This window comes from Hydrocarboniphaga effusa AP103 (genome assembly GCF_000271305.1).
Lineage (GTDB): Bacteria > Pseudomonadota > Gammaproteobacteria > Nevskiales > Nevskiaceae > Hydrocarboniphaga > Hydrocarboniphaga effusa.
The window spans coordinates 1,083,531-1,141,201 of the sequence record NZ_AKGD01000002.1; the positions used below are offsets into that span (position 1 = coordinate 1,083,531).

At 66.2% G+C, this 57,671-nt stretch carries 48 protein-coding genes (2 of these 48 cut by a window edge); 30 read left to right on the forward strand and 18 right to left on the reverse strand.

The annotated features are described in order from the left end of the window. The 12 genes from WQQ_RS16140 to zwf form a co-directional block, all read left to right on the forward strand. A protein-coding gene (locus WQQ_RS16140; RefSeq protein ID WP_007186298.1) for a cytochrome-c peroxidase crosses the window boundary here: on the forward strand, positions 1-535 show its 3' portion. The gene continues 503 nt to the left of window position 1, outside the view; the window shows 535 of its 1,038 coding nt (coding positions 504-1,038); its start codon lies beyond the left edge, outside the window; it ends in the stop codon at positions 533-535. A gap of 115 nt (positions 536-650) precedes the next feature. After that, positions 651-1,079: a hypothetical protein gene (locus WQQ_RS16145; RefSeq protein WP_157534719.1), complete on the forward strand. Its 429-nt coding sequence runs from the start codon at positions 651-653 to the stop codon at positions 1,077-1,079. A 7-nt stretch (positions 1,080-1,086) separates the two neighbouring features. Beyond that, complete coding sequence (locus WQQ_RS16150) at positions 1,087-4,221, forward strand: efflux RND transporter permease subunit (RefSeq protein ID WP_007186300.1); 3,135 nt, start codon at positions 1,087-1,089, stop codon at positions 4,219-4,221. A 254-nt stretch (positions 4,222-4,475) separates the two neighbouring features. Then, positions 4,476-7,259 (forward strand): hypothetical protein, encoded by a 2,784-nt coding sequence (locus WQQ_RS16155; protein WP_007186301.1) that lies wholly within the window; start codon positions 4,476-4,478, stop codon positions 7,257-7,259. Positions 7,260-7,442: 183 nt separating this feature from the next. Continuing rightward, on the forward strand, positions 7,443-8,303 hold the full coding sequence (locus WQQ_RS16160) for a peptidylprolyl isomerase (protein WP_050997709.1): 861 nt from the start codon (positions 7,443-7,445) through the stop codon (positions 8,301-8,303). Beyond that, positions 8,300-8,992 (forward strand): ankyrin repeat domain-containing protein, encoded by a 693-nt coding sequence (locus tag WQQ_RS23190; RefSeq protein WP_007186303.1) that lies wholly within the window; start codon positions 8,300-8,302, stop codon positions 8,990-8,992. Before WQQ_RS16160 ends, WQQ_RS23190 begins: the two co-directional genes overlap by 4 nt. A 22-nt stretch (positions 8,993-9,014) precedes the next feature. Continuing rightward, complete coding sequence (locus WQQ_RS16170; protein ID WP_007186304.1) at positions 9,015-10,061, forward strand: efflux RND transporter periplasmic adaptor subunit; 1,047 nt, start codon at positions 9,015-9,017, stop codon at positions 10,059-10,061. Further along, positions 10,058-11,161, forward strand: coding sequence for an efflux RND transporter periplasmic adaptor subunit (locus WQQ_RS16175; RefSeq protein WP_007186305.1), 1,104 nt, complete (start codon positions 10,058-10,060; stop codon positions 11,159-11,161). The genes WQQ_RS16170 and WQQ_RS16175 overlap by 4 nt, the downstream gene beginning before the upstream one ends. Continuing rightward, positions 11,158-13,578 carry a TonB-dependent receptor gene (locus WQQ_RS16180; RefSeq protein ID WP_237715070.1) on the forward strand — a complete coding sequence of 807 codons (2,421 nt, stop codon included), beginning with the start codon at positions 11,158-11,160 and terminating at the stop codon, positions 13,576-13,578. The genes WQQ_RS16175 and WQQ_RS16180 overlap by 4 nt, the downstream gene beginning before the upstream one ends. A 54-nt stretch (positions 13,579-13,632) precedes the next feature. Beyond that, the gene (locus tag WQQ_RS16185) at positions 13,633-14,331 is read left to right on the forward strand and encodes an MBL fold metallo-hydrolase (RefSeq protein ID WP_007186307.1); all 699 of its coding nucleotides are present in this window, start codon (positions 13,633-13,635) and stop codon (positions 14,329-14,331) included. Positions 14,332-14,453: 122 nt separating this feature from the next. After that, positions 14,454-15,548, forward strand: a complete 1,095-nt coding sequence (locus tag WQQ_RS16190; RefSeq protein ID WP_007186308.1) for a type I restriction endonuclease — start codon at positions 14,454-14,456, stop codon at positions 15,546-15,548. Between the two features lie 555 nt (positions 15,549-16,103). Then, the gene (zwf, locus tag WQQ_RS16195; RefSeq protein ID WP_007186309.1) at positions 16,104-17,567 is read left to right on the forward strand and encodes a glucose-6-phosphate dehydrogenase; all 1,464 of its coding nucleotides are present in this window, start codon (positions 16,104-16,106) and stop codon (positions 17,565-17,567) included. Between the two features lie 6 nt (positions 17,568-17,573). Here zwf and WQQ_RS16200 read toward each other — a convergent pair whose 3' ends face one another. The 5 genes from WQQ_RS16200 to clpB form a co-directional block, all read right to left on the reverse strand. After that, positions 17,574-17,771 carry a histidine kinase gene (locus WQQ_RS16200; RefSeq protein ID WP_007186310.1) on the reverse strand — a complete coding sequence of 66 codons (198 nt, stop codon included), beginning with the start codon at positions 17,769-17,771 and terminating at the stop codon, positions 17,574-17,576. A 131-nt stretch (positions 17,772-17,902) separates the two neighbouring features. After that, positions 17,903-19,102, reverse strand: coding sequence for a mechanosensitive ion channel domain-containing protein (locus WQQ_RS16205; protein WP_007186311.1), 1,200 nt, complete (start codon positions 19,100-19,102; stop codon positions 17,903-17,905). 105 nt (positions 19,103-19,207) lie between these two features. Next, on the reverse strand, positions 19,208-19,891 hold the full coding sequence (locus WQQ_RS16210; RefSeq protein WP_007186312.1) for a GH12 family glycosyl hydrolase domain-containing protein: 684 nt from the start codon (positions 19,889-19,891) through the stop codon (positions 19,208-19,210). Positions 19,892-19,894: 3 nt separating this feature from the next. After that, positions 19,895-22,213, reverse strand: coding sequence for a TonB-dependent receptor (locus WQQ_RS16215; protein ID WP_007186313.1), 2,319 nt, complete (start codon positions 22,211-22,213; stop codon positions 19,895-19,897). A 263-nt stretch (positions 22,214-22,476) separates the two neighbouring features. Further along, positions 22,477-25,068, reverse strand: coding sequence for an ATP-dependent chaperone ClpB (gene clpB / locus WQQ_RS16220; RefSeq protein ID WP_007186314.1), 2,592 nt, complete (start codon positions 25,066-25,068; stop codon positions 22,477-22,479). 199 nt (positions 25,069-25,267) lie between these two features. On the opposite strand from clpB, the gene WQQ_RS16225 reads away from it, so the two are divergent. Genes WQQ_RS16225 through WQQ_RS16235 form a run of 3 tightly spaced genes read left to right on the forward strand, consistent with a single transcriptional unit; the run spans position 25,268 to position 27,311 of the window. Continuing rightward, a complete protein-coding gene (locus WQQ_RS16225) occupies positions 25,268-26,011 on the forward strand; it encodes a hypothetical protein (protein ID WP_007186315.1) in 744 nt (247 codons plus the stop codon). Between the two features lie 51 nt (positions 26,012-26,062). Then, positions 26,063-26,593: a sigma-70 family RNA polymerase sigma factor gene (locus WQQ_RS16230; RefSeq protein ID WP_007186316.1), complete on the forward strand. Its 531-nt coding sequence runs from the start codon at positions 26,063-26,065 to the stop codon at positions 26,591-26,593. Continuing rightward, a complete protein-coding gene (locus WQQ_RS16235; RefSeq protein WP_007186317.1) occupies positions 26,586-27,311 on the forward strand; it encodes an anti-sigma factor family protein in 726 nt (241 codons plus the stop codon). The genes WQQ_RS16230 and WQQ_RS16235 overlap by 8 nt, the downstream gene beginning before the upstream one ends. Positions 27,312-27,464: 153 nt before the next feature. Here the strand turns inward: WQQ_RS16235 and WQQ_RS16240 are convergent, their stop codons facing one another. Continuing rightward, positions 27,465-30,962: a PAS domain-containing hybrid sensor histidine kinase/response regulator gene (locus WQQ_RS16240; protein ID WP_007186318.1), complete on the reverse strand. Its 3,498-nt coding sequence runs from the start codon at positions 30,960-30,962 to the stop codon at positions 27,465-27,467. 151 nt (positions 30,963-31,113) lie between these two features. Here WQQ_RS16240 and WQQ_RS16245 point away from each other — a divergent pair, with 151 nt between their 5' ends. From WQQ_RS16245 to WQQ_RS16255, 3 genes are all read left to right on the forward strand, one after another. Next, positions 31,114-31,473 (forward strand): DUF485 domain-containing protein, encoded by a 360-nt coding sequence (locus WQQ_RS16245; RefSeq protein WP_007186319.1) that lies wholly within the window; start codon positions 31,114-31,116, stop codon positions 31,471-31,473. Further along, a complete protein-coding gene (locus tag WQQ_RS16250; protein WP_040454262.1) occupies positions 31,470-33,128 on the forward strand; it encodes a cation acetate symporter in 1,659 nt (552 codons plus the stop codon). Before WQQ_RS16245 ends, WQQ_RS16250 begins: the two co-directional genes overlap by 4 nt. A gap of 180 nt (positions 33,129-33,308) precedes the next feature. Then, positions 33,309-33,683 (forward strand): hypothetical protein, encoded by a 375-nt coding sequence (locus tag WQQ_RS16255; protein ID WP_007186321.1) that lies wholly within the window; start codon positions 33,309-33,311, stop codon positions 33,681-33,683. A gap of 77 nt (positions 33,684-33,760) precedes the next feature. Here WQQ_RS16255 and WQQ_RS16260 read toward each other — a convergent pair whose 3' ends face one another. Then, positions 33,761-34,402: a LysE family translocator gene (locus WQQ_RS16260; RefSeq protein WP_007186322.1), complete on the reverse strand. Its 642-nt coding sequence runs from the start codon at positions 34,400-34,402 to the stop codon at positions 33,761-33,763. Continuing rightward, complete coding sequence (locus WQQ_RS16265; RefSeq protein ID WP_007186323.1) at positions 34,399-34,959, reverse strand: GNAT family N-acetyltransferase; 561 nt, start codon at positions 34,957-34,959, stop codon at positions 34,399-34,401. Before WQQ_RS16265 ends, WQQ_RS16260 begins: the two co-directional genes overlap by 4 nt. Before the next feature lie 85 nt (positions 34,960-35,044). Between WQQ_RS16265 and WQQ_RS16270 the strand changes: the two genes are divergently transcribed. From WQQ_RS16270 to WQQ_RS16280, 3 genes are read left to right on the forward strand one after another with little or no spacing between them, the layout of a single operon-like run. After that, the gene (locus tag WQQ_RS16270; RefSeq protein WP_007186324.1) at positions 35,045-35,689 is read left to right on the forward strand and encodes an RNA polymerase sigma factor; all 645 of its coding nucleotides are present in this window, start codon (positions 35,045-35,047) and stop codon (positions 35,687-35,689) included. Further along, complete coding sequence (locus tag WQQ_RS16275) at positions 35,686-36,297, forward strand: hypothetical protein (RefSeq protein WP_007186325.1); 612 nt, start codon at positions 35,686-35,688, stop codon at positions 36,295-36,297. The genes WQQ_RS16270 and WQQ_RS16275 overlap by 4 nt, the downstream gene beginning before the upstream one ends. A gap of 29 nt (positions 36,298-36,326) precedes the next feature. Then, complete coding sequence (locus WQQ_RS16280; protein WP_007186326.1) at positions 36,327-37,232, forward strand: DUF4097 family beta strand repeat-containing protein; 906 nt, start codon at positions 36,327-36,329, stop codon at positions 37,230-37,232. Positions 37,233-37,253: 21 nt separating this feature from the next. Here WQQ_RS16280 and WQQ_RS16285 read toward each other — a convergent pair whose 3' ends face one another. Beyond that, positions 37,254-38,300, reverse strand: a complete 1,047-nt coding sequence (locus tag WQQ_RS16285; protein WP_083844599.1) for a glycosyltransferase family 2 protein — start codon at positions 38,298-38,300, stop codon at positions 37,254-37,256. Between the two features lie 202 nt (positions 38,301-38,502). Here WQQ_RS16285 and WQQ_RS16290 point away from each other — a divergent pair, with 202 nt between their 5' ends. The 3 genes from WQQ_RS16290 to WQQ_RS16300 all read left to right on the forward strand — a co-directional run bounded on the left by WQQ_RS16290 (position 38,503) and on the right by WQQ_RS16300 (position 42,407). Further along, entirely contained in the window at positions 38,503-39,867 is a 1,365-nt protein-coding gene (locus WQQ_RS16290) for a hemolysin family protein (RefSeq protein ID WP_007186328.1), read from the forward strand. Between the two features lie 109 nt (positions 39,868-39,976). Beyond that, positions 39,977-41,674 (forward strand): proline--tRNA ligase, encoded by a 1,698-nt coding sequence (locus WQQ_RS16295; protein WP_007186329.1) that lies wholly within the window; start codon positions 39,977-39,979, stop codon positions 41,672-41,674. Positions 41,675-41,870: 196 nt separating this feature from the next. Next, positions 41,871-42,407 carry a lytic transglycosylase domain-containing protein gene (locus tag WQQ_RS16300; protein WP_007186330.1) on the forward strand — a complete coding sequence of 179 codons (537 nt, stop codon included), beginning with the start codon at positions 41,871-41,873 and terminating at the stop codon, positions 42,405-42,407. 23 nt (positions 42,408-42,430) lie between these two features. Here WQQ_RS16300 and WQQ_RS24745 read toward each other — a convergent pair whose 3' ends face one another. Next, on the reverse strand, positions 42,431-43,114 hold the full coding sequence (locus WQQ_RS24745) for a LysM peptidoglycan-binding domain-containing protein (protein WP_007186331.1): 684 nt from the start codon (positions 43,112-43,114) through the stop codon (positions 42,431-42,433). A gap of 225 nt (positions 43,115-43,339) precedes the next feature. Between WQQ_RS24745 and wrbA the strand changes: the two genes are divergently transcribed. Then, a complete protein-coding gene (gene wrbA / locus WQQ_RS16310) occupies positions 43,340-43,933 on the forward strand; it encodes an NAD(P)H:quinone oxidoreductase (protein ID WP_040454265.1) in 594 nt (197 codons plus the stop codon). Continuing rightward, positions 43,930-44,283, forward strand: coding sequence for a DUF2069 domain-containing protein (locus tag WQQ_RS16315; RefSeq protein WP_007186333.1), 354 nt, complete (start codon positions 43,930-43,932; stop codon positions 44,281-44,283). The genes wrbA and WQQ_RS16315 overlap by 4 nt, the downstream gene beginning before the upstream one ends. Position 44,284: 1 nt before the next feature. Here WQQ_RS16315 and hda read toward each other — a convergent pair whose 3' ends face one another. Together hda and WQQ_RS16325 are read right to left on the reverse strand one after the other, a co-directional pair. After that, a complete protein-coding gene (gene hda, locus WQQ_RS16320; protein ID WP_007186334.1) occupies positions 44,285-44,974 on the reverse strand; it encodes a DnaA regulatory inactivator Hda in 690 nt (229 codons plus the stop codon). After that, positions 44,971-46,119 (reverse strand): AI-2E family transporter, encoded by a 1,149-nt coding sequence (locus WQQ_RS16325; protein WP_007186335.1) that lies wholly within the window; start codon positions 46,117-46,119, stop codon positions 44,971-44,973. The genes hda and WQQ_RS16325 overlap by 4 nt, the downstream gene beginning before the upstream one ends. Before the next feature lie 160 nt (positions 46,120-46,279). On the opposite strand from WQQ_RS16325, the gene purM reads away from it, so the two are divergent. Beyond that, on the forward strand, positions 46,280-47,311 hold the full coding sequence (gene purM / locus WQQ_RS16330) for a phosphoribosylformylglycinamidine cyclo-ligase (protein WP_007186336.1): 1,032 nt from the start codon (positions 46,280-46,282) through the stop codon (positions 47,309-47,311). Beyond that, the gene (gene purN, locus WQQ_RS16335) at positions 47,308-47,982 is read left to right on the forward strand and encodes a phosphoribosylglycinamide formyltransferase (protein WP_040454268.1); all 675 of its coding nucleotides are present in this window, start codon (positions 47,308-47,310) and stop codon (positions 47,980-47,982) included. Before purM ends, purN begins: the two co-directional genes overlap by 4 nt. Positions 47,983-48,091: 109 nt before the next feature. Here purN and WQQ_RS23200 read toward each other — a convergent pair whose 3' ends face one another. Then, positions 48,092-49,645, reverse strand: coding sequence for an Ig-like domain-containing protein (locus tag WQQ_RS23200; RefSeq protein ID WP_083844600.1), 1,554 nt, complete (start codon positions 49,643-49,645; stop codon positions 48,092-48,094). Positions 49,646-49,922: 277 nt separating this feature from the next. Between WQQ_RS23200 and WQQ_RS25125 the strand changes: the two genes are divergently transcribed. Next, entirely contained in the window at positions 49,923-51,425 is a 1,503-nt protein-coding gene (locus tag WQQ_RS25125; RefSeq protein ID WP_007186340.1) for an OmpA family protein, read from the forward strand. Positions 51,426-51,546: 121 nt separating this feature from the next. Here the strand turns inward: WQQ_RS25125 and WQQ_RS16350 are convergent, their stop codons facing one another. From WQQ_RS16350 to WQQ_RS16360, 4 genes are all read right to left on the reverse strand, one after another. Beyond that, on the reverse strand, positions 51,547-52,902 hold the full coding sequence (locus WQQ_RS16350; RefSeq protein ID WP_007186341.1) for an MBL fold metallo-hydrolase: 1,356 nt from the start codon (positions 52,900-52,902) through the stop codon (positions 51,547-51,549). Between the two features lie 91 nt (positions 52,903-52,993). Beyond that, complete coding sequence (locus WQQ_RS24415; RefSeq protein ID WP_007186342.1) at positions 52,994-53,155, reverse strand: hypothetical protein; 162 nt, start codon at positions 53,153-53,155, stop codon at positions 52,994-52,996. A gap of 95 nt (positions 53,156-53,250) precedes the next feature. Next, positions 53,251-54,147: a recombination-associated protein RdgC gene (locus WQQ_RS16355; protein ID WP_007186343.1), complete on the reverse strand. Its 897-nt coding sequence runs from the start codon at positions 54,145-54,147 to the stop codon at positions 53,251-53,253. Positions 54,148-54,211: 64 nt separating this feature from the next. Beyond that, positions 54,212-55,501: an MFS transporter gene (locus tag WQQ_RS16360; RefSeq protein WP_007186344.1), complete on the reverse strand. Its 1,290-nt coding sequence runs from the start codon at positions 55,499-55,501 to the stop codon at positions 54,212-54,214. 108 nt (positions 55,502-55,609) lie between these two features. On the opposite strand from WQQ_RS16360, the gene WQQ_RS16365 reads away from it, so the two are divergent. Further along, positions 55,610-57,412: an ABC transporter transmembrane domain-containing protein gene (locus WQQ_RS16365; protein WP_007186345.1), complete on the forward strand. Its 1,803-nt coding sequence runs from the start codon at positions 55,610-55,612 to the stop codon at positions 57,410-57,412. 19 nt (positions 57,413-57,431) lie between these two features. Here the strand turns inward: WQQ_RS16365 and WQQ_RS16370 are convergent, their stop codons facing one another. Further along, a protein-coding gene (locus tag WQQ_RS16370; RefSeq protein WP_007186346.1) for a phosphoadenylyl-sulfate reductase crosses the window boundary here: on the reverse strand, positions 57,432-57,671 show its final stretch. 483 nt of this gene lie beyond the right edge of the window; 240 of the gene's 723 nt are visible here — the last part of the coding sequence; the start codon falls outside the window, past its right edge; the stop codon is at positions 57,432-57,434.

Genomic DNA, 57,671 nt, shown 5'->3' on the forward strand with positions numbered 1-57,671 from the left:
GTTCGAAGCCGCTTTCGGCACGCCGGCGATCGACTCGCAGCATTTTCTGCGCTCGCTCGCGCAGTTTCTGTCGACGCTGATTTCGGATCAATCGCGCTACGACCGCGTGATCGCCGGCAGGCAGAGCTTCAGCGCAGAGCAAGCACGCGGCCTGGATGTGTATCGCGCGCGCTGTGCGGGTTGCCACGCCGAGCCCTTGTTCACCGATGGCGCGTTTCATCGCAACGGCATCGCGAGCGACGACCTGGGCCGTTCCGCGATCAGCGGCGATGCGCAGGATCGTGGTCGCATGCGCACGCCGAGCTTGCGCAATCTCGCCAACAGCGGGCCGTACATGCATGACGGTCGTTTCGACACGCTCGAGCAGGTGCTCGCGCATTACGCGCACGGTATCCGCGATGCGGCATCCCAGGACGCGCTGCTCGAACCCGCTTCCCGACTCAAGGACGAGGAGATCGGCGATCTGCTCGCCTTCCTCGACACGCTCAATGACGAGAAATTTCTCGATGATCCGCGTTTCGCCGAACCGCGCTGAACCTGCCTTGCCGGCACGCTGGCGTTCGACCGCGTGCCTCGCCTTGCTTGCATGCGCGGTATCGGCGACGCCTGTCTTCGCCCACGAAGGCCACGATCACGGTGACGGGCCCGTCGTGCAGCAGCAACAACTGGCGCCGAGGCTCACGCACGCATCCGCCAGGCTCGAAGTGGTTGCGCTGCTGCACGGGCACGATCTGCTGATTTATGCGGACGACTACGCGAGCAATGCGCCGGTTCCCGGTTTGCGCGTCGATGTGCGCACGTCCGGGCGTCTCATTCAGGCGCTCGAAACCGAGCCCGGACTCTACCGTGCGAGCTTGCAGATCGAGCCGCAGGAAGCCGAAGTTCAGCTCGAAGTGAGCTTGAGCGGCGAAGGCATTGCCGAACATTTCGGCGGCAGGCTCGCAGTCGATGAACGCGCTGGCGAAGCTGCGAAAACGACATCGGGCAACACGCTCATCGCGGCGACGGTAGCGGGCATGGCGGCATTGTCCTTGCTGATCATCGGCGCGCTGGTGCTGCGCAGACGACGCGCCGCGTGAGACGCGCATGATCGCCGCCCTCGTCGAATGGAGCCTGCGCCAGCGCGGGCTTGTGCTCGGGCTCGCCGTGGTTCTGCTCGTGCTCGGCGTGACGCGGCTCGCACAGGTTCCGGTGGACGTGCTGCCCGAACTCGCGCGGCCCACCGTCAGCGTGCAGGCCGAGGCGCCCGAACTCGCGGCCGAAGACGTCGAAGCGCAAGTCGCGGTGCCGATCGAAACCGCGCTCGCCGGCCTGCCGGGCCTGCAACGCCTGCGTTCCACTTCGACACCGGGCCTCGCGCTCGTGCAGGCCGAGTTCGAATGGGGCGCCGATCTGTATCGCCAGCGCCAGCTCGTGACCGAGCGGCTCGAAGCTTCGCGCAATCGCTGGCCCGCCGACGTGCAGCCGAGGCTGGGACCGGTCAGTTCGCTGATGGGTGAGATCATGCTGATCGCGGTGCGCTCGCCGAAGCAGGCGACCGACGCGTCCGCGCTGCGTGACTGGGCCGATTGGGTCGGTCGCCCGGCGCTGCTCGCGGTGCCCGGCGTGGCGCAGGTGCTCGCGATCGGCGGCGAATTGCGGCAGTACGAAATTCGTCCCGATGCCGAACGCATGCGCCTGCACGGCGTGCGCCTGAACGACATCACCGAAGCGGCGCGCGGCTCCGGCCGCGACGGCGGCGCGGGCATCGTTGAATCGTCGTCGGGCGATGAAGTGGTGTTGCGCACCACCGGCGGGCGCTTCGATTTCAAGACCCTGCGCGACCTCGCGGTGGGCTGGCGCGACGGCGCGCCGATTCGTCTGGGCCAGGTCGCCGAAGTGGGCGAGGGCTACAAGCTCAAGCGCGGCGATGCGGGCGTCGACGGCGAGCCCGCAGTGATCCTGTCGGTGCAGAAGCAGCCCGATGTCGACACGCTGACGCTCACGCGGCGCATCGAGCAGCGCTTGCGAGAGCTGCAGGCTTCGCTGCCCGGCGATGCGATCGCGACGCCGGTGTTCGAGCAGGCCGATTTCATCGCCGCGTCGGTCGGCAACGTGCGCGATGCGCTGTTGCATGCGGCGATCATCGCGACGCTCGTGCTGCTGCTGTTTCTCGCCAGCGGGCGGGCGACGCTGGCCGCCGCGGTCGCGATTCCGCTGTCGCTGGTGTCGGCCGTGCTCGCGCTGCAGGCACTCGGGCTGACGATCGACACGATGAGCCTCGGTGGCCTGGCGATCGCGGTCGGCGAACTCATTGACGACGCCGTCGTCGGTGTCGAGAACGTGATGCGACGCCTGCGCGAGAACCGCGAGGCTTCGTCACCGAAGCCAGCCTTGCGCATCATCGCGCAGGCGACCAGCGAAGTGCGCACCGGCATTCTGTACGCCACCGTCATCATCGTGCTGACGATCGCGCCGGTGCTCGCGCTCGGCGGACTCGCCGGGCGCCTGTTCGAACCGCTCGCGCTCTCGTACATCGTCGCCATTCTCGCGAGCCTGCTGATGGCGCTCACGGTGACGCCGGCGCTGTGCCTGCTCGGTCTCGGCGAGCGGCTCGTCACCGGCGAGCCGCGCTGGCTGCTGCGGCTGCGCTGCGTCTACGAGCGTGCGCTGGTTCGCGTGCTCGATGCCTCGCGCAGCCTGCCGGCGCTCGTCGCGCTGCTGCTCGCGATCGTCTCGGTGGTCGCGCTGATGGTGCTGCCGCGCAGCTTCCTGCCGGCCTTCAGCGAGCGCACGCTGACCGTGAATCTGGTGCTCGAACCCGGCATCGGCCTGCCCGACTCGCAGCGCGTCGCGCTGACCGCCGAACGGCTGATGCTCGAAATTCCGGGCGTGGCATCGGTGGCGCATCGCACCGGTCGCGCCGAAGCCGACGAGCATGCCGAAGGCGTGCACTACTCCGAGTTCGACGTGCATCTGCGCGACGCGAGCATCGCGCGCGATCGAACCGCTGATGCGATCCGCGAGCGGCTCGCGGCCCTGCCGGGAAGCGTGTCGATCGGCCAGCCGATCACCCACCGGCTCGATCATGTGCTCTCGGGCGTGCGCGCCCCGCTCGCGATCAAGCTGGTCGGCGACGATCTGCCGACGCTGCGCTCGCTCGCGAGCGAGTTCGCCACGCGACTGGCCGACGACGAGAGGCTGACCGATGTGCAGATCGAAAAGCAGAACGAGATCAGCCAGTGGCAGGCGCAGGTCGACAGCTCCCGCGCTGGCGCTTACGGGCTTTCGGCAGCGCAGGTGCAGCGCACGCTCGCCAGGCTCGTGAGCGGCGAAACGCTGGCGCAGATCGTCGATGGCGAGCGCCGTTTCGATCTCGTGCTGCGCCTCGGCGAAGCCGAGCGCGAACCCTCGCGGCTCGGTGAACAACTCATCGACGCGCCGGCCGGGCCGGTGCCGCTGTCGTGGATCGCGGACATCGAGCGCAAGCCGGGACCGAACCAGATCATGCGCGAAAACCTGCGCAGACGACTCGTGGTCTCGGCGTCTGCGGCAGGCGATCTCGATGCGGCCGAGCAGGCCTTGCGCGAGGCGGTCGAGCGCATCGCCCTGCCGCCGGGCAACGAGGCGCGCATCGAGGGCGAGTTCGCCGAGCGCCGGCAAAGCCTGCAGCGCCTGTTCGTGCTCGGCGGGCTGTCGTTGCTGCTGATGGCGATGGTCATCCACCTGCGCTACCGCGATGTGCGGCTCACGCTGATCGTCATGAGCGTGGTGCCGTTGTCGGCGGTCGGGGGCCTGCTGGCCTTGCTGATCACCGCGACACCGCTGACGGTGGCGAGCGCCGTGGGCTTCGTGACCTTGAGCGGCATCGCGGCTCGCAATGCGCTGCTCAAGATCAGCCACTGCCTGAACCTTTCGATCGAATCGGGAAGGGCTCCGGATCGCGCGCTGCTGCTGCGGGCGGCATCCGAAAGGCTGGTGCCGGTGCTCATGACCGCATCGATCGCGGCGGCCGCACTGGCGCCGTTGCTGGTCTCGGCCGATGCGCCCGGCAAGGAGATTTTGCATCCGGTGGCGGTCGTGGTGTTCGGCGGATTGCTGTCGGCGACGCTGCTCGACAGCTTTCTGACGCCGTGGCTGCTCGAGCGTTATGCCCTGGCCGCGATCGAGCGATTACGCCTGCAAAACCAGCATAAAAGCGTGGTGCCGCTGGCCGACACCGGCGTTGATTCGCGCTTTTAGAAAGTACGCGGTGGTACGGGCCAGCCCTTAGAACCAAACGCGTTTTTGCCGCGCTCAAAAAGTCTAATTGAAGGTGAACCAACTGTCGGGTGCTGAGGTTATCGTGGCGCCACCGCAGGGAGCGGCAGGCGAACGAAGCCAGGCAACCTCACGAGAGGAGTGAGTGCTGACGATTGCATCCCATTCGAATTGCCAATCAGACACTCAAGGAGTCTTCACAAATGAGCGTTACCAAACGCCGCACCCGAAGGGGGGTGCCAAAGGCTTGGACCACGGTAGCGAGCGCCGCATTCGGCGCCGCGCTGCTGTCGGCCAATGCCGCATCGATCGCCGCACCGGTGCAAGCTTCAGCGCTGCTCGGTGGCCTCAGCAATGCGGTCAACAACACGCTGGGCACCGTTGCCTCGAACCTCAACGGCAGCAAGCAGAGCACCAGCACGCGCGACGCCGTCGCCAAGGCTACGGGCGGAGCCGCGCAGCCGGCCATCAACAAGTACACCGGCGCCGTGATTCCGAACGGATCGGTGCTGCTGCTGTGGACCGGTGACGGTTGCGCCTCTCCGGTCTGCAACCCCTCCACCGCGCAAGACTTCCTCGCCGTCGTCGACGCCGAACCCAACTCGACGACCTACGGCAACGTGATCTGGACCGCGGAGCTTCCGAGCCTGCTGCTCGGCAGCATCGGCGGTGGCATCCCCAACGCGCTGCGCACGGATTCGCACAACGATCCGCATCACATGCTCGCGTACACCTCGTACATCTCCGATGGCAGCGACGGCCTTGCGGCCGGCCGCAAATACACCTTCGCCGGCGGCGTGATCACCAAGAACGTGTTCCGCTACGACATCACCAGCGTCCGCAGCATCAAGAAAGCGGAGCTCGCGGTGTGCGGGTCGCAGGTGAAGCGCTCCTCGCTGACCGACGACTTCATCGTCATGCCGTCGCAGGGCGGCGGTCACAAGATCCTTTACACCTACATGGGCAACTACGCCTATGCCCCGGGTGGAACGGTCACCGAAATCGAGCCGAGCCGTACCGCGCCGACCGCGCTGGGTGCCTGCTTGCCGGCGGTGCCGGACGTGGTCGCCCTCACCACCGAGACGATCAAGCAGTTCGGCATTCTCGGCGCGCTGCCGCAGAGCCCGGACGACGGTCCGCTGCTCGGCCACGCGGGCATCACCGAGTATCCCGGCACGGTCAAGGCCGATCAGCCGCGCAACCCGACCAACTACACGAGCTACCCGGATCAGCGCGCTTCGCGCCAGTCCAATCAGGGCCTGTTCTTCCTCGGCAACTACGACGCCGGTCTGGAATCCGTGCCGCACGGCATGGCGCTGACCTACGACGGCAAGTACCTGGCGACCTCCGACTACGCGGTTCCGGCTTCGATCGGCGCTGCGGCCGTCAACGGTGCACTGGGCGCTCTGTGCGGACAGGATCAGCAGCTCGGCGGCATCGGTCCGCTCGGCATCTGCGGTTCGAGCTTCGGTGCGTCGGTGCGCGTCTGGGAGACCAGTGGCACGTACACCAAGGGCAAGACCAAGGATTCGCTCAAGCCGGCCAACGTCTACAAGAACAATCCGTACCTGCGCTCGGTCAGCGCGGTGCCGGATGGTCCGCGTATCGAGCCGATCCTGATCCATGAGGAAAACGAAGGCCTGATGGCGTTCGGTCTTCCGCACCAGTCGCATCACTGCGTCGGTCAGAAGGGTTGGATCAACAACGGTGACGCCAGCTACGACGCCGCCGTGTCTCCGGCCGGTGTCGCGGCCAACGCGGCTTCGAACGTGAATGCCCAGGGCTGCTCCGAAGGCTCGAGCAACCACGTTCCGCACAAGGGCGCCTTCACGGCGAGCATGTGCGGTGGCGTGCTGTTCTACAGCCCGGACATCACGCTGCGCGGTGACGAGTACAACGTCTACGGTGGCAAGGGTCCGTACTGGCGCCCGATCTACGACGTGGGTCCGTGCACCGGCGTTTCGTACTTCTCGATCTCGGATGACGACCGCTTCCTGATCCTGCCGATCTCGGGCATAGAAAGCCCGGCTTCGATCGATCCGGCCGGCAGCGTCGATTTCGATCGCGACTATCCGCGTGAACACAGCCGTCGCGTGCTGACGGTCGACGTTCGTCCGCTGCTCGCCAAGGGCAAGGCCGATACGCAGGCCACCAAGATCCAGTGCGATTTCCCGGCAGCCGATGCTTCGCGTACCGCCAACACCACGCTGGGTCTGCGTGCTGCGCGTCTCGATAAGTCGGGCGGCGTCAGCGGCCGCTTCAACGTGCTCAAGCACAACAACGAAGCGGATGATTGCCCGCGTATTCGCGGCGTGATCGGTCAGTTCGAAACCGGCCCCAACGGCGAAGGCGCGATCACCTCGCTGTCGTCCAACGTCACCCAGCCGGGCACCGGATACGCGCGTCTGGCCGAACTGGTTCCGGAGCTGCGCAACCTCAATCTCGGCGGCATCTTCCTCGATGCGACCAAGACCGGCGGCGAGCCTTCCGGCACCGGCGGCGCTCCGGGCAGCGGCAACCTCAACTCGCTGCAGAACATGTACACGCACGGTGGTCCGCACTTCACCAACATCGACCGCGTCGGCTACCAGAAGCTGCCGAACGGCGAGGGCGGTTACAAGGATCTGCGTCCGAGCGCGCTGGGCCTGCCGCGCAACCAGGTGGAAGGCGGAGCGGAAGTCAGCGGCGTCGATCGCTACCTGTTCATCCAGTACTTCGTCGAGCTGCAGCACGTGCCGCTGCCGGGCACGGGTTCGGACGGCGATCGCACGGTCTGCATCGGCAAGGTCGATCGCACCACCGGCGCGACGGTGCTCGACACCTCGTTCACCGACGAGCTGCTCGGCACGCCCTGCCTCGACTTCGACAGCGCGGCGCGCGATGCCTGGTACTGGCCTGGCGAGCGTGGTGCCAAGGGCGGCGCCAAGCCGCACGCGGGCATCTTCGAGCGTGACGGCGCCAACCTGTTCGGCCCGGGCTACTTCCCGGCCAAGCCGGTGAACCCGGACGGCGATCTGTAAAGCCGGTTTCTCGTTGAAGTTTGTCGCAATGGCGTCATGCGCCAGCCTTGCCCGCCCGCGAGTCTTCGCGGGCGGGCAAGCGCTTTAGACGAATTTACTCAGGAGTCACCCGTGGTCCGAGTTCCCGATTTTCGAACTGTGAATTTTCGAACTGTGATTAAAGTCGTTCCGATGGCGGCTGCAATGAGCGCCACGATCATCGCCGGCGCCGCGCTGGCGGACGACCAAGCCGTATCCCCGAATGCAGGGCTCGCCGCCGACATCGTCGTCAACGGCCAGCCGATCAGCGTCAATCACGTCAAATTGATGGCCGGCGGCCTCGACGTGAATTCGCAGGGCGAGCGCGTCGCCTCTCCCGAGGATGCGCAGCGCGCCGCGCGCGCCGAGCTCATCACCGAAGAAGTGCTCGCACAGGCCGCGAAGAAGAAGGGCATCGACAAGCGCGCCGACGTCGTCGACCAGCTCGCGTATCAGCAGCGCGCGATTCTCTCGCGTGCCTATCTCGAAGATTATTTCGAGCAGAACCCCGTCAACGACGCGACGCTCAAGGCCGCTTATGAATGGAAGCGCGCCAACAACAAGATCGTCGAGTACAAGGTGCGCCAGATCCTGGTCACGTCCGACGCCGTCGGGCGCGAAGTGATCGCCGCGCTCAACAAGGGCGAAGACTTCGCCAGCGTCGCCAAGAAATACACGCAGGATCCGGGCGGCCAGAACAATGGTGGTGATCTGGGCTGGTTCCGCCCGGACATCTTCGTCGACCATCACTTCACCGACGAAATCGAATCGCTCAAGAAAGGCCAGTACAGCAAGGCTCCGGTGCGCAGCCGCTTCGGCTGGCACATCGTCAAGATCGAGGACGGCCCGCGCGTGATCGCCAAGCCGCAGCCTTACGAGGCGCTCGACGACAGCGTGCGCGAAGCCCTGCGCCAGCGTGGCGCACAGCAGCAGATCGAAAGCCTGACCACCAAGCTCACCGCCGAGGCCAAGGTCACCGGCCCGGGCGCTGCGGGCTCCGTCAACCAGAAGAGCGCCAAACGATGAACCGCCCGTTTTCCCTCGCCTTACCGCTGATCTCGAGCGCGCTGGCGCTCGCACTCGCCGCCTGCGCGCATGCGCCGGCCGAGCCGTCCAAGTCCGAGGCGAAGAACGTCGCGGCCGCCGAGCCCGAGCTGTCGCCGCACGATCGGCAGATCTTCTTCATCAACGATGTGCGCCGTGGCAACTGCGATGCGATCGCGCCTGCGCTCGCCAGGGGCGCCGACATCAATGGCTACGATTCGCTCGACCAGACCGCGCTGATCGCCGCCGTGAGCCAGGGCCACCTCGACTGCGTCACCCAGTTGCTCGACAAGGGCGCGGACGTGAATCTCGCCGACCACGCCGGCTGGAGCCCGCTGATCCATGCTTCGTACTTCGGCGCGAATCTCGACTTGATGGTGCTGCTGCTCGACCGCGGCGCCAACGTCAACGCGCAGAACGGCCGCGGACTCACCGGGCTGTACCTGGCGACCGCTGCCGGCCACGAGCTCAGCGTGCGCCTGCTGCTCGCCAAGGGCGCGGACACCCAGCTCGCATCGCAGTCGGGCTACACGCCCTTGCGCGTCGCGCAGCTGCGCGGCCTCGATCGCATCGCCGCGCTGCTCGAAGGCAAGCAGGTTCCGCTGCAGCCGACGAACGCCGCGGCTCCGGCTGCGAGCACGGCCAAGCCCGCTGCGACGACGGCTCGCTAAAGAGAACGGGCTGGCTCATCGCATGCGCGCGGCGACGCTGCTGATCGGATGCTGTGCGCTTTGGCCGGTGCCGGGGTCGGCTGGGGCACCCGCTGCGCTCGATATCGACAAGGCGCAGCAGCGTCGCCTGCAGCTGCGCACGGTCGAGGCGGTCGATAACGAAAGCCGCGCCATCGCCGCGCGCGTGATCGCCAACCCGCGCTCGCTCTGGCGGGTGTCGGCCGACCAGCGCGGTCTCGTCGAGCCGCCCGAGCGCGGCTTTCCGAATGCCGGCGATCGCGTCGAAAAAGGCCAGTTGCTGGCCTGGCTCAGGCCGGCCGTCAGCGACGGCCAATGGCGCGATCTGCAGGGCCAGCACGCTGCTGCGCAGCGCCAGTTCGAAATCGCCGACCTGAAGATCCACCGCTTCGACATGGACGTGGCGCAGCAGATCGACATCCAGCTGCCGACGCCGTCGATTCAGCTGATCGCCGACTACCACGGCAGCGAGGCACGCCGCGCCGTGCTCGACAAGGCGCTCGCGCATCGCATCGCGCTCAAGGCTCCGGTGTCGGGGCGCCTGCTCGATACGCTCGCGCAATCGGGCGGCGTCGCGCTGGCCGGAACCGCGCTGTTCGAAGGGCTCGTCGAAACCGATGCGGCGGCATCGAGCCTGCTCGTCGAAGTGCTTTGCGATGCTGATGCGCTCGATACGCGCGCAGCCAGGCAGGCCTTGCGTGCGGATGGCTCGGCGCTCGCGCTCGAATGGGTCGGCGAGGCTTTCGATTCCACGCTGCGCCGGCAACGCGTCTGGTATTCGGCTCCGACTTCCGACCTGCAGGTCGGCGAGCCTTTGCGCATCGAACTCGCAGCGCGCCAGGCGCAGCCCCGGCTGCCGCGCAGCAGTGTGTTTTCGTCCGATGGAAACCGCTGGGTCTGGGTGCACGAATCGGCCGAGCGCTTCGTTGCGCGTGCGGTTTCGCTGGCCGAGGCCGACATGGGCTCGGTGGCGGTGAGCGCAGGCTTGAGGCCCGGCGATCGCGTGGTGGCCGACGCCGGCGCGCTGCTCAAGCGGAGCGCCTCGCGGTGAAATTCATCGTTCTGATTTTGCTCGGCGCCTTGTTGCCGGGCGCCGCCGCGGCTGCGGAAGCGGCGCCATCGGCAGTATCGCTGAGCTTGTCCAAACCCTTGCAGCGCTCGCTCGCGATCACCACGCTGACGATCGCCGCGGATGCCAAACCCACGCTGCAGCAGGCCTGGGGCGAAATCGTTTCTCAGCCCTCAGGGCCGGGCTTCGTTCAGGCCGCGCAGGCCGGAAGGCTCGTCGCCCCCGCGACCGGCTGGCCCTTGCCCGGCGACGCATTGCGCGCCGGCCAGACGCTGGCCCTGCTCGAGCCCGTGCTCGACCTGGCCGAGCGTTCGCGCCGCGAGGCCCAGCTCGCCGAGCTCACGCAGCGGCAGTTCATCGCCAAGATCAACGTCGATCGACTGGCCTTGCAATCGCAGGCGCGCATGGCGGCCGACGACAAGGCCAATCTCTATTTCGAAGAAGCCAGGGCCGAGGCGAGGTCGCTTGAAGAACAGATCGGCTTCCTGAGGCAAAGCCTGCAATCGCGCATCGAGATTCGCGCAGCCGAAGCGGGCGTCGTACAGCGCAGCCTGGTGTCCGCAGGGTCGGTCGTCGAAGGCGGGCAGCGCCTGTTCGAGCTGCGCGTGCAGGCGGCTCCGCGTTTGGCCTGGCGCCGCTACCAGGCGCCGAACGGCGAGCTGCAAGCCCAGGCGCTCATGCTGCAAGGCGATGCGATCGCCCTCAAGCCGGCCGGCTACGGCGTGGCCGCCGATGGCCTGGGCTGGACGCTGTGGATGGACTTCGCGAGCGCGCCGAAGACTCCGCTGGCAATCGGCGAGCTCGTGCGCCTGCGCTACAGCGAGCCGGCCGGATCGACACGCGCATCCGTCGTGCTGCCGCGTCGCTGCGTGCAGGGCAGCGGAAACAATACCTTCGTCTGGCTGCATGTCGGTGCCGAGCGCTTCGAGCGCCGCGCGGTGCAGCTGCGTTCGCAGGATGCTGGCTCCTTGAACGAGGACAGCGTCGCAATCGACTCAGGACTGGCTCCGCAAGATCGCGTCGTCGATCGCGGCGCTTCGCTGTTGACACAATATCGAATCCCTACAAGCACGCCATCATGAACTCGTTTCGTCGCCTTCCCAGCGCTTCCGTCGTCCCGATGTTGCTCGCGCTCGCCACTCCGGTTGCCGCGCAAACCGAAAATGCAGAACCCGCGCAGGCGACTTCATCCGAAGTGGGCACCGTGCCGGTCGAAGTGGGCGAGCAGGCGGCTCCGTTGCAGCAGCCCGACAGCGACACGCCGACCACGCCGGTGTTTCTCGAGGAAGTGATCGTCACCGCGCGCAAGCGCGAAGAGCCCTTGCAGGACGTGCCCGTATCGATCTCGGCGTTCTCGGGCGCCCAGCTCGATGCGCGCGGTGTGGTCGATGTGCGCGATCTCGCGCAAGCCGTGCCGGGCCTGCAGTTCAGTGATCTGGGCGGCTACAACCTGATCTATCTGCGCGGCATCGGCACCGACATCTTCATTCCGTCGGCGGAGCCCAGCGTGGCGACGTATCTCGACGGCGTCTACTTTCCGTCGGGCCATAGCATCGCGCAGTCGTTCGGCGCGATCGAGCGCATCGAAGTGCTCAAGGGCCCGCAGGGCACGCTGTTCGGGCGCAACTCCACGGGCGGTGCGATCGCGATCTTCTCCGAGCAGCCCGGGCCCGAGACCACCGGATCGGTCCAGACCAGCTACGGCAATTTCGGCGACACGCGCACGCGCGGTCACCTCAATCTCGCGCTCGGCGAAGGCTTCGCAACGAGCGTGTCGGCGTTCTACAACCGGCGTGACAGCTACTACGACTGGGACAACGCCAACGGCGACGAACTGCCGTCGGAGATCAACAAGGGCGCGCGCGTGCGCGTCGGCATGGAGTTCACCGACAACCTCAAGCTCACGCTGACCGGGCTTGCGGCGCAATCGCGAGGCACCAGCACGACGGTGGCGGCGAACGTCGACCCGACCGGTTTTCTCGGCGCGACGCTGCCGGCCGAGACGCGCGATTACGTCATCACCGCGAATTCGCAGCCCAAGCTCACGACCGATACCTACGCGTACTACGGGCAGTTCGATTGGCACCATCCGGGCGTCGACATCAAGCTGCTCGGCAGCTTCTACAAGGTGCGCGCCTACGATTACGTCTACGACTTCGACGGCACCCGCCAGCCGATCGCGACCTACGGCGCAGACAGCGAATTCCAGCGCTTCACCACCAGCGAACTGCAGTTCACGTCCAACGACGAAAGCTGGGGTTCGGACTGGTTCAAATGGGTGGGCGGCCTGTATTACCTGAAGAGCCGCGGGGGTTACGATCCGGGCTATCTGCGCCTGCTCGACTTCGTGCAGCTGCCGATCGACAACCTCGTCGGCGCGCTGCCGGAGCCGGTGCGCGGGCCGCTCGATGCCTTGCTCGGGGGGCTGCCGGATTCGCTGACCTTCTACTTCACGGGCCTGCTCGACACCGAATCGTATTCGGCCTACGCGCAAAGCACGGTGAGCCTGACCGATTGGTTCGATGTCACGCTGGGCGGCCGCTGGCAGCACGAGACACGCGAGCTCGTCATGTCGAGAGTCGATGTCGGCACGCCCGACGCCAGCATCAACTACTCGTTCAACCCGGCCAAGACCAGCGCCAACAACTTCTCGCCGAAGGTGTCGCTGGACTTTCGTCCGGTGAAGGACGTGCTGCTCTACACCTCGTTCCAGCAGGGCTACAAGAGCGGCACGTACAACATCATCAACATCTTCGCCCAGCCCGAATACGTGAAGCCCGAGCGCGTCACGTCCTACGAACTGGGCCTCAAGTCGGATTGGTTCAAGCGCACGCTGCGCTTCAATGCGGCGCTGTTCCAGAACGACATCAAGAACCTGCAGTCGGGCTTCATGTCGTTTACCTCGGGCGGCGCGGTGAATCTCGAAAACGCGGGCAAGGCGCGCATCCGTGGCGCCGAGATCGAACTCGCGTGGCAGCCGCTGCCGAACTTCGATCCGGGCCTGACGCTCGGCGGCAATGCGAGCTGGCTCAAGGCCAAGTATCGCGACTACACCAACGCGCGCGGCTTCTGCGAGCGCGACGGCGAAGTGGAGAACCAGCCCGAATCCTGCAACGCCCTGCCGGACGGCCTGGCCTACGACAACGGCGACTTCTCGGGCAACCGCATCGTCCGCACGCCCAAGTTCAGCGGCAACTTCAGCCTGAGCCAGAGCTTCGAGATTCCGGGCGGCCCGATCGAAATCGCCGGCGATTACTACTACAACTCGGGCTATTACTACCTCGCGCAGAACACGCCGAACACCTTCGAAGACGCCTTCGACATCATCAACGCGCGGATCAGCTATCTGTATCGTCCGTGGTCGCTGCGCGCGACGGTGTTCGGCGCCAATCTGGGCGACGAGCGCTACAACCTCGCGCAGTTCCATACCGATTTCGGCCGTCACGATTCGCTTGCGCCACCGCGCACCTGGGGGCTACGGCTGAACTGGGATTTCTGAGCGCGGTCTCAAGATCAAGGGTAACGCGCCGCGAGGCACACCGAGGACGACGACATGCTGTTCCGCCAATTCTTCGAACGCGAGTCGAGCACGTATACGTACCTGCTGGCCTCGCGCGTCGGCGGCGAGGCGCTGATCATCGATCCGGTGATCGAGCAGGCTCCGATGCTGCTCGAAACCATCGGTGAGTTGGGCCTCAAGCTCGTCGTCGCCATCGACACGCACACGCACGCGGACCACATCACCGCGCTCGGCTCGCTGCGCGAATCCACCGCCTGCATGACGCTGATGGGCGATCGCACGCGGGCCGATTGCGTGAGTCATCGCTTTGCGGACGGCGAGCGCATCGCCATCGACGGCCTGAGCCTGCGCGCGATCTATACGCCGGGGCATACCGACGACTCGTTCAGCCTGCTGACCGAAGGGCGGGGCCCGCAGCGGGTCTTCACCGGCGACGTGCTGCTGATTCGCGGTAGCGGCCGCACCGATTTCCAGAATGGCGATGCCCACGCCGCCTACGATTCGATCTTCAACCGCCTGCTCACGCTCCCCGACGACACCTTGCTGTACCCGGCCCACGATTACCGCGGCCGCACGGTGTCCACGATCGGCGAAGAGCGTCGCCACAACCCGCGCTTGCAGGTCGGCAGCGCCGGGGAGTACGCACGCCTGATGGACGCCCTCGACCTTGCTCCACCCAAGCTCATGGATGTGGCGGTGCCGGCGAACCTGCGTTGCGGGCGCCTGAGCTGATGCGGACGGGGTTCAGCCCCCGTGCGTGGACTTCATCGGGCATTGGTCTTCTGTGATCGAATGCCGGCCTGAGCTCGGCGGCCCCTTATAGAGTCCAGTTTTACTGGAACAGGGGAGCCCCGATGGATCTGCTGGACAAGCTGCGCGAGCTGTCGGCTCGCGCCAATCGCATCCGCGCGAGCATTCAAACCGAAGAAGCCTGCAAGAACGCTTTCATCATGCCGTTTCTCGGGGCCCTGGGTTACGACGTCTTCAACCCGGAAGAAGTGGTTCCCGAGTTCGTCGCGGACGTTGGAATCAAGAAAGGCGAGAAGGTGGACTACGCCGTGCGCAAGGACGGCAAGATCATCATGCTCGTCGAATGCAAATGGAATGGCCGCATCCTGAGCGTGGAGAATGCCTCGCAGCTGTTCCGCTATTTCGTGGTGACTTCGGCGCGTTGCGCGATTCTGACCAATGGGCTGGTGTTTCAGTTCTACACGGATATCGATGAGCCCAACAAAATGGACACTCATCCTTTCTTCGTCTTCAACCTGCTCGATTTCACCGAGGCGCACGTCGATGAGCTACGCCGCTTCGCACGCGACAGCTTCGACATCAACTCGGTCATCAGCGCCGCAGCCGCAATGAAGTACACCAACCAGGTGAAGCGCCTGCTGAGCGATGAACTCGCGTCGCCTTCCGATGGCTTCGTCAAACTGTTCACCGCCAGGATCGTGCAGGGGCGCAGCACGCAATCGGTGATCGAGCAGTTCGGGCCGATCGTACAGCGAGCCTTCAACGAGTTCATTCGAGACCGCATCAGCGATCGGCTCAAATCCGCGCTGCGTGACGAGGCGCCACAGGTACTCGATAGCCAGCCGCTGGAGCAGGCGGTCATCGCCGCAGGGCCGGCAGCCGAGACGACGCCGGCGGAGATCGTGACGACCGACGATGAGCTCGAGGGCTATCGAATCGTGCGTGCAATCTGCCGCGAACTCGTCGATGTCAAACGCGTGGTGATGCGTGACGCCAAGAGCTACTGCGCGATCCTGCTCGACGACAACAATCGCAAGCCGATCGCTCGCCTGCATTTCAATGCGCAGTCGAAACGCTATATCGGAGTGTTCGCGGCCAAGGTCGAAGAGCGCATCGAGATCACGGGTCTCGACGATATCTACGCCCAAGCCGATAAGCTCAAGGCCGCGGTCAAAGAGTACGAGTCGGGCACGGCTTGAGTGAAGTACTGTTGTATGAGGGCATTTTGCGATTCGCAGACGGCTCGCCGTTCGAGATTGCTTCGGCAAAGATGATCTGTGATCCGGTTGCAAGAAAATAAGGCGCCGTGCGACGGAAATGCGTGTGAAAGAAGGGCCGGCTGGATCTGGCAGCGAGGCTTTTCCTTCTGAGATGGTGAAGGCGCGAGAGACCGTTGAAACCGTGACCGGCCGGGTCACGCCGGCTTGATCCGGGCTTGATCTCGCCGCGTCACATCCTCCAGTTGCTAAAGAAGACGCTGTTGCCGGAGCGAAGAGTATCGAGTCGATGGCTGCAAGCATCGACCGTTAGGGAAGAGGGAACGACATTGATCGCCATCATTTCGTCGCCAAGGTTTGGCGGTTGGATGAACCGAGGCGCGCTACAAGCCAGTCGATCAGCATCTGTCCAAGTTGCTCGGCCCGTGACGACGCGCGAGCCGGAACGCCGAAGGAAAGACTCGCCATCGGCCGGTTATGCTGGCGCTCGTCTTGCTACGCATACGGCGGGCATTCGGACGAGCAAGGAGTAATCACGTGGCGAAAGTTCATCCCGGCGTCGGACCGCGGTTTCCGCAGGTGGTGGTGCTGATCGGTGCCACCGGCGATCTGTCGCGGCGCAAGTTGCTGCCGGGGCTGTTCCATCTGTCCAACGCGGGCTTCATTCCGGGCTGCCGCATCATCGGCGTCTCGCTCGACGAGATCGATGCCGAGGGCTTTCGCGGCATCGCCCGCCAGGCGCTCGAAGATTTCTCCACGCGCAAGCCGAGCGCCTCGGAGTGGGAGGCCTTCGCGGCCACGCTCGATTACGTGCCGCTGTCGTCGGCCGAGCGCACGCTCAAGGGCGCGGTCGAGCGCGCGCAGCAGTCGCTCGGGGGCGAGACGCGGCTGCTGCACTATCTCAGCGTGCCGCCGAACGCGGCGCTGCCGGCGGTGCGCATGCTGCACGCCGCAGGGCTGTCGCAGGGCTCGCGCATCATCATGGAAAAGCCCTTCGGAACCGACCTGGCGAGTGCGGTTTCGCTCAACGCGAACCTGCACGAAGTCTTCAGCGAGCAGCAGATCTTTCGCATCGATCACTTCCTCGGCAAGGAGCCGGCGCAGAACATCCTCGCGTTCCGCTTCGCCAACGGCCTGTTCGAGCCGATCTGGAACCGCAATTTCATCGACCACGTGCAGATCGACGTGCCCGAGACGCTGGGCCTGGGCAAACGCTCGGCGTTCTACGAGCAGGTCGGGGCGTTTCGCGACATGGTGGTGACGCACCTGTTCCAGATCCTGGGCTTCATGGCGATGGAAGCGCCCACCTCGCTCGAGCCGGCGCCGATCAGCGAGGAGAAGAACAAGGTCTTCCGCAGCCTGCTGCCGCTGGAGCCGGCCAACGTCGTGCGCGGCCAGTACGCGGGCTATCGCAGCGAGGAGGGCGTCGATCCGGCGTCGGAGACCGAAACCTTCATCGCGCTCAAGTGCCACATCGACAACTGGCGCTGGGCCGGCGTGCCGTTCTACCTGCGCACCGGCAAGCGGCTCGCGGAGGGCCAGCGCATCATTTCGATCGCGTTTCGCGAGCCGCCCAAGCGCATGTTCCCGCCGGGCTCCGGCGTCGGCGCGCAGGGACCGGATCATCTGACCTTCGATCTGGCCGATGCCTCCAAGGTTTCGCTGTCGTTCTACGGCAAGCGGCCCGGCCCCGGCATGCGGCTCGACAAGCTGAGCCTGCAGTTCGCGATGCACGACACCGGCCTGATCGGCGATGTGCTCGAAGCCTACGAGCGCCTGATTCTCGATGCCATGCGCGGCGACCACACGCTGTTCACCACGGCCGACGGCATCGAGCGCCTGTGGGAAGTCTCCGCTCCGCTGCTCGAAAACCCGCCGCCGGTGCGCTTCTACGAGCCCGGCTCCTGGGGGCCGAAGGCGATCCACCAGCTGGTGGCTCCGCATGCCTGGCGGCTGCCGTTCGAACGCGCCTGGCGCGATCCGAACCGCGTCGGCGCCTGAGACCGCTCAGGAGCCTGGAGCGTCGAGCGGAGCGCTGACTGGCGCGTCGACGGGAAAGCGCAGGCCGAAGGGGGTGCCGGCCTCGCCCGAGTCGACGTCGATGCGCCCCTCGTGCGCGCGGGCGAGCTCCGCGGCGATGAACAAGCCCAGCCCCAGTCCGTCGGCCTGCGCCTTGTGGGTACCTTCGAGGCCTTCGCCGAGCATTACGGGCGGGTCGGCACTGTGGGTCATCCGGGGGCATGACGCTCCAGCCGTGGGCCGAGAGGGTTCAGGGCCTGGAGTGTAGTCGCGCTCCCGGAGCAGGTCATTGATGAAGCGAAATAAAGCGCCTGGAGTCAATTCGGGGCCGGCGCCGCTCCCGTCCCCGATGCCGCGATCGGCGCCGGCGGCGGCTCGTGCGTCTGCGGAGCCGTCGGCGTCGGCGAGCTTTCCGGCGCATGCGGCTCGGGGATCGGCGAGGGCACGGCCTCGGGCGCTTCGCCTTTCATGATCTCGGCGCGCAGATGCGGTAGGTAGAGCGGGTATTCGCGCGCGATGAAGGCGATGAGCCCTTCGCGTACGCGGCAGCGCAGGTCGAAATTGCGCCCCGAGTTCTCCGATGACAGCAGCACGCGCAACTGCATGGTGCTGTTGCTCGTATCGGTCACCTGCACGATGCCCACGCGGCCGTCCCAGTCCTTGTCCTGCTCGCAGAGCCGCGTCACTTCGGCGCGCACCGGGTCGACCGGCAGCCGGTAGTCCACCCACAGCATCACCGTGCCGAGAATCTGCGAGGTCTTGCGCGTCCAGTTCTGGAACGGCTTCTCGATGAAATACTGCAGCGGCACCACGAGCCGGCGCTGGTCCCAGATCGCCACCACCACGTAGGTGCCGTTGATCTCTTCGACGCGGCCCCATTCGCCTTCGAGCACGAGCACGTCGTCGATGCGGATCGGCTGCGTCAGCGCGATCTGCAGGCCCGCGAGCATGTTGCCGAGCACCGGCTTGGCCGCCAGGCCCACCGCCAGACCGGCGATGCCGGCCGACGCGAGCAGGCTCGCGCCCACCTGGCGCACGCCCGGAAACGTCATCAGTGCGATCGACGTGCCGATCAGCAGGATCACGCCGTACAGCGTGCGCGTGAGCACCTTGGTCTGCGTGAGCAGCGATCGCGCGCGCAGGTTGTCGGCCGCGTCGTAAGGGTTCATCGCGACGATCGCCTCGCCGGCCACGCGCACGCAGCGCAGCAGGAAGATGGTCATGGCGGCGATCAGCGTCACGCCGATTCCATGTCGCACCGGGCCGATGGCCGTCAGATCGTTCGGCGCCGCCTGCAGCACCACGTTGAGCGCGATCATCGACACGACGAAAGTCAGCGGCACCTCGGTGCGCCGCACGATCAGGCCGAGCACCGAGTGATGGCTGGTGGCGCGCGTCGCCGCGAGCCGGAAGATGCGCATGACCAGCAGCACGACCAGCAGCGCGACCGCCGCCGCGAATCCGGTCCAGGCCCAAGGCGGTGCCTGGTTGCGCAAATAGTCCAGCAGTCCGTTCATGAGATTCCCTTCTCGTGTTGAAGCTTTGGGTTTTGCGTTTCGACCTCGGCAGCCGGCGTGCCCGCGTGGCTTTGCCGAAGTTTCAGATGAAGCTTCCCGATGTTTTCAGCCGATGTCGAGGCTGTACTTCTCGATCGCCGTGCGGCCCTTGCCGAAGGCGATCTCATTTCCGAACTCGATGCTCGCGATAAGTTCGCTTCCATCGAGCTTTTTTCGTGCAAGAAGCTCGCGCACGAAGATCATCAGGTCGATCACGCCCGCCGGCATTTCATCGCGCAGCACGTACGCGTAGTAGCGCCAGTGCTGCATGGCGGCTTCGAACAGATCGGCTTTCCCGTACGGGGTGTCGATGGTCGCGACGCAATCGCCTGCTGGTGAAAGACCGCGTTTTGCAACCCACACCATGACCTCGGCCTGAACGTGCTCGGGCCTGGCTTGCGCATCATCGACGAGCCAGAGTTCGAAGGCCGCGTTGTAGCGGCCCTTGGCGCGGGTCTGCGTGACGTAGGCGATGCGAATGCGCTCGATCGCGGCGAGCGGCGCAGGCAGCGTCTCCAGCGTCGAATGATCGAGAAAGGGCTTCTTGCCGTGGATGATCTCGGGATACGCGACGACTTGGGAGGCATCGTGCCCGGCACTCGCGGGCCAATCCCACTGCCAGCCGAGCTCGTCGCCGGGCGGCGTCGAGGCGCTCTGCGGCGGATCGTCGCCCGCGTAGCCCCAGGCGTTGTTCTGCACGCAGCCATTGCCGTAGGGCAGCAGCGCATGGTTCTTGTGGATGCGGGGCATGCCTCAAAATTCGACGATCAGATTCGCCGACAGCCTTCGGCCGCGATCCGCGCGCGACGCCACGTAGTTTCCCGCCGCGAGCGGCTGGTCGAGCACCTGGTCGACGATCACTTCGCGCGTGAGATTGCGGGCGGCCAGGCTCAAGGTCCAGCCGCCGGCGCGCGTGCCGAACACGAGGCGTCCGTTCAACTCCGTGGTCGCCTTCTGCAGCGTCACCGGGTCGAGATCGACATCGACGTAGCGCTGGCTGCGATACAGCGTTTCGATCGCGAGCGTGGCGAGCAGATCGCGCGGCAGCGGCAGCGTGAACGACGGAATCGCGGCCGCGGTCCAGCGTGGCGCGTTCGACAGCGTGCGGTCGCCCAGATCCTGCGTGGAGTCTTCCGACGTCGCAGGCGCGGGCGCATCGGGATAACGGCGGTAGTACGCGTCGGCGTAACCGGCCGAGCCGTAGAAGGCGAGGCCGCGCAGCGGCAGCATCCAATGCACTTCGAGTTCACCGCCGCGCGAGCGCGCGCTCGCCGCATTCAGAAACACCGGTGCCGCGGCACCGCTGTCGGTCGCGAAGGTCGAGACCTGCAAGTTGTCGAAGCGCGTATCGAACAATGCCGCGCTCAAGCGCAGCGAGCCTTGCAGCAGGCGCGCCTTGGCGCCGAGTTCGAGGCTCGTCGCGCGCTCGGGGTCGAACTCCAGGTTGCGATCGTTGAGCGGCAGCGCGTTGAAGCCACCGCTTTTGTAGCCGCGTGTCCAGGTCAAGTAGGTGTTGGCGTTCGGAAGCAGCTGCCACTTGAGCCCGAGCTTGGGCGAGAACTCGGTTTCGGTGCGGCTCAGGCGCGTGTCGTGATCGTTCTGATCGGCGATCAGCGGAATCAGGAAGCCTTCGGCCGTGCTCGTGAAATGGCCCTGCTTGTGCTCGCGTCCGACACGCGCGCCGGCGATCAGCGCCCAGTCGTCGAGGATGAAATATTCCATCTGCCCGAAGATCGCCTGCGTGCTGGTCTTCTGGTCCAGCGTCACGTAAGCGGCCTGATCGCCACCGAGCAGCGGATTGAGCACCGGGTTCAGCAGATCGACGAGCCGGCCCACCGGAAACGCCAGCCGCGTGAGCGGCATGCCGAGCAGTTGCAGCCCCGCATTCGCGTTCGGAGCGCCGCTTTGCGCGGCAGTGACGTAGGACAGCGCGGCGCCGAGGTCTTCGACGCGGAAGACGTCGTTGGCGTTGAGCGTGGATTCGTACCAATAGCCGCCGATGACGAAATCGATGGAGTGGCCAAAGCCGAGCACGTTGTCGTCGTGCCCGGTGAAGCGGAATTCCTGGCTCAGCTGGCGAAACGGGCTCGGGTCGATCAGCGTGTCGCGGATGAACGGGACCGGGCTGAAATCCGCATCGATGTCGCGGTCTTCGATCACTTGCCGCGCATAGGCGCTGATCGCGGTGAAGTCGAGCTTGTCGATGCCGCGGAGGCCATCGAGCGGATAATCGACCGTCGCGTTGGCGCCGGCGAAGCGCGTCGCCCCGCGTGCGGGCACGTTGGCCGAGTTGCGAAAATCGAGCCGGCCTTCGGCATCCGCGTCGTACTGCCGCATGAGCTGCAGCATCGGATCGGAAACTTTGATGAGCTGGAAGTTGTTGGCGTTGAGCCGCTGATCGGAATAGAAGGCGCCGATGTCGGTGCGGATCTTGTCGGAGTCGTAGCGCACGCGCAGGCGCAGCGTGTCCTGGGCCACGTTCACTTCGTCGCGATCGAGATCGGTGTTGAACAGCTCGCCCTGGTCGTCGCGCGAGAAATTGCCGGACAGGCGCGCGGACCAATGCTCGTCGAAGACCATGTTGAGCACCGGTCGCACGGCGTATTCGCCGCTGTCCGAAACGAATGCTTCACCAACGCCGCCATTGCCGGAATCGGGGGCGCGCGTGACGAGGTTGAAGACGCCGGCCGTGCTGTTCTTGCCGAACAAGGTGCCTTGCGGCCCGCGCAGCACTTCCATGCGCGAGACGTCGTTGAAGAACACCGAAAGGAAATTGGATCGGCCATAGAACACGCCGTCGACGACGGTGCCGACCGAAGGCTCGAAGCCCGCATTGGTCGACAAGGTGCCGAAGCCGCGCACGAAGAAATCGCCACCGGTCGGCGACAGCGCAATGGTGACGTTGCCGACGTAGCCCTGCAGATCCGCGAAACCGGTGGCCCCGCTCTGCTGGAACAGTTCACCATCGACGGTGCCGACCGACAGCGGAACGCGCTCGATGCTTTGCGCGGTTTTTTGTGCGGTGACGATGATTTCGGGCAGTTCGGCTGCTGGCGCATCGTCATTGGCCATCGCCGCAGGTGATGAGCAGGCGAGTGCCAGTGTGGCGATGCAAAGACGAGCTGGCCGATTCGAGACTGGCATCCACTTCCCCAGAAAAAGCAGGGGCGGATTGTGCCGAATATGAGGCTTGGATGCCCTCTCCCGCTTGCGGGAGAGGGTGGTCCGAAGGACCGGGAGAGGGAAGACCCCAGAGAAACGCTCATTCTCCAGGCCGACCCTCTCTCCCTGCGGCGGGACTCTCTCCCGCACGCGGGAGAGAGGAAAACACAACCTCAACCCGCAGCGAAAGAAACCTTGCCGTCGCTCACGCCGACCGCGATCCGGTCACCCGCCGCAAACCGCCCATCCAGAATCTGCAAGGCCAGCGGGTTCTCGACCAGCGTCTGGATCGCGCGCTTGAGCGGGCGCGCGCCGTACACCGGGTCGTAGCCGGCCTCGGCGATCTTGTCGAGCGCCGCATCGCTGAACTCGATCGCGATGTTGCGCTCGGCGAGCCGCTTGACCACGTTCTGCGACTGCACCTTGGCGATCGAGCGAATCTGCTGCGAACCCAGTGGATGGAACACCACCGACTCGTCGATGCGGTTGATGAACTCGGGCCGGAAATGCTGGCCGACCACGGTCATCACCGCCTCGCGAATCGCAGCGTAATCGTTGCTCGAAGACTGCGTGCTCATCATGTCCTGGATCAGGTTGGACCCGAGGTTGCTCGTCATCACGATGACCGCGTTGCGGAAGTCCACGGTGCGGCCCTGGCCGTCGGTCAGTCGCCCATCGTCGAGCACTTGCAGCAGCACGTTGAACACGTCCGGATGCGCCTTCTCCACTTCATCGAGCAACACCACGGAGTAGGGGCGGCGACGCACGGCCTCGGTCAGATAACCGCCTTCCTCGAAGCCCACGTAGCCCGGAGGTGCGCCGATCAGGCGAGCCACGGAGTGACGCTCCATGAACTCGCTCATGTCGATGCGCACCATCGCTTCCTCGGTGTCGAACAAGAAGCTCGCGAGCGCCTTGCAGAGTTCGGTCTTGCCGACGCCGGTCGGGCCAAGGAACAGGAACGAGCCGATCGGCCGGTTCGGATCGGACAGCCCGGCGCGCGAGCGACGAATCGCATTGCTGACTGCGGTCACCGCCTCGTTCTGGCCGACCACGCGCTGATGCAGCGCCTCTTCCATGCGCAGCAGCTTGTCGCGCTCGCCTTCCATGAGCTTGGCGACCGGAATGCCGGTCCAGCGGGCGACGACTTCGGCGATTTCCTCCTCGGTCACGTTGTTGCGCACGAGCGTGGCCTTGGTCTGCTTCTGCTCGGTGCTCGCGGCCGCGAGGCGGCGTTCGAGCTCGGGCAGCTTGCCGTACTGCAATTCGGCCATGCGCGACAGATCGCCCGCGCGACGCGCGGTTTCCATGTCCAGGCGCACGCGCTCGATCTCTTCCTTGATGTGCGCGGAGCCCGACACCGTGGCCATTTCGGCCTTCCAGATTTCTTCGAGATCGGCGTACTCGCGCTCGAGCTTGACGATGTCCTCTTCGAGCGCGGTGAGCGAGCGCTTGGCGCCTTCGTCCTTCTCCTTCTTGAGCGCTTCGCGCTCGATCTTGAGCTGGATCAGGCGGCGTTCGAGCCTATCCATCGCCTCGGGCTTGGAATCCTTTTCGATGCGAATGCGCGAAGCGGCCTCGTCGATCAGGTCGATGGCCTTGTCGGGCAGGTTGCGGTCGGTGATGTAGCGATGGCTGAGCTTGGCCGCGGCCACGATCGCGCCGTCGGTGATGTCGACGCCGTGATGCAGCTCGTAGCGCGCCTTGAGCCCGCGCAGGATCGCGATGCTGTCCTCGACGCTGGGTTCGCCGACGAGCACCTTCTGGAAGCGGCGTTCGAGCGCCGCATCCTTCTCGATGTACTTGCGATATTCGTCGAGCGTGGTGGCGCCGATGCAATGCAGCTCACCGCGCGCGAGCGCCGGCTTGAGCATGTTGCCCGCGTCCATCGCGCCATCGGCCTTGCCGGCACCGACCAGCGTGTGGATCTCGTCGATGAACAGGATCACGCCGCCTTCGGCCTTCGACAGATCGCCGAGCACGTTCTTGAGGCGCTCCTCGAACTCGCCGCGGAACTTGGCGCCCGCGATCAGGCTGCCGAGGTCGAGCGAGAGCAGGCGCTTGTTCTTGAGCGACTCGGGCACTTCGCCGTTGACGATGCGCTGCGCAAGGCCTTCGACGATCGCGGTCTTGCCCACGCCGGGCTCGCCGATCAGCGCCGGATTGTTCTTGGTGCGGCGCGAGAGCACTTGAATGAGCCGGCGGATTTCCTCATCGCGGCCGATCACCGGATCGAGCTTGCCCGAGCGCGCGCGCTCGGTCAGATCGATCGTGTACTTCTCGAGCGACTGGCGGTTTTCCTCGGCGTTCTGCGAATCGACCTTGGCACCGTTGCGCAGCTTGTCGATGGCGGCCGACAGCGTTTCCTTGCGCGCGCCGGATTCCTTCAGCGCGCGGCCGAGCGCGCCCTTGTCGTCGAGCGCGGCGAGCAGGAACAGCTCGCTCGAGATGAACTGATCCTTCTTCTCCTGCGCGAGCTTGTCGGTCAGGTTGAGCAGGCGGTTGAGCTCCTGGCTCACGTTGACGTCGCCGGTGGCCTGGCCCAGGCGCGGCAGCGCCTCGACGGCCTGGTTGAGCCGGCTGCGCAGGCCGTTCAGATCGACGCCCGCGTTCTGCAGCAGCGGCGTCACCGCGCTGCGTTCGAGATTGAGCAGGGCGAGCGCCAGATGCACGGGCTCGATGGCCGCGCTGTCGCGGCCGACGGCCAGGCTCTGCGCATCGGCGAGCGCCTGCTGGAACTGCGTGGTCAGTTTGTCCATGCGCATTGCACGGTCCTCGTAGTGGCTGGATGCCCTCTATCTGCGGTGTCCAGCGCAGCTTTCAAGGGAAGTGGGCGGGAGCATGCCGTCGCGAGGCCGGCCTCGCCTTGACCGGGATCAGCTTCCGGGGCGGGTGAGGGAATAAAGCCGCGGCGGCAGGCGTATACGCAGTGAAGAGCCATTGCTTCGACCTGGAAACCCAAGCTTGAAAGACCGCAGCAATTCGCCCCTGAAGCGGGGCCTGGGCCTGCTATGCCTGTTCGTCGGAACCGTGTGCTGGGCCGATGGCGGCGGCCGCGATCACGCCGCTTACCCGGTGATTCCGGAGCCGATGGTGTTCGACATGATGAGGCCGCTCGGCGCGGCCCGAGGCGAGACGGAGATCAACGCGCTCGGCACGGTCCCGCTGTCGGGCGAATCTCGCGAGATCGCCTGGGCCCCGGAGATCGAATACGCCTTCGCCGACGGCTACGCCATCGAGTTCGAGCTGCCGTTCGGCAATTCGCAACTGCTCGAATACAAGCTCGGCCTGCAGGCCGCGTTCGGCACCTTCGATGGCGGCCGTTCCGCGCATGGCGTGCAGTATCTGGGCATTTACGAGCGCGATGGCGGCGACTACCTGAGCAGCCTCATCTACATGCTCGGGCATCGCTACGGCGGCGGCTGGAGCAGCATGAGCATGATCGGCCTCGGCGACATCGGCGGGCTCAGCGCGCGGGCTCGCAACGATGTGATCCTCAACCATTCCACGTTCTGGTCCACCGACCAGACCACGCTGGGCCTCGAGGTCAATTACCGCGACGGCGAGCACGAGAGCGTGCTGCTGATGCCGCAGCTGCACCGCAAGCTGCCGGCCTCGTTCAACCTGCAGGCCGGCGTGGGCAGCGAAAAGCGGCGCGGCGACTCGTTCCGCCCCCAGATCGGCCTGCGCCTGGTTCGCGAGCTTTGACGCCGTGCGCGGGCGATGGAATAAATCCGCCCTCGCATGCGTATAGCTCCCATGTCGGATTCCCTGTTCGCCCACATCGCCGAAGACCTCGCCGCCATGCGGCGCTACGCGCGCTCGCTGTGCGCGGACGCGAGCCGGGCCGACGACGTGGTGCAGGATGCGCTGCTCAAGGCGATCGAGAAGCGCACGAGTTTCGATGCGCAGCGTTCGCGTCGCTCGTGGCTGCTCGCGATCGTGCACAACGTCTTCGTCTCGGGGCTGCGTCGCCAGCAGGCCGAGGCGCAGCGTGACCAGCGCTTCGCCGAATCGCTGATCGAGCGGATGCAGGTGGAGCCCGAGCAGCGCGGCCGCCTGGCCGAGGTGGCGCGCAGTTTCGCCGCGCTGCCCGAGGCGCAGCGCGAGGTGCTGCATCTGGTGGCGGTCGAAGGGCTCAGCTACCAGCAGGCGGCCGAGGTGCTCGGCGTGCCGATCGGCACCGTCATGTCGAGGCTCAGCCGGGCGCGGGCGGCCATGCGGACACTCGATACGCCAGAGCGTTGCGCCTCGCTGCGCATCGTCGGAGGAGGACGACACGATGACTGATCCGATCACGCCGGCCGAGCTCGACGCCTACGTCGACGGCCAGCTCGATCTCGAGCGGCGCTTCGCGGTGGAACATCATCTGGCGGCGCATCCCGAGCTCGCGGCGCGGGTCATGACGGACCTCGGCACGCGCAGCGGCCTGCAGCTGCTGCACCAGGGCCTGGCGCCGGCGCGCGCCGAGATCGCCGGGCTCGCGCAACGCCTGCAGGCTCCGCGGCGGCGACGCCTGTTCGGGCCCGCCGCGATGGCCGCGGCGTTCGGCTTCGTCGCGATCTCGGCGCTGCTGCTGAGCCGATCGTACGCGCCACCCGATTACGTCATCGATGCGGAAATCTCGCATCGCGCGGCGATGCTGCGCGCGACCATGGATTCGCAGCTCGAAAGCCCGGGCTTCGATGCCGAAGAGATCCTCAAGGCCACGCAGATCAGCATGCCCTCGCTGCCCGAAGGCTGGCACGTCACCGACGTTCAGCTGTTTCCGAGCCAGCGCGGACTCGCCTTGCTGATCGCGGTCAAGACCTCGGCCGGCCAGCCGTTGTCGATCTTCGCGTTGCGCCAGCGCAGCCGCGCGCCGGCGCGCCCGGATGCGGTGCGCGAAGGCACGTACTCGGTGGCTTACTGGAGCGAGAACGGCATGTCGTACGCGCTGACCGGCGACGACGAGCCGAGCGCGATCGATGCCACCGCAGAGGCGCTCGCGGAGCTGTGGAAATCCTGACGGAACGTCGATCGGGCGGCGGTGCTCGGCAGTTTGCCCGCACAGGCGTTCACCCGCGCGTGCATACCCGTACGCTCCGGCTTCTGCGCTCCGTCCTCATGCGACCCGCGTGCGCTCGCGACGCTTGATCGGCGTGTCGTTGCGGCGGCCCGGTCAAGGCTCCTGACTCACCAGCCGGCTCATGAGCGCGCGCAAGGCGGCGGGCTTCACGGGCTTGGGCAGCAGCGCGAAGCCGTGCTCCTGCGCGTCCTTGCGTGCCTGCTGGGTGTGGTCCGCCGTGAGCACGATGCCCGGCACCGAGCGCCGCCAAGCCTGGCGCAGGCGTTCGGCGACCGCGACGCCACTGACGTCCGCGTCGAGGTGATAGTCGACGAGCATCAGCTCCGGTACGCGATCCGCGCCGACGTCGCGCGCGCCGGCTTCATCGGTCGAGGCGATCACGTCGCAACCCCAGCTCTGCAGCAGCGCGACGAGCCCAGCGAGCACCGCCGGTTCGTTGTCGATGCACAGGATCAGGCGACCGGCGAGCGCATGGCCCGAAGGTGCGGGCCGCACGGGCGCGGAGCGCAGGCGCGAGCGCGTGCCGAGCGGCACCGTCAACGCGAACACGCTGCCGCGACCGGGCCACGATCGCAGGCCGATCGGATGGTCGAGCATGCGGGCGATGCGATCGACGATCGCCAGGCCCAGGCCCATGCCGCGCTCGCCGCGCGCGTCCTGTGCCTGCAGGCGGCGGAATTCCTCGAAGATCACCTGTTGCTGTTCGGCTGCGATGCCCGGTCCGGTGTCCCAGACCTCGATGCGCAGATGACCGTTGCCGATGCGCCGGCAACCCAGCAGCAAGCGGCCGCTCACGGTGTAGCGCAAGGCGTTGGACAGCAAGTTCTGGACGATGCGTCGCAAGAAGCGCGGATCGCTCTCGATCACCGCGCTGCTGCGCCGGTAGCGAAAGCGCAGGCCACTCTTGGCCGCGAGCGCGCGGAACTCGGCGGCGAGCGGATCGAGCACGTCGGCGACGACGAAATGCTCGCGTCTCGGCGCTTGCGAGCGGGCATCGAGGCGCGACATGTCGAGCAGGCCCGAGAGCAGGGTTTCGGCCGCAGACAGCGAATCCTCGGCTTGCTTGACCAGCGCGCTCTGCGGCTCGGCGAGCGCTGCGCGGTCGATCGCCGACGTGAACAGGCGCGCCGCGTTGAGCGGCTGCACCAGATCGTGCGAAGCCGAGGCCAGAAAGCGCGTCTTGGCCTCATCGGCCTGTTCGGCCGCGCGCTTGGCGGCTGCGAGCTGGGCGTTGAGCGCGGTCAGTTCGGCGGTACGTTCGGCGACGCGCGATTCGAGCGTTTCGTTGATCTCGCGCAGGGCGTCTTCGTTGCGCTTGTAGTCGCTGACGTCGGAGTAGCTCGTCACGAATCCGCCGCCCGGCATCGGGTTGCCGCGAATCTCGATGACCATGCCGTTGGGTAGCTCGCGCTGGTGCATGTAGTCATTGCCGCGGCGCATGTGATCGAGCCGGCGCGCGATCGCTTCGTGCGTGGCTTCTCCGCCGCTGAGCAGCCCGCGCTCGGCGTTGTGGCGCATCACCTCTTCGATCGGCCGGCCCACCGTGATCAGTTCGGGCGGGTACTCGAACAGATCGAGATAGCGCTGGTTCCAGGCCACCAGGCGCAGGTCGGCGTCGACCACCGATACGCCCTGCGCGAGATGTTCGAGTGTCGCGCGCATGAGCTCGCGGTTGAACTGGATGACATGCGAGGTCTCGTCGAGCAGGCGCACCACGTCTTCGATCTGCATGTCGCGTCCGCGCAGCGTCGAAGCGAGCACCAGGCGCGCGGACGAGCTGCCGACCGCGCTCGCGAGCAGGTGCTCGACGTAGCGCGCCTGCGCGGGCTCGATGCGCGCATCGAGTTGCAGCACGCGGCCCGATCGCGCGCCGTACTCGGCGATGTAGCCGCGTGCACGCTCGGCGCCGAAGAAGCGTTCGAGCAGGGTCTGCAGATCGCCGACGGTGGCGTTCGAGCGCGGCGGCACGATCGGCAGATCGGGCTGCTGGTTCTCGTCTTCGAGAAAGCGCGAGGTACTCAGGCGGTCACGCAGGCCGGGCGTGGATGCAAGCGAAACGACGACGAAGACCAGCAGGTGAAGTGCGAGGCTGACGAGCGTTCCATGCGTGATCAGATCGAGCCCGTCGAGCCCGAACATCGCCACCGGGCGCAGCCAGCCGATGCCGAGCGGCCCTTCGCCGAGCAAGGCGATGCCCAGCGGTGAACCCTGCATGACGGTCGGCAGCAGCAGCACGTAGCACCAGCTCGCGAATCCGGCGACGAGCCCGGCGATGGCCCCTTCGTAGGTCGAGCGCCGCCAGTAGAGGCCGGCGACGAGCGCGGGCAGAAAATGCAGCACGGCCGAGAACGACAGCAGGCCGATCGACGCGAGCGAACCCGGTCCCGTGAACAGCCGGTAGTACAGGTAGGCGAGCATCAGCAGGGCGACGATGGTCGCGCGGCGGATGGTTTTGACGATGCGCGAAAGATCAGTGCGCCCGGCCAGGCCCAGGCGTTGCCAGCTCAGCAGCAAGGGCATCGCGACTTCGTTGCAGATCATCGTCGACAAGGCGACGCTCGAGACGATGACCATGCTGGTTCCGGCCGAGAAACCGCCCAGATACGCGATCAGCGCGAGCCACGGATGGCCTTGCGAAAGTGGCAGCGCGAGCACGTAGGCATCGGTCGGCGTGGGGCTCGGAAGGTAGTGGACGCCGGCGGCCATGATCGGCATCACGAGCACGCTGATCAGACCCAGATAGAGCGGGAACATCCAGCGTGCGGTGCGCAGGTCGGCGGTACCGGCGTTCTCGACGACGGTGACATGAAATTGCCGTGGCAGACACAGCGCGGCAGCCCCCGCGAGCAAGGTCTGCGTCGCGAAACCGAGCTGCCAGTCGGCCTGTTGCAGCGATTCCGAAACCTGCGGCAGCGCCAGCGCCTGCGCATACGCATCGCCGATTCCGTCGAAAAGGCCGTAGCAGGCGTAAAGGCCGACGGCGATGAACGCGAGCAGCTTGCAGATCGATTCGAACGCGATCGCCAGCATCATGCCGTGATGGTTCTCGGTCGACAGTACGTGCCGAGTGCCGAACAAAATCGCGAACAATGCGAGCAGGAACGAGATCAGCAGGGCGTTGCCGTCCGCGCGTCCGGCCGGTGCCGGGCCGACGAGCACGTCGAAGCTGAAAGCCACCGCCTTGATCTGCAGTGCGATGTAGGGCAGCACGCCGAACACCGCGATCAAGGTGACGAGCATCGCGAGCTTCTGATGGCGCCCATAGCGGGCGCCGATGAAGTCGGCGATCGAGGTGATGTTGTGGCGCTTGCTGATCGCAACGATGCGACGAAGCATGGTGTAACCGAATACGAACAGCAGCGCGGGGCCGAGGTAGATCGGCAGGAAATCCCAGCCGCTGGTGGCCGCGCGGCCGGCCGCGCCGTAGAAGGTCCACGAGGTGCAGTAGACCCCCAGGCCCAGAGCGTAGACCCAGTGCTTGCGCACCGGCTTGCCGAGCCTGCGCGCCCTGCGGTCGCCGTAGAAGGCGATGCCGAACAGCAGGGCGACGTAGGTCGCCGAGGTCAGAAATAGCAGCCAACTGGGGAGCAAGGGGGGTCCTGGTTTTATCCGGCTCGCGGGCATTAGACCAAAGTCTTCATGCGGCACGACATTTTTAAGACCAACGTCGCATGGCCCCGGCTCGCGGGCCGCGCCTATTCTGGCTCGCATAGCAGTTCATAAGAACCGAGAGGAGAAAATCATGAATGCCCCCGCAGCGCCCGTGGCCGACGTTCTCACGGCGGAAGAATCCGCCGCCCTGCCGCCCGATGTCCGCCGCATCTACCAAAGCCCGGCCTTCGCACGGCTGCGCGCCCGCCGTGGACGCTTCGCGATCGTGCTGACCGTGCTGATGTGCACGATCTACTACGGCTTCATCCTGACTGTCGCGTTCGCGCCGAAGCTGCTCGCGATCAAGATCGACGACGTGATCACCATCGGCATGCCGGTCGGGCTCGGCGTGATCCTGTCGGCCATCGTGCTCACGGGCATCTACGTCTGGCGCGCCAACGGCGAGTTCGATCGCCTCGCGGCCGAAGCGCTCAAGGGGGCCAAGTCATGAGCCGCCTTCGACTCTTGCTCGCGGGCCTCGTCGCACTGCTGATGCAGCAGCCGGCATTCGCCGCCGCGCTCGAAGGCCAGGCGCAGAAGCAGCCGCTCAACCTCACCGCCATCATCATGTTCTTCGCGTTCGTCGCGGCGACGCTCGGGATCACCTATTGGGCGGCACGGCGCACCAAGTCGCGCGCGGATTTCTACACCGCGGGCGGCGGCATCACGGGCTTTCAGAACGGTATGGCGATCGCGGGCGATTACATGTCTGCGGCTTCGTTCCTGGGCATTTCGGCGCTCGTGTTCGGCTCGGGCTTCGACGGGCTGATCTACTCGATCGGTTTCCTGGTCGGCTGGCCGGTGATCATGTTCATGATCGCCGAGCGCCTGCGCAATCTCGGCAAGTTCACCTTCGCCGACGTGGCGAGTTATCGGCTGCAGCAGAAGCCCATCCGCATGCTGTCCGCGGCCGGAACGCTGGTGGTGGTGTCGTTCTACCTGATCGCGCAGATGGTCGGCGCGGGCCAGCTCATCAAGCTGCTGTTCGGGCTCGACTACGACATCGCGGTCGTCATCGTCGGCGTGCTGATGATCGTCTACGTGACCTTCGGCGGCATGCTCGCGACCACCTGGGTGCAGATCATCAAGGCGATCCTGCTGCTCGGCGGCGCGAGCTTCATGGCCTTCATGGTGATGGCCAAGATGGGCTTCTCGTTCGACACGCTGTTCCGCAGCGCGGTGTCGGCGCACGCGGATGGCGAGGCGATCATGGCGCCCGGCAAGTTCGTCAAGGATCCGGTCTCGGCGGTGTCGCTGGGCCTCGCGCTGATGTTCGGCACCGCTGGCCTGCCGCACATCCTCATGCGCTTCTTCACGGTCAAGGACGCGGTCGAGGCACGCAAGAGCGTGCTCTACGCGACCGGCTTCATCGGCTACTTCTACATCCTGACCTTCATCATCGGCTTCGGCGCGATCGTGCTCGTCGGCACCAACGCGTTCTATCTCGACGGTACCGGCCTGCGCGGCGGCAGCAACATGGCGGCCGTGCACCTGGCACATGCGGTCGGCGGCGATCTGTTCCTCGGTTTCATTTCGGCCGTGGCCTTCGCGACGATTCTCGCGGTGGTCGCCGGGCTCACACTGTCGGGGGCGGCGGCGGTCTCGCATGACCTGTACGCGAACGTGTTCAAGCGCGGCAAGGCCAACGATGCCGAAGAATTGCGTGTCTCGCGCTACGCCACTATCGCGCTCGGCATTCTGGCGATCGGCCTGGGCATCGCGTTCGAGAAGCAGAACGTGGCCTTCATGGTCGGCCTGGCGTTCGCGATCGCGGCGAGCGCGAACTTCCCGATCATCCTGCTGGCGATGCTCTGGCGCGGCCTGACCACGCGCGGCGCCCTGATCGGCGGCGGGCTCGGCCTGTTGACCGCGGTGATGCTCACGGTACTGAGCCCGGCGGTCTGGGTGAAGGTGCTTGGCAACGCCGAGGCGATCTTCCCGTACGACGCGCCCGCGCTGTTCTCGATGACGGTGGCCTTCGTCGGCTGCTGGCTGGGATCGATCAGCGACCGCAGCACGGCCGCGCGCACGGAAGCCCTGCGCTACGGCGAACAGCTGGTGCGCTCGGAAACGGGTTACGGAGCGACGGGGGCTTCGAGCCACTGAGTCCTGCGGCTGCCCGCCCGGCGACACTCTGTGATTCACGTCGGGTGACGATACCGCCCCGATCATGGTCGCGAGTCACAACCGCGTAGCGATTCGCTCCAGGAGCGGCGGCACTGAGATGCGAAAATCCATGATGATTCGAGCGGATCACCTCCGCTCGAATCGCCACCAAGGATTTCCATGTTTCGTGCTGTCATCGCGTTGTTTGTCAGCGCCTGCCTGATCGGTTGTACCTCGATGAAGGCGGTCGAGGTGCCGGCTCCGGGTGCGCCGCAGATTTCCGTAGGCGACACCGTCCATGTGACGACCAAAACCAATACGGCCTACACGCTCCAGATCACGGAGATTTCGAACACGTTCATGGTGGGAAAGGATGACGCCGGCAGGCAATCCAAGATCGGATTCGATCAGATCAAGGCGTTGGAAGTGAAGAAGAGCGCTGCGGCAAAAACCGCAGGCGCAGGGCTTGGAGCCGGCGTGTTGGTCGCGGTGGTTCTCTTCGTCGTCGGAATCATCGCTTTCGGAAAAGCGATGGAATCGTCGGGCAAGAATTGAGCTTGGTTTCCGCGTGTGCTGAAAGGTGCTCGATCTTCGTCGTCGAGCGGCCTATCCGACCTGCGTATTCGGTGAGTTCAATTCACCGGCAACAAGCTCAGTAGCCCGAGCCCAACCAGCAGCACGCCCATGCCGCGATCGATCCAGTGCGCCTGTTTTTGCAGGCGCTCGCGCAGGGCCTGGTGCCCAAGGCCCCAGGCGACCAGGCTGAACCAGAGCATCGTCGTTCCGGCCATCCAGGCGCCGAGGCCCAGGCGCAGGGCGATCGAGGTGTCGCGGGTGATGACGGTGGAGCACAGGGCGACGAAGAACATCATCACCTTCGGGTTCAGCAGATTGGTCGCCAGGCCGATGCCGAAGCTGCGCGCCGAGCCCGGCACGGCCCCGGCGGCGCTGGGCTCGGCCGGCGGCGTCGGCCTGGCACGCAAGGCCGAGACGCCCATGTAGAGCAGGAAAGCCGCGCCGCCGTAGCGCAGCAGCTCCAGCAGCAGCGGAAAGCGCTCCACCACCCAGCCGAGCCCGAACATCGCCCAGGCGACATGGAACGCGATGCCGCTGCCGATGCCGAGCGCGGTCCAGACCCCGGTGCTGCGCCCATGCGCGAGCGTCTGCCGGGCCACCATCGCGAAGTCCGGCCCGGGCGAGCTGACCGCGAGCAGATGCGCCCCGGCGACGAGTGCGAACAATGATTGCGGCGATTCGGACAAGGTCGCGCTCATGCGCTGCGGCGCGCGCCGGGCCAGGGGCCGTCGGGCTCGCCGACCTCGGGCACGATCAGGCTCTCGGTCTTGTAGATCGACAGGCCGCGCGCCTCGTAATTGGCCAGCGCATGCGGGCCGTCGAGCGTGCAGGTGTGCACCCAGACGCGCCGGGTCGGGCCCATCGCCCAGGCACGCTGGATGCCTTCGGACAGCAGCCAGCCGCCGAGCCCCTGGCCGATGAATTCGGGCAGCAGGCCGAAATAGACGATCTCCACGTCCTCGCCGCTGCGCTGCAGCTCGAGCTCGAGGTAGCCGGCCGGCGTGCCGCGCCGGTAGAGCACCCAGGTCTGCACTTCGTCGCGGTTCAGGTACTGCATCCAGCGCTCGTAGTTCCAGACCAGGCGGTCGCGCCAGTACCAGTCGCCGCCGACCGCGGTATAGAGGAAGCGGTTCAGCGGCGGGCTCGGCACCTCGGCGCGGATCAGGGCGACGTCGTTGGCCTGCGCGGACGCGGCGGCCTTGAGCTCGGCCGGCGAGAACGACTGCAGGTAAGTGATGGTGACGGTGGTGGCCATGCGGCAAGCTGCTCCGGATCAGCGCGTCGCCTATTGTAGGTGCGCGTAAACCTTCGGCCGGGTTCGCGCATCAGACCTGCAAATGATGTCGACCATCGCCTACCGCCAATTGGAGACCGCGCCCCTGTCGCCGCCGATGCCGCAGCCGACCCAGCCCGCCGCCGCTGCGCCGACCGCCGATGACGTCACCGATCTGGGGCTCGCCCGCACGGCCGCGGCCGGCGATGCGCGCGCCTTCGAGCAGCTGTACCGGCGACACGTGCGGCGCGTCTACGGCCTGTGTTGCCGGCTCGTCAACGGAGACGAGCGCAAGGCCGAGCAGGCCACCCAGGACGCCTTCGTGCGCGCCTGGGAGAAGCTCGGCAGCTTTCGCGGCGACAGCCAGTTCTCGACCTGGCTGCACCGGCTCACGGTCAACCTGGTGCTCGGCGAGTACCGGCTCATGCGGCGCTGGGTGTCGTTCGACGATCTGCTCGTCGACGCCGCCGGCGAGGCTGAAGGCGAGGGCGACGCGGCCTTCGGCGAGCATCCGCAGCAGCGCATCGGGCAGCGCCTGGACCTCGAACGGGCGCTCGCCAAATTGCCGCCCGGTGCGCGCAGCGTGCTGCTGCTGCATGACATCGAGGGTTACAAACACGAGGAAATCGCGGAGCTGACCGGCATCGCCGTCGGCACCTCGAAGGCGCAGCTGCACCGCGCCCGCAAGCTCATGAAGGAGTGGCTGGAATGAACATGCACGACGACGAAGACGACCACCCGGTCGATCGCGTGCCGGGACTCGAACGCCTGACGATGGAGCGCGAGCCCTCGCGCGACCTGTGGGCCGGCATCGAGGCCCGACTCGATGCGCGTGAAAAGGGCCGCGCCGAGCCGGCGCCCCCACAGCGCCCGGCGTTCGGGACGAAGACCCTGCGCCCGCGCCGCCGCAGCTGGCTGCCGATGGCCGCGGCAGCGAGCTTCACGGCCGCCATCGTCTCGCTGATGCTGGTCGGCAAGCTGCCCGGATCGATGGCCGACCCGGACGGCGCGTCGCAGCCGCCGGTCGCCTCGGCCGAGCCGGCGACCACGAAGTTCGCCCGCAGCGTCGCGCCCTCTGCAGCCGCGTTCGACGGCGGAGCCCAGGCCGTGCCGGCCAGCTGGCGCTCGGCTCCGGTGGAGCTGCGCAAACAGAATCGCGGGCTCATCAAGGCCAACCTCAAGCTCGTCGACAACGCCGAGGCGCAGCTGCGCCGGGCGATGGCCGAAGATCCGCAATCCGCTTATCTGCAGCGTCTGCTGGTGACCACACAGGGCCAGCAGCAGAACCTGCATCACCTGCTCGACAAAGCTCAGCGCTGAAAAGGCCGCTTCGCGGCTACGGAGTCCTTATGTTCAAAATCCCATTCCCCCACACGCGGTCGCTCAATCCGGCGCTGATGCTGGTCGCCGCCGCGCTGCTGTCGGTCACCAGCGCCTGGGCCGAAACGCCGATCGACGAGCGTCATCCGCTCGATGCCGACGGCCAGCTGCACGTCTCCAATGTCTGCGGGCTCATCGAGGTCAGCGCCTGGTCCAGAAACGAAGTGCAGATCAGCGGCACGCTCGGCGACGGCGTCGACAAGCTCGACGTCAGCGGCAACAAGAACAAGCTCGAAGTGCTGGTGCGCAATCCGAACAAGCGCCGCGACGTCGGCGACACCACGCTGACGATCAAGGTGCCGGCGAACGCGCAGCTGCAGCTCGACGGCGTGAGTTCCGACATCGTCGTCAACGGCTCGCGCGGGGCAGTGACGGCGGCGACGGTGTCCGGCGACGTGCGGCTCAAGCTTGAATCCACGCGTCTCGAAGCGCGCACCGTCAGCGGCGACATCGACGTGCAGGCCCCGAGCCGCGACAGCAAGCTCAACACGGTCAGCGGCGACATCAACGCGCGCGGGCTGTCGGGCAAGCTCGTGCTCGAAACCGTGTCGGGCGATGCCGAGGTGGCCGGCGCGGCTGCCTTCAGCGAGCTCAAGCTCAAGTCGATCTCGGGCGATCTGGAGCTCGACGGCGAATTCACGGCCGATGCGCGCGTCAGCGGCGAGACGCTGTCGGGCGACCTGCGCATGCGGGTTCCGGCCTCGGTGTCGGCCGCGCTGAACGTCAACACCTTCAGCGGCGGCTTCAACAACCGCATCGCCGGAGCGGTCGCCACCAGCGGTTCCAAGGGCAAGCGCGAGATCAAGCTCGGCGACGGCAAGGCGCGCGTCGATCTGTCGAGCTTCTCGGGCGACGTGACGATCGAGAACCGCTGACAGAGTCGCCGGCCGTTCGCTTCAGTCCGCGCGGCGGCCGCCCAGTGCCTGCCGCTGCGGCGCATCGGCAAGACGATCGCGCCAATGCTTGACGAGCCCGAACGGCAGCGCCAGCAGCAGCCAGGTACGCGATTCGATTTGCCCGCACTGTGCGCGCAAGCCGATGCCGGCATTGCAGGCATGGCGGACATACTGCAGATGCGCCTCGAAGCGCTGGCCCGGCGAGAAGCCGACGGTGTGGCGATTGGCCTCGTCGCGATAGCACAGGGCCATGCCGCGTGGCGATGAAACGCGCAGCCTGCGCACCGAAGCCGACAGGCCGTCGCGCTGATACTCGAACAACTGAAAACTCTCGTTGACGAAGCGCGTGCGGTACCGCTGCGCGAGCTGTTTGATGACAAACGATTCGCGCATGAAGCGTTCGCCCTCGAACACCGGAAACGGATGCCGCATCAGCAGGTCGCGCCGATACGCGCCAGGCTTGTCGCCGCTGATTCCCCAGCGCTGTTTCATCTGCAGGAAATCCGAATCCCAGACATCGTGCGGATACGGATCGCCGGCCAGGCGGCGGCTCGACCAGTGCAATCCGTGGCCGAGCACGGCGCAATAAGCCTGCTTTTTCGCAGCCGGAATCGAAGCCCACGCATCGGCCATTTTCCGCAGCGCATCGGGCAGCAGCTGATCGTCCGAGCCCAGCACCACGATGTATTCGCCGCGTGCCTGGCGAACGCCGAGGTTGTAAGCCGAGTGCGCTCCGCCGTTGGGCTTCCAGATCGAAGTCACCGGCAGCCCCGTCCGTTGCGACCAGCGACGGACTTCGCCGAGTGTGCCGTCGCTCGATCCATCGTCGACCACCACGATCTCGAAGTCGCTGAACTCCTGGGCGGCGACGCTGTTCAACGCGCGAGTCACCAGATGAGCCCGGTTGTAAGTCGGAATCAGAACGGTGAACAGCGGTGGTGGTTTGCGTGGTGCCGAGACCGGCGGTGGCGGATGGGCCGGTTTTCGGTGCGGACCGACTACCTCGGCGACCGGTCCGCACCGTCTCGCCGTCCTTCCATGGCTCATGTTTTTCCCCGACTACCCTGAGTGTCGGGGCAAGAAGTGCAATTACCTTGCGGTCAGGCGTCAGCCCTCGCCAGGGCATCGGGTGAGCTGTTCGCCCGAGTCGACGCAGGCCATTTCGCACTTAAAGTGAACCTATCGTCACATTGCCGATGCCAGGTGTCTCATGTCGTACACTGGCGGTTCGCCCTTTGCTTGGTCCCCGATGTCCGTTCTTCACGACAGCCTGCTGCTCATCGTTGCGTTTCTGCTGGTTTTGCTGAATGGATTCTTCGTTGCCGCCGAGTTCGCGATCGTCAAGCTGCGCCGTACGCGCGTCGAAGACCTCGCCAAGGCGCACGGCTGGCGCGGTCGCATGCTGCGCCGGGTGCACGATCAGCTCGACGCCTACCTGTCGGCCTGCCAGCTCGGCATCACGCTGGCCTCGCTGGGCCTCGGCTGGGTCGGTGAGCCGGCGTTCGCGCACCTGCTCGAAGGGCCGCTGACCGCGCTCGGCGTCGGATCGCCGGCGGTGATCCACAGCATCGCCTTCGTGTTCGCGTTCGCGGTGATCTCCTACCTGCACATCGTGCTCGGCGAACTCGCGCCCAAGTCGCTCGCGATCCGCCAGCCCGAGCAGCTGTCGCTGATCACGGCCGCGCCGCTGTTTCTGTTCTATTGGACGATGTTCCCGGCGATCTGGGTGCTCAACCACAGCTCGAATTCGGTGCTGCGCCTGTTCGGCCTGGGCGGCGACGGGGCCGCGCATGGCGGGGGCGATTACTACAGCCCCGAAGAGCTCTCGCTGATCCTGCATCACAGTCGCATGGTCACGCCGGAAGGCCCGGAGATCGAGATCAAGACCATCGTCGCGCACACGTTGGAACTCGCCGACCTCGAAGCCGGCGATCTCATGCGCCCGCGCCGAGAGCTCGTGACGATCGCCACCGACGACAGCGCCGCCGAAATCCGACGCATCATCCAGAACCATCGTTTCAGCCGCTATCCGCTCGTCGACGCCGAAGGGGAAGGCGAGCGCATCCTCGGCGTGCTGCACATCAAGGACATCCTGCTCGAGCCTTCGGGCGAGGATCTGCAGAAGCGCCTGCGCAATAACCTGCGCGAAGCGCTCGAAGTGGACGAGACCGAATCGGCGCTCGAACTGATGCGTCGCTTCCGCGGCGGTGCGCCGCACCTGGCGCTCGTCAACGACGCCGACGGCAGCCTGGTCGGCTTCGTGACCATGGAAGACGTGCTCGAAGCGATCTTCGGCGAGATCACCGACGAGCACGAATCCCGGCGCGGCAACCGCACCGACCGGCGCTTCGTCTGGCTGCCGGACGGCAGCTTCATCGTGCCGGGCGACACGCCGGTCTACCGCATCGAGCGCGAGCTCGGGCGCGAGATCGAGGAGGCCGAGGAAGAGGAAGTCAGCACCGTCGGCGGCCTGATCATGTCCAAGCTCGATCGCGTGCCGGCCGAAGGCGATACCGCCGAGTTCGAGGATTTCACCGCGCTGGTTCGCCGCACCAAGGGTTTGCGCGTGGAATTGGTCAAGATCACGCCGCACGTCGTCTCGGAAGACACCTGACGGCGGCTGGCCGGCGCATCGCGGCGGGCGCGGGCGCCAGAATGCCCGCGAGCAAATCCGCCGGAGCCAGTAGAATCGCGGCCTTCCTCAAGCCGCCACCAGCAAACCCATGCGCCTGTCCCGCTTTCCGATCGCCACCACCAAAGAGACGCCCGCCGACGCCGAGATCGTCAGCCACCGGCTGATGCTGCGCGCGGGCCTCATCCGCAAGCTCGGCGCCGGCCTCTACACCTGGATGCCGCTGGGCCTGCGCACGCTGCGCAAGATCGAGAGCATCGTGCGCGAGGAAATGAACCGCGCGGGCGCCGTCGAGCTGCTGATGCCGTCGATCCAGCCGGCCGAGCTCTGGCAGGAATCGGGCCGCTGGGACGTGATGGGCGACGAGATGCTGCGCATCAAGGATCGCCACAAGAACGACTTCTGCTACGGCCCGACGCACGAGGAAGTGATCACCGCGATCGTGCGCGCCGACGTGCGCAGCTATCGCCAGCTGCCGATCAACTACTACCAGATTCAGACCAAGTTCCGCGACGAGCGCCGTCCGCGCTTCGGCGTCATGCGTGCGCGCGAATTCCTCATGAAGGACGCGTACTCGTTCAGCACCACGGCCGAGGACCTGTCGCAGCAGTACGAACTCATGCGCGAGGCCTACATCCGCATCTTCACGCGCGTGGGCGCGGATTTCCGTCCGGTGCAGGCCGACTCGGGCAACATCGGCGGCGCCAAGAGCGAGGAGTTCCACATCCTCGCGCTCGCGGGCGAGGACTTGCTCGCGGTGTCGACCGAGGGTTCGTACGCGGCCAATGTCGAAGCGGCCGAAACCAAGCCGACCGGCACGCGCGCCGCCGCTGCTGCGACGCTCGAAAAAGTCAGCACGCCGGGCCAGAAGACCTGCGAGCAGGTCTCCAAATTCATGAAGGTGCCGCTGACGGCCAAGGTCAAGCTGATGGTCGCCAAGGCGGCCGACGGCGGGCTGATCGGCATCGCGGTGCGCGGCGATCACGAGATCAACCCGATCAAGGCGGCCAAGCATCCGAAGGTGGCGAGTCCGTTCGAGATGGCCAGGATCGAGGACGTGCAGAAGGCCTTCGGCTGCGAAGTGGGCTACCTAGGCCCGGTCAACGCGCCGATTCCGGTCATCGCCGATTTCGCGGCGGCCGAAGTCGCCGACTTCGTCTGTGGCGCCAACGAAGTCGACCATCACCTGAAGGGCGTGAACTGGGGACGCGACTGCGCGGAGCCCGAGACCGCCGACCTGCGCATGATCGTCGAGGGCGACCCGTCGCCCGATGGCGTCGGCACGATTCGCCTGCTGCGCGGCATCGAAGGCGGGCACATCTTCCAGCTCGGCCAGAAGTATTCCAAGGCGATGAGCCTGACGGTGCAGGGCGAGAACGGCGAGAGCATCACGCCCGAAATGGGCTGCTACGGCATCGGCGTCTCGCGCATGGCCGCGGCCGTGATCGAACAGAGCCATGACGCCAACGGCATCATCTGGCCCGACGCGATCGCGCCATTCCGCGTCATCGTCACGCCGATCGGCACCGACAAGTCGCCGACCGCCAAGCAAACCGCCGAGACGCTCTACGAGCAGCTGATCGCGGCGGGCGTCGATGCGCTGCTCGACGATCGCGGCCTGCGTCCGGGCCCGATGTTCGCGGACGCCGACCTGATCGGCATTCCGCATCGCATCGTCATCGGCGACAAGGGCCTGGCCGCCGGCCAGTTCGAGTACAAGCACCGTCGCGCGGACAAGGCCGAGATGATTCCGGCCACGCTCGAAGCGGTTCTCGAAAAGCTCGGTTGAGCTTGGAAGGCCCGCGCAAATCTCGCGAAGCGGTTTGCCTTCTCCCTCCGGGAGAAGGTGCCCCAAAGGGGCGGATGAGGGTGTCGCGGTGATAGCCGAGGCTGGCCATGATGGCGAGTCCCTCACCCCTCGCCCCTCTCGCAGTGGGAGAGGGGTTGGCCATCGTTTCATCCGCTTCACCGGTGGACTCTGGCTGTTGTTCGCGAGCGCCAGCGCCTTCGCCGGCCCCACCGGCGAGCCCGAGCCCGAACTGCGCGCGATGCTCGCCAAGGCCATCGCAGCGGCCGACAGCTTCGACGACCGCTACACCGCCGAAGTCTGGCTCATGGACATGTCGGGCCGGCTCAAGCGCTATATCAAGAACGATGCGGAGCGGCTCGAATTTCTGCGCATCCTGCATCGCGAGGCTGCGCAGGCGCGGATTCCGCCGGAGCTCGCGCTCGCGGTGATCGAAACCGAGAGCCGTTTCGACCGTTATGCGATCTCGGTCGCGGGCGCCCAGGGCTACATGCAGATCATGCCGTTCTGGCTACGCGAGATCGCCGGGCCGGACGAGAATCTGTTCCATACCCGAACCAACCTGCGCATGGGCTGCACGATCCTGCGCTTCTACCTCGACCGCGAGAGGGGCAACCTCGTCAACGCGCTCGCACGCTACAACGGCAGCCTCGGCCAACCGCAGTATCCGGACCACGTCATCAAGGTGCTCAACAAGCGCTGGTATCGCGGTTGACGCGCGGCTGAGCCATTCGGTGGCTAGGGCTTGCCCGATTCCTGGATCTCGCCGATGCGCGTTTCGCTGCGCTGGTTCTTCTCGCGCGCGTAGGTCACCGCGTCGACCACTTCCTGGATCGTCGGATTGGGCCGGATCTTGAGCTGCTGGCCGGCCGCGAGCTTGTCCGGATTCGGCAGCACCTGCAGGTTCGATTGCCAGATCAGCGGCCACAGCCACGGGTTGCCGTAGACCTCGGACTTGCCCGAAATCACCCACAGGCTGTCGCCCGATTTGACCACGTAGGACTTGTTGCCCGTGCGCAATTCCTGGTTGAGCCGCTGCAAGGCCTGCAGCGCCGGCTTGCTCTGGCCTTGCACGAGCAGGGCTTCGGCGCTCTTCTGCTGCGCGAGCTGGGAATCGGAGAGGCCGGTGAACTGATACGACTGCTGCAAGGCTTCCTGCGCTTGGCGCATCGTCGTCGCATCGCCTGCGGATGGCGGCAACGGCACCGATGAAGACGGCGCCGTGCTTGCCGGCGGAACGCTGCGAGATTCGGCGGAAGCCTGAATCCTCGGCAGCACGGTCGGCGGTGGATTCGCCATCGTCGGTAGCGGGGGCAAGGGCGGAGGCGGCCGGCGGATCGGGTCGCGATCGAGCCGCGTCGGGGCGGCGCAGGCGCCCATCAGGGAAACGCAGAGCAGGGCGGGAGCGAGCCTCGAGAGCATCGGCAAAGCGTTCCTTGTGCGGAAGGGGCAGCGTCGGAGCTGCGATGATCGCCCAAGCCCGTCTGGCGATGCCACTGTCGAGGCGAGGCCGCCTCGCCGGCACGGAGAGCGATGACCGAGTATCGAGTCGGCACGCCCGATGGCGCGCGGTGCTTCGAGTTCATGCCGGGCGCGCCAACTCAATACAATCCGCAGCCAATTCATCTTCGAGCGGGAAACCAAAGAGTGAGCGACGTCCTGGTGCTGTACTACTCGCGCAACGGTTCGGTGGCCGCGATGGCGCGCGAGATCGCGCGTGGCGTGGAAGCGGCCGGCGCGGTCGCGCGCTTGCGCACGGTGCCGGCGGTGTCGACGGTCACCGAAGCCGCTGCGCCGGCGATCCCGGAAGACGGTCCGGTCTACGTGACGCACGACGATTTGCGCGAATGCTCGGCGCTGATCCTCGGCAGCCCGACGCGCTTCGGCAACATGGCCGCGCCGCTCAAGTATTTTCTCGATTCGACCTCGGGTCCGTGGCTGTCGGGCGCACTCGCGGGCAAGCCGGCCGCGGTGTTCACATCGACGAGCACGCAGCACGGCGGCCAGGAAAGCACGCTGCTGACCATGCTGATGCCGCTGCTGCATCACGGCATGCTCGTGACCGGCATTCCGTACAGCGAGCCGGCGCTGTCGACGACGCAGAGCGGCGGCACGCCTTACGGCGCTTCGCACGTCGCCGGCACCGACGCCAAGCCCAGGCCGCTCAGCGCGGACGAGCGCGCGCTGTGCCAGGCGCTCGGCCGTCGCGTCGCCTGGTTCGCCGCGAAGCTGTCGTCATGAAGGTCAGGCCGCTGAGCCATTGGATGCGCCTGCTCGCATCGGGCATGCACCTGCTGCTGATCGTGCTCGTCACGCTGCGCGGCGATTTCGGCAAGGGCAGCTTGCTGGCGCTGCCGCTGTTCCTGCCGCTCGCCGGCATTCTGCGCGGCCGTCGCTACACCTACAGCTGGGCCAGCATGATGCTGGCGTTCTACGCGGCCGGTTATCTGTCGGCGGGTTATGCGGAGCCGCAGAACAAATGGGCGGTGTTCGGCATCGCCACGGTTGCGGCGCTCGAATTCGTCGGACTGGTGCTTTACGTGCGCTTCCTGGCGCGTGAGCGCATCGCGCAGGGTCTGCGGCCGTCCTGATTCAACCCAAGGTCTTCTGCACGAACGGCAGCGTGAGCCTGCGCTTGGCGCTCAGCGAGGCGTGATCGAGCGTGTCGAGTGCGGCGATCAGGCTTGCCGCGTCGCGCGGCAGATGGTGGATGAGCCAGCGCGCGGCTTCGTCGGGCAACTCGAGCCCGCGAGCCAGCGCATTCTCGCGCAGCCAGCGACTGCGATCGGCATCGTCGAGCGCGCGCAGGCCGAAGCGGGCGGACTGGTGAAGCCGCGTGCGCAGGTCGGGGATCGCGCAATCGAGCCGGTCGGTCGCGTGTGACGCGGAAACCAGCCAGCGACGCTGGTTCGCACGCAGCTTGTCGAAGCGGCGGATCAGCGCATACGCCCAATCGCGATCCGCGCTGACGATGTCGAGATCGTCGAGCGCGAGCAGGTCGGCCTCGTCGGCGCCGTCGAGCAGCTCGATGGGCCGCTCCGCAAAGTTCGCGAGCGGCAGGTAAGCCACGCGCAAACCCTGCTGCTGGAAATGCCGCGCGGTCGCCAGCAGCAGATGACTCTTGCCGACACCATCCGGCCCGAACAGGTAGATCCCGCCGATCGGTGAATCGTGCAGCTCGCGCAGCGCGGCGAGCGCGGCTTCGTTCGGGCCGGCGAAATAGGTGTCGAAGCTGGCGGTGCTACGGAGCTGGACCGACAGCGCGAGCTGCTCGCCCTTCACGCGTCTTCGCGCAGCGCGGGGAGGGAGGCTTCCGCGGGCGCCTCGGGCGCCGGATCGAGAGCCGGGTCCAGATAGAGCCGGCTCTGGAACCAGTGCGTGAGCGTGTGCCGCAGCATCACCGCGAGCACCGCGGCCACCGGCAGCGCGAGCAGCACGCCGATGAAGCCGAACAGCTGGCCGCCGGCCATCACCGCGAAGATCACGGCCACCGGATGCAGGCCGATCTTGTCGCCGATCAGCCAGGGGCTGAAGACGTTGGATTCGAGGAACTGGCCGACCGCGAATACGACCGCCAGCCAGATGAAAGGCGTGAGCTCCTGCGTCTGCACCGCCATCGCGATCACCGCGGTGACGATGCCGATGATCGCGCCGAGATACGGAACGAAGCTGACCATGCCGATGATCAGGCCGACGATCAGCGCGAGCTTGAGCCCGGTCAGCCAGAGCGCGAGCCAGTAATAGGCCGTCAGCGCGGTCATGACCGTGAGCTGGCCGCGGAAGAAGGCGCCGAGCACCTCGTCGGTTTCGCGCGCCAGGCCATCGGCGGTCGGACGCCAGCGCGGCGGAATCACGCCGCGTATCCAGGCGACGAGACGGTCCCAATCGCGCAGCAGGTAGAAGGTGACGATCGGGATCAGGAACAGGTTGGCGACCGTGGTCATGATCGCCCCGGTCGAGTCCGAGGCGCGCTGCCAGATCGCCGGCAGTACGTTGCTGGCCTTGGACCAGTTGTCCGTGATCAGCGTCTTGAGGCCTTCGGCGTCGAGGCGGATGCCTTCGGGCAGGCTCACGCCGAGCTTGGGCAGCGCGCTGTCCTGCAGCCAGACCAGCCAGTCCGGAATGTTGTGGATCAGCACCCCGAGCTGTTCGCCGAGCATCGGCACGACCAGCGCGATGACCAGCAGCGCGAACACCGTCAGCACCACGAACACCAGGCTCACGCCGGCCGTGCGCGAGAGCCTGAGCTTTTCGAGACGGTCGACGAGCGGGTCGCCCATGTAGGCCAGCCCGGCGCCGACGACGAAGGGCGTCAGGATCGGCGACAGCAGCCAGGTCACCACCAGCAGCAGGATGCCGATGGCGATCCAGGGCCAGTTCTCGCGCAGCGAGGAGGTGGCCGGGTTGGAGCTGGCGTCGTCGCTCATGGAGGTTTCAGGAGGGGCAGGAGGCCATTATCCGGTGCCTGGGCGGGTTTTCACAGGTTAGAATCCGCGCCCTACCGCGTTCACCGATCCCATCGTCCGCTCGCGAGGCGGCGACGCACCCGTAGCGCTCCCTACCAGATCCCGTATCAGATCAAGCCCCATGACTTCCTCGAAAGGCCTGTCCTACCGCGACGCCGGCGTCGATATCGACGCGGGTGACGAACTCGTCGACGACATCAAGAAGATCGTGCGCAGCACGCGCCGGCCCGAAGTGCTCGCCGGTGTCGGTGGCTTCGGCGCGCTGGTCGGCCTGCCGAAGAAATACAAGAAGCCCGTGCTGGTCTCGGGCACCGACGGCGTCGGCACCAAGCTGCGCCTCGGCATCGATTCGGGCCGCGTGCAGGGCCTGGGCATCGACCTCGTCGGCATGTGCGTCAACGACGTGCTCGTCTCGGGCGCCGAGCCGCTGTTCTTCCTCGATTACTACGCCACCGGCAAGCTCGACAAGAAAGTCGCCGCGCAGGTGGTCAAGGGCATCGCCGAAGGCTGCAAGCTTGCAGGCGCCGCGCTGGTCGGCGGCGAAACCGCCGAAATGCCGGGCATGTATTCCGAGGGTGATTTCGACCTCGCCGGCTTCTGCGTGGCGGTGGCCGAGCAGAGCAAGATCATCGACGGCAGCGGCATCAAGGTCGGCGACGTGCTGATCGGCCTGCCGTCGAGCGGCCCGCATTCAAACGGCTATTCGCTGATCCGCAAGATTCTCGCGGTGAGCGGCGCCAGGCTCGAAGACGCCTTCGGCAAGGGCACGCTCGGCGATGCGCTGCTCGCCCCGACCTCGATCTACGTCAAGCCGGTGCTCAAGCTGCTCGACGCCAAGCTGCCGATTCGCGGCATGTCGCACATCACCGGTGGCGGCATCGTCGGCAACCTGCCGCGCTGCTTCCCGAAGGGCACCGCCGCGGTCGTCGACACCGCCAGCTGGACGCGTCCGGCGATCTTCGACTGGCTGCAGGAACAGGGCAAGGTCGAGCAGGACGAGATGTGGCGCGTGTTCAACTGCGGCGTCGGCTTCGTGCTCGTGGTGCCGCGCAAGGCCGTCGACAAGACCCTCACCGAACTCAAGAAATCCAGGCTCAAGCCCTTCGTCATGGGCGAGATCGTCAAGGGCAAGCAGGACGTGCGCTTCGCGTGAGCTTGCCGCGGGGCAGGCTCGTCGTGCTGATCTCCGGCCGCGGTCGGAACCTGCAGGCTTTCATCGACGCGACACGTGACGGCCGCATCGAGGCCGACATCGCGCTGGTGGTGTCGAATCGCGCGGATGCGGCAGGGCTCGGGCTCGCGCGGGATGCGGGGATTCCGACGCGCGTCATCGCGCATCGCGACTATCCGACGCGCGAGGCCTTCGATGCGCAGCTGATCGACGCGATCGCGCCGCTGCAGCCCGATCTGGTGCTGCTCGCGGGCTTCATGCGCATCCTGACGCCGTCCTTCATCCGCGCTTTCGAAGGGCGGCTGCTCAACATCCATCCCTCGCTGCTGCCGCGCTATCCGGGCCTCGACACGCACGCGCGCGCGATCGCGGCCGGCGACGCCGAGCACGGAGCGAGCGTGCACCTGGTCACCGAAGAACTCGACGGCGGGTCGGTGCTGATGCAGGGCGCGGTGCCGGTGCTGCCTGACGACGATGCAGCCAGCCTTGCCGAGCGCGTGATGCGCGACGTGGAACTGCGCATTTATCCGCAGGTCGTGAGCTGGTGCCTGCGTGGCGTGCTGACGGTTGCGGCCGATGGCTTGCGCTACGAAGGCGAGCGCGTCGGCGCTCCACTGGGCCTGGAGAAGCTCGAGCCCGCGTTTCGCGGCTGAGGAGTCGGTTACCTCGGAGCGGGACCGTTGCGGCTCGCTCGTCGAATTGACGCATACGGAAACGAAGAAGGCGCCTCACGGCGCCTTCTTCGTTTTTTAGCATCAGCTTTTACTCGGTCGTTTCCGGCAGCGGCGCGACGGTGCCGCAAGCGTTGTAGACCTGCAGCGAGCTCAGCGCCGTGGCCAGACCCGAGTTGTAGGTCAGGCGCACGCCGTTGAACGGCTGGGTCGGCTGGAAGAACACGGCGGCGGCTTCGTTCGGAATGTTGCCGATCGGCAGCAGCGGGAAGCCGAGCAGATCGACCTGCAGCGTATTGGAAGCGGCGTTGCCGGTTTCCACTTCCTCGCCGTTGAGCAGCGTGGTCACGGTGACGGCGGAAAGCACGTCGGCCGCAAGCAACTGACCCGCCGGGCTGCCGACCACGAAGCCGACCGGCTGCGTGCCCGGGAAGGTCGTCGCCGCGCCCGACGGCGTCACGTCGACGCTGAGGCTGTCGCCGAGCAGGCTCACGGTCAGGTTGAGATCGAGGTGGTTGCTGTCATCGGCATCGATGACGAATTCCGGCTCGCCCGTGGTGGAGCAGAGCAGACCGAGGCCGCCGAGCGCGCCGCAGATCAGCCCGCCCCGGGACGTCGACGCCTCGTAGGCCGGGGTACGCAGCGGGGTGGTGCAGACCGCGTCGGAGATTTCGAGCGTGGCGGAAGCATCGCGAGCGGCGGGGTCGGTGATCTGCGGCTGGGCGCCAGCCTTGAGCGTGGCCGTGATCGTGGTTGTGCCCTTGGTGACCGCGGTGACCGAGCCTGTGTTGTCGATGGTCGCGACCGCCGGAGTGGCCGAGGTCCAGTCGATCAGTTCGTTGCTGATCTCTTCCTCGTCGTTGTTGCTGTAGCGGCCGATGGCGTGGGCCTGCGTGGTCGAGCCGATCGGCAGCGGAGCCTGATCGAAGGTCACCGAGATCACTTCGACGAGTTCGCGGTTGCTGGCGGTGATCGTCAGCGTGGTGCTGACCTCCGAGGCCTCGGTCGAGGTCACGGTGATCGCTGCGGTGTCATCGTTGGTGGCCGTGAGCGGAACGCGGATGGCCTTCTCGGTCGCCGGGCCGGGCAGTGCGGGCGTGGCGACGGTGTCGTCGTCCGAGACCCAGGTGGCCGTGATCGGACGCTCGGTCGTGTCGCTGTAGACGCCGACAGCACGGTAGCTGCGCTGGGAGCCGCGTGCGATGGTGTCGGCGGTCACCGTGGTGTTGTCGAGGGTGCGCACGATCTTGATGCTGTCGAGTGCCGCGGGGCCGACGGTGATCGTGACCGTGTTGCTGGTCTTGCCGTCTTTGCTCGCGGTGATTCGCGCAACGCCGGTGTTCACTGCGGTGACAAGGCCAGCCGCATTGACCGTAGCAACCGAAGTATTGTCGCTACTCCAGTTGGCGCTGGTAGAGCGTTCGACCGGCGTTGCTTCATCAGGCGGCGGTTGGGTGAAGCTGCCGATAGCTTCCAGCTGCTCCGTGCGCCCTTTGGGAACGAGAGCGGTCTCCAGTTGGGTCGCTTTCACCTGTGCGGAAAGCGCCACGAGATCCTCCGTGAATGCAGGACTTTGAATAGACCCATCACCGCAGGCCGCCAGCACCAACGTGGCTAGCACCGCCAACGCGCGCATCGCTTTCATCCACTACTCCCAAAATTAACGGCAACTCCCGAAGAACTCCCAAGTAAGACTTTTCCGATTGTCTTACTCACCCGGGCATCTGAATGTTGTGTCACGGCCCCTAGGCGGCATAATCTACAGGGAGCCACTTGCGCTGAACAGCACCCTGACATCGCAATCAGGGGCTACGCAAGCTGGACAGGGGATGTTCGCCACGTGGCGACACGGTCGATCGATAGGGATCGGCAAGTCCGAAAGACTTTGTAAGGTCGTTCGCTGTTGTTAAGGGAGAGTGTAAATGCTGAAGAAGCTTTGCTTTGCTTTCGCTGCGCTGCTGTGGGCGGGTGCCGCCACCGCGCAGGAAACAGAGATCGACACCCGTTGGTACATTGCACCGTCCATCGGTTTTTCGTTCGCTGATTCCGACGTGGGCCCCGGCGGCTCCCTGTCGATCGGCAGGTCTCTGAACGAGTACTTCGGCATCGAACTCGAGGGTTCTTACACCAAGCTCGATGTCAGCGACATCCAGTCGAAGTACGACTACAGCAGGCCGACCTTCGGCATCAACGCGCTGTTGTACCTGCTGCCGCAGGATGCTTCGGTGCGTCCTTACCTGATCGGCGGCGCCAACTATCACTTCGTCGAGTTCCTCGACGAGAAGCTCAACGGTCCGGGCGTGAGCGCCGGTGCTGGCGTGCTGTTCCCGCTCAACAGCCACTGGTCCTTCAAGCTGCAGGGCCGCTACAACCTCGACTTCATCAAGGAGAAGGGCATCGTTCCGGACGATACCTACTACCTCTGGGATGTCGGCCTCGGCGTTGCCTACAAGTTCGGCGCGTTCCCGGCCGACGATGACGGCGACGGCGTGCCGAACAGCCTCGACAAGTGCCCGGATACGCCTCGCGGCGTAGCGGTGTACTCCGACGGTTGCCCGGTCGACCTCGATGGCGACGGCGTTCCGGACTACCTCGACAAGTGCCCGAACACGCCCAAGGGTTCGCCGGTTGGCGCCGATGGTTGCCCGCTCGACACCGATTCCGATGGCGACGGCGTTCCGGATATCAACGATCGCTGCCCCGGTACTCCGGCAGGCGTGAAGGTTGGCCCGGATGGTTGCCCGCTCGACAGCGACGGCGACGGCGTGCCGGACTACCTCGACAAGTGCCCGCAGACGGCGCCGGGCCAGGCGGTCGATGCCGAAGGCTGCCCGATCCAGGACAGCGACGGTGACGGCGTGCCGGATCACCTCGACAAGTGCCCGAACACCCCACGCGGCCAGAAGGTCGGCCCGGATGGCTGCCCGCTCGACAGCGACGGCGACGGCGTGCCGGACGACATCGACCAGTGCCCGAACACCCCGCCGGGCCTGAAGGTCCTGCCGGACGGCTGCGCGCCGGTCGGTGACTGCCGCAAGCCGCGTCCGGGTGAGCCGGTCGATGCCCGCGGTTGCGCGCTGGATCGCCGCTTCGTGCTGCGTGGCGTGAAGTTCGAGTTCGACTCCGACCGCCTGCTGCCGGAATCGAAGGTCATCCTCAAGGAAGTCGCCGAGACGCTGAACGCGTATCCGCAGATCAAGGTCGACGTTGAAGGGCATACCGACTCCATCGGTACGGATGCCTACAACCTCGGTCTGTCCGAGCGTCGCTCGATCGCGGTGCAGCAGTTCCTGAGCACCAATGGCGTCACCAAGGGTCGCCTGCGCCCGGTTGGCTACGGCGAATCGAACCCGATCGACACCAACGAAACCGAAGCCGGTCGTGAGAACAACCGTCGCGTCGAGTTCAAGGTGACCGAAGGCTGATCCCGATCTAGCGATCGGAATTCAAAAACCCCGGCGGAGCGATCCGCCGGGGTTTTTCTTTGTGCGATGAAAAAACTGGAAAGTGAAAGCGCTCGCGTTTTTACGAGCGCTTCGTGAAGCCTCAGCCGCTCAGCAGCCCTTCGGCTTCGAGCTTCTCGAGATGGCTTTCGATGTTCTTGCGAGCCAGCGGCAACAGGCGCGGATCGACTCCGACGTAGATCGCATCGAGCATCTGCTGGACGCTGTTGCCTTCGCGATGCAGGCGCAGGATGTGCTCTTCGCGCAGCTTGCGATGGCGCAGCGTTTCTTCGAGCCGGAACGTGCCGCCCAGGCCCTGGCCGTGCGACGGGAAGATGCTCAGCGGCGCAAGGTCGATGATGCGCTGCATCGAGTCGAAGTACTGGCGCATGTCGCCTTCGGGCTTGGCGATCACCACCGTGCCGATGCCCTGAATCAGATCGCCGACGATGCACCAGGTGCGCTGGCTCGTCATCAGGGCGATCTGCCCATCGTCGTGTCCCGGAATTTCGAGCACGCGGATCGGCTCCTCGTGCCAACTCGCCACACCGTCGCCTTCACCGACGAGCTGCAGCTCGATGCCTTCGAAGAAGGCTGCACCCTTGCGATCCCGAATGCGCTGCGCAGTTCGCGCGCTCATGAGGATGGGCCAGCCATGACGGCGCGCGAGTGCATCGGCGCGCTCGTGATGATCCGGATGGTGATGCGTGATCAGCAGCGCATTGACGCCCTGCGCAAGCAGCGTGGCCGACAGCCGGTCGAGCTCGGCGTCGTCGCAAGGCGAAGGGTCGATGGCCAGCCGCTGGCCCGGCAATTCGCCGGTGACGTAGCAATTGGTGTGTTCGGCCGGCGGCAGCGTGTGCGAGCGCACGGGAATCTGGATGAGCCCGGCGACGCTTTCGATCGCCATCAACTGTCCTTCCGGTGCGACCGCGACGAGGTTGCCCATGTGACCGCACTGCGGATCGCGTGCGAGTGCCCGGATGGAGGCGATCGTGGGCGGGGCGATGATGAATTGCCCGCGCTCGAATTCGGAGAGCCAGTCCTGCGCGCTGGCCCATTTGCTCGAGATCGCCTCGGGCTGGTGCAACACGAAGTCCGGCCTGCGCTCCAGATGCACGGCGAAGAAGTGCGTATTGAAGCGCCGCGGGATGTGCATCGGAGTGAGCGCATGGCCGCAGGCGCTGATGCTGCGTACGCCGCCTTCGTCGGCGAATTGCACGAGATCGAAATCGAGTTCTTCCTTGAGCTCCCGGCACAGTGCGCGGGCCAGGCGCGCATCGATGCCGTCGAATACCGGATGCTCGAACGCCGCGCCGTCGGTGTCCTCGGGGTCGACCTTGCCGCCCGGGAAGGCCTGATGGCCTGCGAAGGTCTGTAGCGCCGGGTGACGGAGGGCGAGAAAAAGCTCGCCGTCGTGCATCAGCAGAGCGGTGACCGAATCGATGGGAGCAGGCATGCGGGAGCCCCGGAGGAATAGGCGCCCATTGTACGACGCGTGTCCGTGCAAGCCGTCGCAAGCAGGCCGGTGCGCTGGCTCAACGAGCGATTTAGCCGCGCACGAGCCGAGTCTGTCCGAGGCGGGGCGTGGGCTTGCGCAGCAGCTGAGTGATGTCGTCCATCCAGGCGTTCACGCGCGGGGCCGGCGGCGTAGCGTGGGGCAGTCGTTCGGACTTCGGAACGGCGATGGCAACGGCTGAGCGCGGCTTCATCGAAGACCTTTGGATATGACAGGAGTGCCCCGCATTCTTTTGCCAGCCAGTGAAGGCCTCCTGAACTCAGGCGCGAGGCTTCGCGCGCGCCGGGCTCAGCGCTTTTGTATGCCGAAGGCTTCGAGCAAATCGTCGATCATCGGCCCGACCTGGCCGGTCATCAGCGTGAACTCGGCCTCGAACTGACGAGCCGGATCGAGCCCCGGATCCTCTTCGGCTTCGTCCATTTCCATGAACTTGAGGCGTTTGATCTCGAGCTTGTCGTTGACGACGAGCGAGAGCCGGCCGTTCCAGGTCATCGCAAGCTTGCTCGCGCGCAGGCCTTCCTCGAGATGACGCTGAATCTGCTGCACGTCGAGGTTGTGGCGCACGTAGCGCACGACGGATTTGGCCGCGTCCCCGCTCGTGAGTTCGCATTCTTCCCCGAGGTCGAAGCGACCCGGTGCACGGCGCGCGGACAGCCAGTCGGTGAGCTTCTGCCCCGGCGAGGCTTCGGTCTGCGGCATCGAGACCGGCAGTTCACCCCCGAGTGTCTCACGCAGAAATTCCACGACTTGCTCGCCGCGGGTCGGCGACGAGGCATCGACGATCAGCCGGCCCGCCGCCGGATCGATCCAGGCGCGCGTGGTGTTGCGGCGCGTGAAGGCGCGCGGCAGCAACTCGGCCGCGATGATCTCCTTGAAATCGCGCAGCTGCTTGCGTCCGGGCTTGAAGCCCTTTTCGCGCTCGAACTCGATCGCACGCTGCTTGACCGCGTCATTGAGCACCGAAGACGGCAGCAGCTTCTGCTCGGTTCCGAGGGCGATCAGCAGATGCCGCTCCAAACCCTGCACCAGCTGCACGTCATCGATCGGAGCGACCCAGCCGCGGCTTTCGGTGCTCATCGCGCTGCACGGCAGCAGCGGGCGCGCGGCCAGTTTTTCTTCGAGCTCGCCGGCCGGGAGCGACCAGTCCTGTTCCAGACGATAGATCAGCAGATTCTTGAACCACATGGCGGTGCAGGCGCGGCAAGGGGGCCGCGCATGGTAGCGGCTCCGGCCGGGTGATGCAGTCGGGCTAGGTCGCGGTGACCGCCGTTGCCGGTCTCGGCAGGCGCAACCCGGCGAGCACGAGGCAGACCAGGCTCAGGACGCCGACGTAATGGGCCGGAGCGAGTAGCGGGCTGGCCTTGAGCAGCAGGCTCACGATGAGCGGGGTGAGGCCACCGAAGATCGCGTAGGCGAGGTTGTACGAGAGCGACAGCCCGCTGAAGCGCACCGGCGCCGGGAAGGCGCGCACGATCACGCTCGGAATCACCCCGACGATGCTGACGCAGAAACCGGTCAGGGCGTAAGTGGCGAACAGCGGCAGCGCGTGCTGTTGGCCGAGGTAGAGCAGGTAGATCGAGCCGAGCAGCGCGAGGCTGCCGAGCGCGAGTACGCGCGACGCACCGTAGCGGTCCGACGCCGCGCCATAGAGCACGCAGCCGATCGTCAGGCAGAGCGTTGCCAGGCTGTTGGCCTGCAGGGCGAGCGGGGCGGGGATCGCGAACATCTTCTGCAGCAGCGTCGGTGACAGCAGCACCACGACGACGATGGCGGCGGTCAGTGTCCAGGTCAGCAGCATCGATTGCAGCACCGAGCGCCAGTGATCGCGGATGACGGTTTTCACGGGCAGCTCGCGCGAAAGCGCCTTGCGTTGGCGCATGGCCTCGAACACCGGGGTTTCTTCGAGCCAGCGACGCAGCCAGACCGCTAGCAGGCCGAACACGCCGCCGAGCAGAAACGGAATGCGCCAGCCCCAGGCCAGGATTTCGTCGGCGCTGAGACTGATATTGATCAGCGCGGCCACCGAAGAGCCCAGCATGATGCCGAGCGTGAGTCCGGCCGTGAGCACGCTGCAGGCCAGGCCGACGCGGCGCTCGGGCACATGCTCGGCGACGAACACCCAGGCGCCCGGCACTTCGCCGCCGATCGCCGCGCCTTGCAACAAGCGCAGGCCCAACAGCAGGACCGGAGCGAGCACGCCGATCTGCTGGTACGTCGGCAGCAGGCCCATGCCGAGCGTCGGCAGCGCCATCAGGAACACCGACAGCGTGAACATCTTCTTGCGACCGATGCGATCGCCGAAATGCGCCATCACCACACCACCGACCGGGCGCGCCAGATAGCCGGCCGCAAACAGCCCAAAGGTCTGCATCTGCGCGACCCAGTCGGCGGTCTCGGGTGGAAAGAACAGCTTGCCGATGGTGATCGCGAAGAACACGAAGATGATGAAATCGTAGAACTCGAGCGCCCCGCCGAGCGCGGCCAGCAGCAGGGTTTTGATGTCGTGGCGGTCCAGCGGGCGATCGGCGGCTTGGCTCATGGCACCGGGAAATGGCGGGCGTGGGAGTGCAGAACGCCTATGCTACTGTGAGGTGTTGATCGCAGCTTCACCCCCGGTTCCTTCGGCACGAATCCCCCCAGATTTTCCATGAGCCAGCTAGACGGCAAGCCCGCTTCCTCCAACGACAGCGCCCGGGCGGAACCGCCGGCTGCGCGCAAACCGGGCGCGGCGGCCTTGCGGCAGTTGCTGCCGCTGCTGTGGCCGTATCGTGGACGTATCGCCATTGCGCTGATCGCGTTGCTGATCGGTTCGGCGACGATGCTCACGGTGCCGCTCGCGTTCCGCGATCTGATCGACCAGGGCTTCGTCGCCGGTGCCGCCGTCGGCTGGCATTTCGTCGCCCTGTTCTGCATCGCCCTGTTCTGGGGCGTCACCACCGCGGCGCGCTATTACACGGTGAGCTGGATCGGCGAGCGCGTGACCGCCGACCTGCGCAGCGCGGTCTACCGGCGCATGCTCGAGCAATCGCCGCAGTATTTCGAAAGCACGCGCACCGGCGAGGTGCTGTCGCGACTGACCGGCGACACCACGCTCGTGCAGACCGTGGTCGGTTCGTCGATCTCGATGGGTTTGCGCAGCCTGCTGCAGTTCATCGGCGGGCTGCTGATGCTCGCGATCACCAACGTCAAGCTGTTCGGCATCACGCTGTTGCTGTTGCTGATCGTGGTGCTGCCGATCGTGTTGATCGGCCGGCACCTGCGCAAGCTTTCGCGCGAATCGCAGGATCGCGTCGCCGACAGCTCGGCGCTCGCCGGCGAAATCCTCAACGCGATGCCGACCGTGCAGGCGTTCACGATGGAGCGCGCCGAAGCCGAGCGCTTCGACGTTTCGGTGGAAAGCAGTTTCGCCACGGCGGTGAAGCGTTCGGGCGTGCGCTCGCTGATGACCGCCGGCATCATCGGCGGCGTGTTCGGCGCCATCGTTTTCGTGCTCTGGCTCGGGGCGCAATCCGTGTCGGCGGGCACCATGACGGCCGGCGAACTCGCTTCGTTCGTGCTCTACGCGGTGTTCACGGCGGGCGGCGTCGGCGTGCTCGCCGAAGTCTGGGGCGACGTGCTGCGCGCCGCCGGTGCGACCGAGCGCCTGATGGAACTATTGTCGGCCGAGCCGGCCATCGCCAGCCCGGCTCAGCCCGCCACACTGCCGAGCAAGCCGCAGGCGCGTCTCGATCTCGAAGCCGTGAGCTTCCGCTATCCGTCGCGGCCCACGCAGCTGGCGCTCGACGACGTGAGCCTGAGCATTCGCGAAGGCGAGACGGTGGCCGTCGTCGGTCCGAGCGGAGCCGGCAAGACCACACTGTTCCAGCTGCTGCTGCGTTTCTACGACGTCGGCGCGGGCTCGCTGAAGTTCGACGGCATCGACATCCGCGATCTCGATCCGCGCGAGCTGCGCTCGCAGATCGGCCTGGTGTCGCAGGAGCCCGTGATCTTCTCGGCCAACGCGATCGAGAACATCCGCTACGGTCGTGCCGGCGCGAGCAACGAAGAGGTTTACGAGGCGGCCCGCGCGGCGCTGGCCGACGAGTTCATCGCGCGCCTGCCCGAGGGGTATCGGACCTTTCTCGGCGAGCGCGGCGTGAGGTTGTCGGGTGGGCAGCGCCAGCGCATCGCGATCGCGCGGGCGATCCTCAAGAATCCGCCGCTGCTGCTGCTCGACGAGGCCACCAGCGCGCTCGATGCGGAAAGCGAAGTGCTGGTCAGCGCCGGCCTTGAGGCGGCCATGCGCGGACGCACCACGCTGATCATCGCGCACCGGCTGTCGACCGTGCAGCGCGCCGATCGCATCGTGGTGATGGAGCAGGGACGCATCATCGAAACCGGAACGCCGGCCGAACTGCTGCGCAGCGGCGGACTCTATTCGCGACTCGCGAGCCTGCAGCTGGTGGCCTAGGCGGCGGCCGGCGCGCGGCCTAGAGGTGCAGGCCGCACTCGGTCTTGGGTTTGCCGAGCCAGCGCCCGCTGCGGCCTTCGCCGGCCACCGTGCAGTGCTTGCAGCCGATCGAGGAATAACCCTGCGCCACGAGCGGGTGGAACGGAATGTCGTGTTCGGCGATGTAGCGATCGCGCTCTTCGCGCGAGACGTCGATCATCGGGTTGAACTTGATGATGCCGCGGCGGATTTCGAAGATGTCGAGCCCCGCGCGATGCTC

Coding starts and splice junctions, on each gene's coding strand:
- WQQ_RS16150 (WP_007186300.1), top strand. CDS start 1,087: ATGATCGCCGCCCTCGTCGAATGGAGCCTGCGCCAGCGCGGGCTTGTG.
- WQQ_RS16160 (WP_050997709.1), top strand. CDS start 7,443: ATGAGCGCCACGATCATCGCCGGCGCCGCGCTGGCGGACGACCAAGCC.
- WQQ_RS23190 (WP_007186303.1), top strand. CDS start 8,300: ATGAACCGCCCGTTTTCCCTCGCCTTACCGCTGATCTCGAGCGCGCTG.
- WQQ_RS16170 (WP_007186304.1), top strand. CDS start 9,015: ATGCGCGCGGCGACGCTGCTGATCGGATGCTGTGCGCTTTGGCCGGTG.
- WQQ_RS16180 (WP_237715070.1), top strand. CDS start 11,158: ATGAACTCGTTTCGTCGCCTTCCCAGCGCTTCCGTCGTCCCGATGTTG.
- WQQ_RS16185 (WP_007186307.1), top strand. CDS start 13,633: ATGCTGTTCCGCCAATTCTTCGAACGCGAGTCGAGCACGTATACGTAC.
- WQQ_RS16190 (WP_007186308.1), top strand. CDS start 14,454: ATGGATCTGCTGGACAAGCTGCGCGAGCTGTCGGCTCGCGCCAATCGC.
- WQQ_RS16200 (WP_007186310.1), bottom strand. CDS start 17,771: ATGCTCGGCGAAGGCCTCGAAGGTACCCACAAGGCGCAGGCCGACGGA.
- WQQ_RS16205 (WP_007186311.1), bottom strand. CDS start 19,102: ATGAACGGACTGCTGGACTATTTGCGCAACCAGGCACCGCCTTGGGCC.
- WQQ_RS16210 (WP_007186312.1), bottom strand. CDS start 19,891: ATGCCCCGCATCCACAAGAACCATGCGCTGCTGCCCTACGGCAATGGC.
- WQQ_RS16215 (WP_007186313.1), bottom strand. CDS start 22,213: ATGGCCAATGACGATGCGCCAGCAGCCGAACTGCCCGAAATCATCGTC.
- clpB (WP_007186314.1), bottom strand. CDS start 25,068: ATGCGCATGGACAAACTGACCACGCAGTTCCAGCAGGCGCTCGCCGAT.
- WQQ_RS16230 (WP_007186316.1), top strand. CDS start 26,063: ATGTCGGATTCCCTGTTCGCCCACATCGCCGAAGACCTCGCCGCCATG.
- WQQ_RS16235 (WP_007186317.1), top strand. CDS start 26,586: ATGACTGATCCGATCACGCCGGCCGAGCTCGACGCCTACGTCGACGGC.
- WQQ_RS16245 (WP_007186319.1), top strand. CDS start 31,114: ATGAATGCCCCCGCAGCGCCCGTGGCCGACGTTCTCACGGCGGAAGAA.
- WQQ_RS16250 (WP_040454262.1), top strand. CDS start 31,470: ATGAGCCGCCTTCGACTCTTGCTCGCGGGCCTCGTCGCACTGCTGATG.
- WQQ_RS16255 (WP_007186321.1), top strand. CDS start 33,309: ATGTTTCGTGCTGTCATCGCGTTGTTTGTCAGCGCCTGCCTGATCGGT.
- WQQ_RS16260 (WP_007186322.1), bottom strand. CDS start 34,402: ATGAGCGCGACCTTGTCCGAATCGCCGCAATCATTGTTCGCACTCGTC.
- WQQ_RS16265 (WP_007186323.1), bottom strand. CDS start 34,959: ATGGCCACCACCGTCACCATCACTTACCTGCAGTCGTTCTCGCCGGCC.
- WQQ_RS16270 (WP_007186324.1), top strand. CDS start 35,045: ATGTCGACCATCGCCTACCGCCAATTGGAGACCGCGCCCCTGTCGCCG.
- WQQ_RS16275 (WP_007186325.1), top strand. CDS start 35,686: ATGAACATGCACGACGACGAAGACGACCACCCGGTCGATCGCGTGCCG.
- WQQ_RS16280 (WP_007186326.1), top strand. CDS start 36,327: ATGTTCAAAATCCCATTCCCCCACACGCGGTCGCTCAATCCGGCGCTG.
- WQQ_RS16285 (WP_083844599.1), bottom strand. CDS start 38,300: ATGAGCCATGGAAGGACGGCGAGACGGTGCGGACCGGTCGCCGAGGTA.
- WQQ_RS16290 (WP_007186328.1), top strand. CDS start 38,503: ATGTCCGTTCTTCACGACAGCCTGCTGCTCATCGTTGCGTTTCTGCTG.
- WQQ_RS16295 (WP_007186329.1), top strand. CDS start 39,977: ATGCGCCTGTCCCGCTTTCCGATCGCCACCACCAAAGAGACGCCCGCC.
- WQQ_RS24745 (WP_007186331.1), bottom strand. CDS start 43,114: ATGCTCTCGAGGCTCGCTCCCGCCCTGCTCTGCGTTTCCCTGATGGGC.
- WQQ_RS16315 (WP_007186333.1), top strand. CDS start 43,930: ATGAAGGTCAGGCCGCTGAGCCATTGGATGCGCCTGCTCGCATCGGGC.
- WQQ_RS16325 (WP_007186335.1), bottom strand. CDS start 46,119: ATGAGCGACGACGCCAGCTCCAACCCGGCCACCTCCTCGCTGCGCGAG.
- purM (WP_007186336.1), top strand. CDS start 46,280: ATGACTTCCTCGAAAGGCCTGTCCTACCGCGACGCCGGCGTCGATATC.
- WQQ_RS23200 (WP_083844600.1), bottom strand. CDS start 49,645: ATGAAAGCGATGCGCGCGTTGGCGGTGCTAGCCACGTTGGTGCTGGCG.
- WQQ_RS25125 (WP_007186340.1), top strand. CDS start 49,923: ATGCTGAAGAAGCTTTGCTTTGCTTTCGCTGCGCTGCTGTGGGCGGGT.
- WQQ_RS16350 (WP_007186341.1), bottom strand. CDS start 52,902: ATGCCTGCTCCCATCGATTCGGTCACCGCTCTGCTGATGCACGACGGC.
- WQQ_RS24415 (WP_007186342.1), bottom strand. CDS start 53,155: ATGAAGCCGCGCTCAGCCGTTGCCATCGCCGTTCCGAAGTCCGAACGA.
- WQQ_RS16355 (WP_007186343.1), bottom strand. CDS start 54,147: ATGTGGTTCAAGAATCTGCTGATCTATCGTCTGGAACAGGACTGGTCG.
- WQQ_RS16360 (WP_007186344.1), bottom strand. CDS start 55,501: ATGAGCCAAGCCGCCGATCGCCCGCTGGACCGCCACGACATCAAAACC.
- WQQ_RS16365 (WP_007186345.1), top strand. CDS start 55,610: ATGAGCCAGCTAGACGGCAAGCCCGCTTCCTCCAACGACAGCGCCCGG.